The 57,671-nt window shown below is 46.6% G+C and carries 52 protein-coding genes, 1 tRNA gene, 1 other RNA gene and 1 riboswitch (1 of these 55 running past the window's edge); of the genes, 5 read left to right on the forward strand and 49 right to left on the reverse strand.

Annotation, left to right across the window (positions count from 1 at the left end):
• Positions 1–89 precede the first annotated feature (89 nt).
• On the reverse strand, positions 90–845 hold the full coding sequence (locus ACFQZT_RS20595) for a GTP pyrophosphokinase (RefSeq protein WP_379302794.1): 756 nt from the start codon (positions 843–845) through the stop codon (positions 90–92).
• 258 nt (positions 846–1,103) lie between these two features.
• On the opposite strand from ACFQZT_RS20595, the gene ACFQZT_RS20600 reads away from it, so the two are divergent.
• Entirely contained in the window at positions 1,104–1,916 is an 813-nt protein-coding gene (locus ACFQZT_RS20600) for a hypothetical protein (protein WP_379302728.1), read from the forward strand.
• Positions 1,917–1,927: 11 nt separating this feature from the next.
• Here ACFQZT_RS20600 and ACFQZT_RS20605 read toward each other — a convergent pair whose 3' ends face one another.
• From ACFQZT_RS20605 to gnd, 6 genes are all read right to left on the reverse strand, one after another.
• Complete coding sequence (locus ACFQZT_RS20605) at positions 1,928–2,260, reverse strand: hypothetical protein (protein WP_379302729.1); 333 nt, start codon at positions 2,258–2,260, stop codon at positions 1,928–1,930.
• Between the two features lie 108 nt (positions 2,261–2,368).
• A riboswitch (cyclic di-AMP (ydaO/yuaA leader) is annotated at positions 2,369–2,501 on the reverse strand.
• 46 nt (positions 2,502–2,547) lie between these two features.
• On the reverse strand, positions 2,548–3,153 hold the full coding sequence (locus ACFQZT_RS20610) for a DedA family protein (protein WP_379302730.1): 606 nt from the start codon (positions 3,151–3,153) through the stop codon (positions 2,548–2,550).
• A 184-nt stretch (positions 3,154–3,337) separates the two neighbouring features.
• Positions 3,338–4,885: a gluconokinase gene (gene gntK, locus ACFQZT_RS20615; protein ID WP_379302731.1), complete on the reverse strand. Its 1,548-nt coding sequence runs from the start codon at positions 4,883–4,885 to the stop codon at positions 3,338–3,340.
• A 42-nt stretch (positions 4,886–4,927) separates the two neighbouring features.
• Positions 4,928–6,289: a GntP family permease gene (locus ACFQZT_RS20620; RefSeq protein WP_379302732.1), complete on the reverse strand. Its 1,362-nt coding sequence runs from the start codon at positions 6,287–6,289 to the stop codon at positions 4,928–4,930.
• 151 nt (positions 6,290–6,440) lie between these two features.
• On the reverse strand, positions 6,441–7,112 hold the full coding sequence (locus ACFQZT_RS20625; protein WP_379302733.1) for a GntR family transcriptional regulator: 672 nt from the start codon (positions 7,110–7,112) through the stop codon (positions 6,441–6,443).
• 109 nt (positions 7,113–7,221) lie between these two features.
• Entirely contained in the window at positions 7,222–8,121 is a 900-nt protein-coding gene (gene gnd / locus ACFQZT_RS20630; RefSeq protein ID WP_379302734.1) for a phosphogluconate dehydrogenase (NAD(+)-dependent, decarboxylating), read from the reverse strand.
• Positions 8,122–8,543: 422 nt separating this feature from the next.
• Here gnd and ACFQZT_RS20635 point away from each other — a divergent pair, with 422 nt between their 5' ends.
• Together ACFQZT_RS20635 and ACFQZT_RS20640 are read left to right on the forward strand one after the other, a co-directional pair.
• Positions 8,544–9,029 carry an SRPBCC family protein gene (locus tag ACFQZT_RS20635; RefSeq protein ID WP_379302735.1) on the forward strand — a complete coding sequence of 162 codons (486 nt, stop codon included), beginning with the start codon at positions 8,544–8,546 and terminating at the stop codon, positions 9,027–9,029.
• 48 nt (positions 9,030–9,077) lie between these two features.
• A complete protein-coding gene (locus ACFQZT_RS20640) occupies positions 9,078–9,476 on the forward strand; it encodes a DoxX family protein (protein ID WP_379302736.1) in 399 nt (132 codons plus the stop codon).
• 637 nt (positions 9,477–10,113) lie between these two features.
• Here ACFQZT_RS20640 and ACFQZT_RS20645 read toward each other — a convergent pair.
• From ACFQZT_RS20645 to ACFQZT_RS20770, 26 genes are all read right to left on the reverse strand, one after another.
• Positions 10,114–10,836 (reverse strand): hypothetical protein, encoded by a 723-nt coding sequence (locus tag ACFQZT_RS20645; protein ID WP_379302737.1) that lies wholly within the window; start codon positions 10,834–10,836, stop codon positions 10,114–10,116.
• A gap of 201 nt (positions 10,837–11,037) precedes the next feature.
• Positions 11,038–11,511 (reverse strand): VanZ family protein, encoded by a 474-nt coding sequence (locus tag ACFQZT_RS20650; protein ID WP_379302738.1) that lies wholly within the window; start codon positions 11,509–11,511, stop codon positions 11,038–11,040.
• A gap of 460 nt (positions 11,512–11,971) precedes the next feature.
• Positions 11,972–13,552 carry a SagB family peptide dehydrogenase gene (locus tag ACFQZT_RS20655; protein WP_379302739.1) on the reverse strand — a complete coding sequence of 527 codons (1,581 nt, stop codon included), beginning with the start codon at positions 13,550–13,552 and terminating at the stop codon, positions 11,972–11,974.
• 71 nt (positions 13,553–13,623) lie between these two features.
• The gene (locus ACFQZT_RS20660) at positions 13,624–15,567 is read right to left on the reverse strand and encodes a TOMM precursor leader peptide-binding protein (RefSeq protein ID WP_379302740.1); all 1,944 of its coding nucleotides are present in this window, start codon (positions 15,565–15,567) and stop codon (positions 13,624–13,626) included.
• Positions 15,564–17,528 carry a putative thiazole-containing bacteriocin maturation protein gene (locus tag ACFQZT_RS20665; RefSeq protein ID WP_379302741.1) on the reverse strand — a complete coding sequence of 655 codons (1,965 nt, stop codon included), beginning with the start codon at positions 17,526–17,528 and terminating at the stop codon, positions 15,564–15,566. Before ACFQZT_RS20665 ends, ACFQZT_RS20660 begins: the two co-directional genes overlap by 4 nt.
• A 182-nt stretch (positions 17,529–17,710) precedes the next feature.
• The gene (locus ACFQZT_RS20670) at positions 17,711–17,980 is read right to left on the reverse strand and encodes a heterocycloanthracin/sonorensin family bacteriocin (RefSeq protein WP_379302742.1); all 270 of its coding nucleotides are present in this window, start codon (positions 17,978–17,980) and stop codon (positions 17,711–17,713) included.
• Positions 17,981–18,287: 307 nt separating this feature from the next.
• A complete protein-coding gene (locus ACFQZT_RS20675) occupies positions 18,288–19,487 on the reverse strand; it encodes a cytochrome P450 (RefSeq protein WP_379302743.1) in 1,200 nt (399 codons plus the stop codon).
• Positions 19,488–19,740: 253 nt separating this feature from the next.
• Positions 19,741–20,493: an amino acid ABC transporter ATP-binding protein gene (locus tag ACFQZT_RS20680; protein WP_379302744.1), complete on the reverse strand. Its 753-nt coding sequence runs from the start codon at positions 20,491–20,493 to the stop codon at positions 19,741–19,743.
• A 14-nt stretch (positions 20,494–20,507) separates the two neighbouring features.
• Positions 20,508–21,167 carry an amino acid ABC transporter permease gene (locus ACFQZT_RS20685; protein WP_379302745.1) on the reverse strand — a complete coding sequence of 220 codons (660 nt, stop codon included), beginning with the start codon at positions 21,165–21,167 and terminating at the stop codon, positions 20,508–20,510.
• A 76-nt stretch (positions 21,168–21,243) separates the two neighbouring features.
• Positions 21,244–22,023 (reverse strand): amino acid ABC transporter substrate-binding protein, encoded by a 780-nt coding sequence (locus tag ACFQZT_RS20690; RefSeq protein ID WP_379302746.1) that lies wholly within the window; start codon positions 22,021–22,023, stop codon positions 21,244–21,246.
• 376 nt (positions 22,024–22,399) lie between these two features.
• Positions 22,400–22,705: a retropepsin-like aspartic protease gene (locus tag ACFQZT_RS20695; protein WP_379302747.1), complete on the reverse strand. Its 306-nt coding sequence runs from the start codon at positions 22,703–22,705 to the stop codon at positions 22,400–22,402.
• 726 nt (positions 22,706–23,431) lie between these two features.
• Complete coding sequence (locus ACFQZT_RS20700; protein WP_379302748.1) at positions 23,432–24,118, reverse strand: hypothetical protein; 687 nt, start codon at positions 24,116–24,118, stop codon at positions 23,432–23,434.
• Positions 24,118–24,600 (reverse strand): TIR domain-containing protein, encoded by a 483-nt coding sequence (locus ACFQZT_RS20705; protein WP_379302749.1) that lies wholly within the window; start codon positions 24,598–24,600, stop codon positions 24,118–24,120. Before ACFQZT_RS20705 ends, ACFQZT_RS20700 begins: the two co-directional genes overlap by 1 nt.
• A 957-nt stretch (positions 24,601–25,557) precedes the next feature.
• The gene (locus ACFQZT_RS20710; RefSeq protein WP_379302795.1) at positions 25,558–27,123 is read right to left on the reverse strand and encodes a TIR domain-containing protein; all 1,566 of its coding nucleotides are present in this window, start codon (positions 27,121–27,123) and stop codon (positions 25,558–25,560) included.
• A gap of 382 nt (positions 27,124–27,505) precedes the next feature.
• Positions 27,506–27,868: a transfer-messenger RNA gene (gene ssrA, locus ACFQZT_RS20715) on the reverse strand.
• Between the two features lie 177 nt (positions 27,869–28,045).
• A complete protein-coding gene (gene smpB / locus ACFQZT_RS20720; protein WP_379302750.1) occupies positions 28,046–28,528 on the reverse strand; it encodes an SsrA-binding protein SmpB in 483 nt (160 codons plus the stop codon).
• 89 nt (positions 28,529–28,617) lie between these two features.
• Positions 28,618–31,407, reverse strand: a complete 2,790-nt coding sequence (gene rnr, locus ACFQZT_RS20725) for a ribonuclease R (RefSeq protein WP_379302751.1) — start codon at positions 31,405–31,407, stop codon at positions 28,618–28,620.
• Between the two features lie 30 nt (positions 31,408–31,437).
• Complete coding sequence (locus ACFQZT_RS20730; protein ID WP_379302752.1) at positions 31,438–32,250, reverse strand: alpha/beta hydrolase; 813 nt, start codon at positions 32,248–32,250, stop codon at positions 31,438–31,440.
• Between the two features lie 80 nt (positions 32,251–32,330).
• A complete protein-coding gene (gene secG / locus ACFQZT_RS20735) occupies positions 32,331–32,567 on the reverse strand; it encodes a preprotein translocase subunit SecG (protein WP_379302753.1) in 237 nt (78 codons plus the stop codon).
• A 96-nt stretch (positions 32,568–32,663) separates the two neighbouring features.
• Positions 32,664–33,380, reverse strand: coding sequence for a M50 family metallopeptidase (locus tag ACFQZT_RS20740; protein WP_379302754.1), 717 nt, complete (start codon positions 33,378–33,380; stop codon positions 32,664–32,666).
• Positions 33,381–33,430: 50 nt separating this feature from the next.
• Positions 33,431–34,723, reverse strand: a complete 1,293-nt coding sequence (gene eno / locus ACFQZT_RS20745) for a phosphopyruvate hydratase (protein ID WP_379302755.1) — start codon at positions 34,721–34,723, stop codon at positions 33,431–33,433.
• Between the two features lie 45 nt (positions 34,724–34,768).
• A complete protein-coding gene (gene gpmI / locus ACFQZT_RS20750) occupies positions 34,769–36,307 on the reverse strand; it encodes a 2,3-bisphosphoglycerate-independent phosphoglycerate mutase (RefSeq protein WP_379302756.1) in 1,539 nt (512 codons plus the stop codon).
• A 1-nt stretch (position 36,308) separates the two neighbouring features.
• The gene (gene tpiA, locus ACFQZT_RS20755; protein WP_379302757.1) at positions 36,309–37,064 is read right to left on the reverse strand and encodes a triose-phosphate isomerase; all 756 of its coding nucleotides are present in this window, start codon (positions 37,062–37,064) and stop codon (positions 36,309–36,311) included.
• Between the two features lie 24 nt (positions 37,065–37,088).
• Positions 37,089–38,270, reverse strand: a complete 1,182-nt coding sequence (locus ACFQZT_RS20760) for a phosphoglycerate kinase (RefSeq protein WP_379302758.1) — start codon at positions 38,268–38,270, stop codon at positions 37,089–37,091.
• Between the two features lie 102 nt (positions 38,271–38,372).
• On the reverse strand, positions 38,373–39,377 hold the full coding sequence (gap, locus tag ACFQZT_RS20765) for a type I glyceraldehyde-3-phosphate dehydrogenase (RefSeq protein WP_379302759.1): 1,005 nt from the start codon (positions 39,375–39,377) through the stop codon (positions 38,373–38,375).
• Between the two features lie 74 nt (positions 39,378–39,451).
• Positions 39,452–40,480, reverse strand: coding sequence for a sugar-binding transcriptional regulator (locus tag ACFQZT_RS20770; RefSeq protein ID WP_379302760.1), 1,029 nt, complete (start codon positions 40,478–40,480; stop codon positions 39,452–39,454).
• 236 nt (positions 40,481–40,716) lie between these two features.
• On the opposite strand from ACFQZT_RS20770, the gene ACFQZT_RS20775 reads away from it, so the two are divergent.
• Both ACFQZT_RS20775 and clpP read left to right on the forward strand, forming a co-directional pair.
• Positions 40,717–40,788, forward strand: a tRNA-Arg gene (locus ACFQZT_RS20775).
• A gap of 159 nt (positions 40,789–40,947) precedes the next feature.
• Entirely contained in the window at positions 40,948–41,529 is a 582-nt protein-coding gene (gene clpP / locus ACFQZT_RS20780) for an ATP-dependent Clp endopeptidase proteolytic subunit ClpP (protein ID WP_379302761.1), read from the forward strand.
• Positions 41,530–41,600: 71 nt separating this feature from the next.
• Here the strand turns inward: clpP and ACFQZT_RS20785 are convergent, their stop codons facing one another.
• The 16 genes from ACFQZT_RS20785 to hisJ all read right to left on the reverse strand — a co-directional run.
• Positions 41,601–43,364 carry a copper amine oxidase N-terminal domain-containing protein gene (locus ACFQZT_RS20785; protein ID WP_379302762.1) on the reverse strand — a complete coding sequence of 588 codons (1,764 nt, stop codon included), beginning with the start codon at positions 43,362–43,364 and terminating at the stop codon, positions 41,601–41,603.
• A gap of 110 nt (positions 43,365–43,474) precedes the next feature.
• A complete protein-coding gene (locus tag ACFQZT_RS20790) occupies positions 43,475–43,624 on the reverse strand; it encodes a hypothetical protein (protein ID WP_379302763.1) in 150 nt (49 codons plus the stop codon).
• A 14-nt stretch (positions 43,625–43,638) separates the two neighbouring features.
• On the reverse strand, positions 43,639–44,361 hold the full coding sequence (locus ACFQZT_RS20795; protein ID WP_379302764.1) for an amino acid ABC transporter ATP-binding protein: 723 nt from the start codon (positions 44,359–44,361) through the stop codon (positions 43,639–43,641).
• Positions 44,358–45,014, reverse strand: a complete 657-nt coding sequence (locus ACFQZT_RS20800; protein ID WP_379302765.1) for an amino acid ABC transporter permease — start codon at positions 45,012–45,014, stop codon at positions 44,358–44,360. Before ACFQZT_RS20800 ends, ACFQZT_RS20795 begins: the two co-directional genes overlap by 4 nt.
• Before the next feature lie 83 nt (positions 45,015–45,097).
• Positions 45,098–45,904 carry a transporter substrate-binding domain-containing protein gene (locus ACFQZT_RS20805; RefSeq protein ID WP_379302766.1) on the reverse strand — a complete coding sequence of 269 codons (807 nt, stop codon included), beginning with the start codon at positions 45,902–45,904 and terminating at the stop codon, positions 45,098–45,100.
• 282 nt (positions 45,905–46,186) lie between these two features.
• Positions 46,187–47,086, reverse strand: coding sequence for a response regulator (locus ACFQZT_RS20810; RefSeq protein ID WP_379302767.1), 900 nt, complete (start codon positions 47,084–47,086; stop codon positions 46,187–46,189).
• A 3-nt stretch (positions 47,087–47,089) separates the two neighbouring features.
• Positions 47,090–48,373 (reverse strand): ATP-binding protein, encoded by a 1,284-nt coding sequence (locus tag ACFQZT_RS20815; RefSeq protein ID WP_379302768.1) that lies wholly within the window; start codon positions 48,371–48,373, stop codon positions 47,090–47,092.
• A 166-nt stretch (positions 48,374–48,539) separates the two neighbouring features.
• Complete coding sequence (locus tag ACFQZT_RS20820) at positions 48,540–48,809, reverse strand: HPr family phosphocarrier protein (RefSeq protein WP_028555561.1); 270 nt, start codon at positions 48,807–48,809, stop codon at positions 48,540–48,542.
• A 148-nt stretch (positions 48,810–48,957) separates the two neighbouring features.
• Positions 48,958–49,887, reverse strand: a complete 930-nt coding sequence (gene whiA / locus ACFQZT_RS20825; RefSeq protein ID WP_379302769.1) for a DNA-binding protein WhiA — start codon at positions 49,885–49,887, stop codon at positions 48,958–48,960.
• A 5-nt stretch (positions 49,888–49,892) separates the two neighbouring features.
• Positions 49,893–50,876, reverse strand: coding sequence for a gluconeogenesis factor YvcK family protein (locus ACFQZT_RS20830; RefSeq protein ID WP_379302770.1), 984 nt, complete (start codon positions 50,874–50,876; stop codon positions 49,893–49,895).
• A 31-nt stretch (positions 50,877–50,907) separates the two neighbouring features.
• Entirely contained in the window at positions 50,908–51,795 is an 888-nt protein-coding gene (gene rapZ, locus ACFQZT_RS20835) for an RNase adapter RapZ (RefSeq protein ID WP_379302771.1), read from the reverse strand.
• Positions 51,796–51,878: 83 nt separating this feature from the next.
• Complete coding sequence (locus tag ACFQZT_RS20840; protein ID WP_379302772.1) at positions 51,879–52,826, reverse strand: ROK family glucokinase; 948 nt, start codon at positions 52,824–52,826, stop codon at positions 51,879–51,881.
• A gap of 324 nt (positions 52,827–53,150) precedes the next feature.
• Positions 53,151–54,098: a thioredoxin-disulfide reductase gene (trxB, locus tag ACFQZT_RS20845; RefSeq protein ID WP_379302773.1), complete on the reverse strand. Its 948-nt coding sequence runs from the start codon at positions 54,096–54,098 to the stop codon at positions 53,151–53,153.
• A 139-nt stretch (positions 54,099–54,237) separates the two neighbouring features.
• On the reverse strand, positions 54,238–55,974 hold the full coding sequence (locus tag ACFQZT_RS20850; protein WP_379302774.1) for a tetratricopeptide repeat protein: 1,737 nt from the start codon (positions 55,972–55,974) through the stop codon (positions 54,238–54,240).
• A 283-nt stretch (positions 55,975–56,257) separates the two neighbouring features.
• A complete protein-coding gene (locus ACFQZT_RS20855) occupies positions 56,258–57,208 on the reverse strand; it encodes a ribose-phosphate diphosphokinase (protein ID WP_379302775.1) in 951 nt (316 codons plus the stop codon).
• A gap of 75 nt (positions 57,209–57,283) precedes the next feature.
• Positions 57,284–57,671, reverse strand: the 3' portion of a protein-coding gene (gene hisJ, locus ACFQZT_RS20860; RefSeq protein WP_379302776.1) for a histidinol-phosphatase HisJ. The gene runs 419 nt beyond the window's last position; the window shows 388 of its 807 coding nt (coding positions 420–807); its start codon lies beyond the right edge, outside the window; it ends in the stop codon at positions 57,284–57,286.

A 57,671-nucleotide genomic window follows, 5' to 3' on the forward strand; every position in this document is an offset into this window, starting at 1 on the left:
GTGAATGGATAAAGAATTGGAATGAAGAAAAGCCTGCTGAGGTTTCTCAACAGGCTGAAGAGAGTGCCATTACGGCACTCTCTTCCTTGTTATTGTTCTCGTGCACCATCTAATAGCCCCAGCAAAGCTTGTGGCAACGCAAATTGCTGGTTGTTAATAATAATTCGGTTCAACTTCTCCTCGTTGATCTCGGTTTGCTCTTCTTTGATGATTTCAATTTCTTTATGCAAGCGTTCCATTTGCTGATCCAGCGCAGAAGCGGCATATGCGGCTTGTTTTAACTCTTCGAGCAGCCGAGCCGGCACAGCCCGGTTATCTTCGGTGAATTTATAATAAATTTTATGTTCCAGGCTCGCCCAGAAATCCATAGCAATCGTCCGGATTTGAATTTCAATGCAAACACTTTCCCGTCGATCCGACATATGAACCGGCACTTCGATGATCAGATGGAGGCTCTGATAACCGTTCTGCTTGGGGTGCTTAATGTAATCTTTTTCCTCGATCACCTTTAAGTCACTTTGATTTTTGAGCATTTCACTTATTAAGTAAATGTCCGATATAAAAGAACAAGTAATGCGTAATCCCGCAATGTCTTTAATGTTGTCCCTGATACAGGGAAATGAAATATCGCAGCCTTTTCTAAAAAGTTTATTTACAATGCTTTCCGGCGACTTCAAGCGAGATTTTGTATGCTCAATCGGGTTATATTCATGCAGCATCTCGAATTCCTGGACTAAAATTTCAATTCTTGTTTCCATTTCATCCAGCGCGAATTTATACATCATCATAAAACGAGTGATATCGTTTTTAAACTGTTTTAACTGATTTATTGAAAGCTGGTTCATCATCATTTTGTTTCCTTCCCATAATTTATGGTTATTTTCCCATCTACCGCTAGTTTAAAGTACATTTGCCCCTAGCGCAAATTTCACGCTAACTCCGTTCTCTTGACACCCGCCGAGACCTATTGTATAGTTACACATATAAATTCATTTGGACGGCTTACGATGGAAGCACCCGTAAGAATAGGCTTATCGCCTTTCTTGCAGGTGCTTTTTTTGTCGTTAAATCCGCCACATTCTATCCGTTCAGGAGGAGGAATCATGATGAAAAGATTTATTAGTTTCGTAGTTTTACTTACCGCGCTTATGTCAGCCATTCCAGTCACAGTTGCGGCCGCTGCCTCACTTGAGATGACGCCAGCCCTTCAAGCATCGCTCGACAAAACGATTGCAAACACCAGTCAAGCGCAGGGAAGCAAAATTAAATCGCAAGTGAACGAATTCCTTACGCTGCAGAATCAGGATCAAGACTGGGAGGCTAAAATTAGCGCTCTACACAAAGAGAACGAGGAAAAAGAGGCCGCGCTCAATAAGCAAATCAAAGAAATCGATGCAGCCAAGCTGGACAAATTAGAAGCCGATACGATCCAAGCGCGAGAACGGTACAAACCGTTATTTTCTCGTTATACCGAATTAAATAAACAAATTGAGGCCACCAAATTGCTGAAAAACAAGGACCTCAGCAGCATCCTTCGTTTTCAGGCCAGCGCCATGAGAATTCCTGTGCAGTTAGCACGTTTGGACATCAAAGCAAAAGAAGATGCATTGCGGGATGCTAAGGACAAAGCGTCCAAATTAATGAAAAAAATCCGCGGCACCCTAGTGGACATCGATCCCATTAACGTACAAATTAAAGCCAAGAAAAGTGCTATTAAAGACATCGAATCCAGCCAAACTCCGCTATGGAGTTTATTTAAACAAGCAGTGAAGAAAGGAGATGCACCAGGTGTGCTGAGCTCACTCTCCCCCCTGATCTCCCTATCCCGCCAAATCGCCCCAGAGCGACAAAAGATCATTAAACTTGAGGGAAAAATCAGCGATATCCTTGCTATTGCCAAGGCGCAATTGCCATAAAGGCGTACACATCATTGGCTCAAGATTCCCTTCATCACTTCCCAAAGTACATCGCATAGATCATCGTCTTGATAACTTTGACCTGATAAAGAAATCTTCCATACATCGGAGTCAAACTGCATCTTAAACGATGCGTCACTGCCCGAAAGGTAATCGATCATCTGCCCGATGTTTAACAAAGGAAGTGATCTATGTTTCTCGACTCCGTTTAAGTAATAGATCATCTCTTCTTGATCAGCGAATAACATATATTCACCTTCTTGAGGCGTCCACTGACTCCGAAGACTCTCCTGCTGATCACTATCAAGCTGTTGCAAGTGTTCTGCCTTAAGACGTTGGTTCATGAGCTCCTCCTTTATGGTACGAAATGAATAACCAATATTTGGGTGGAGCCCTATGCAAAAAGGACCCGTAAACACGGGTCCGTGAATGCAAAAAAGCATAAAAAAGCAGACTGACCCATCCATTGCTGACGAGGTTAGCTGTCGGGCTCGGGAAAGATGGTTCCCTACATGAAACATGATTCGCCCCAAAAAAATGGTTCCCCCGCTTTCCGCCTTAACGGAAATTAAGCGTATTTTACTCATACTCAATCGCTCGGAATGCGTCAATTGCCGATACTTTCCTGCATCTAACCCGTGCTACCCTTGCGCCACTTCAATAGGAAGAATACAATTAGCACCACACACAGTCCAATAAGAACGTATTTCAATGATTGTTCCACTTGCATAAAAATTAACTGCCACTGTTCACCGAATATGTATCCGATACCGAAAAATACTATTACCCATAAGGCCGCGCCGATATAGGCATATAGCGCAAAGGTGCGGTATGGAACACGGATCATTCCAACAAAATAGCCGATAAATTGTCTGAGTCCGGGTATAAAATAACTCAACAGGAGCAGTCTATTTCCATATTTCTCGTAGTATTTCTTGGTTTTCTCTAAGTGTGCCGGTTTTAAAAACAACCATTTTCCATACCGCTCTATTAGCGGCATACCCAGCTTGCATCCGATCCAGTAAGTGATCGTCATCCCTAATACGGACCCAGCATAAGCCATCCCCATTGCCGGGATCCATTCGAGAACGCCTTTATAGGATAAATAACCCGAATAGGTCAGCGTCGTATTTCCCGGAGGTATGGGCAGCGCTATGGCATCCAAAGGCAGACCGATTAACAATACCAGGTACCCATATTGCGCAAACAATTGCTCGACGAAGTCCAGAACTTTCACCAGACACCCCCTCATTCATCCAAAAAGAAGAGAACCATACTGACTATTTTACATGTTTCAGGACCAACACGCACTGTCCGGAAGCTTAGCTTAAACCACGACCTGAGTCTAGTTAAGTTTCAAAAATTTCGAATGCCAAAAAGACACCCCCTCGGGTGCCTCTTTGTTTTAGGCATACTTGCACTTATTCTCTTACAAGTTTTTGCTGAAATTTCGCTATAGCTTCGTATTCCGCTTCGAGCTTGCGCGAAATTTGGATATAAATCGGCAACAGCTGGTGATAGATCTCTGCATGCTCTCTGATGGGTTGATGCTGATGTGTGGAACCGACCATATTCGCAACGATCTCCAGCGTATCTGCTTTTCCGATAGCATTTAATCCAAGGACGACAGCGCCCAGGCATGAGCTTTCAAAGCTTTCTGGAATAACGACTTCCTGATCGAAAATATCCGACATCATTTGACGCCATAAGGGCGCACGGGCAAATCCCCCCGTTGCGTGAATTTTCTTGGGCCGTCCGATGCTTTCCTCCATGGCTAACAATACCGTGTACAGGTTAAAAATGACCCCTTCCAGAACAGAGCGGATCATATGTTCCTTCCGGTGGTGCATATTCAAACCAAAGAATGACCCCCGGGCGTTCGAATTCCATAGCGGTGCCCGTTCGCCGGTTAAATAAGGGTGAAAAATTAATCCGTCAGAACCCGGACTCACCTTCTCAACGATTTGCATCAATAAATCATAGGGATCGATCCCCAATCGCTTGGCCGTCTCGACTTCCGACGCCGCGAATTCATCCCTCGCCCAGCGCAGCAGCATGCCGCCATTATTGACCGCTCCGCCGATCACCCAGTGCTTTTCCGTTAATGCGTAACAAAAAATTCTCCCTTTCGGATCGGTCACCGGTTTGTCCACAACGGTTCTTATCGCGCCGCTCGTCCCTATTGTCGCCGCGACTACGCCCGGTTCGATCGCGTTCACGCCAAGATTGGACAGAACGCCATCACTGGCTCCGACAATGAATGGAGTGGACGGATCAAATCCCATTTCTTCTGCGAAGACAGTATGCATCCCCTTCAATGCAAAAGTCGTAGGTACAAGCCTCGACAGTTGGTTTCTTGACACCCCGGCGATCTCGAGAGCCTCCTCGTCCCAATCCAGCTTTTCCAGATTCAACATGCCGGTCGCTGACGCAATGGAATGATCGATAACATACTCGCCAAATAGTTTGGCGAACACATATTCTTTGATCGAAATGAATTTGCTTGCCTTTTGAAATAAATACGCATTATCATGGCGGAGCCACATTAGTTTGGGCAGCGGAGACATGGGATGAATCGGCGTTCCTGTTCGCAAATAGATGTCATGCCCATTCATTTCACGTTTTAAACGTTCCGCCCAAGCTGCACTTCGGTTGTCCCCCCAAGTGATGCATCGCGTAAGCGGTTTGCCTTCGGCATCAACAACAATGACACTGTGCATAGCCGAACTGAATGAAACGAACAGGACTTGTTCAGGCCTAGCCCCGCTTTGAACCATAACCCGTTTTAGCGTATGAATAACTGCGCGAAAGATTTGGTCAGGGTCTTGCTCGGCCACCGACGAAGAAGGTGTAAATAAGGGGTATCCTTCGTCCGCCTTGGTCACAACCTTCCCGTTTTCTTCGAACATAACGGCTTTCGTGCTCGTTGTTCCAATATCAACACCAATCATATACATAGGTTGACTCACTGGTTGAACCTTCTTTCCTGGTGAATTGCCGAATGGCTCTCCTTAGACCACCGTGCTGAGGAGAAGAATGAAAATCAATCCCACAACCGATAGAATCGTTTCCATCATCGTCCATGATTTCAAGGTTTGCGGAACGGACATATTGAAGAATTCCTTCACCATCCAGAATCCCGCGTCATTCACATGAGACAGAACGAGCGAGCCCGCACCTGTGGCAAGGACAACAAGCTCGACGTTCGCATTGGGGTTTTGCCCGAGCACTGGAGCTATAATTCCCGCGGCCGTTGTCATGGCAACCGTTGCCGAGCCTGTAGCGACTCGAATTAACGCAGCTACGAACCAGGCAAAGAAAATGATATTAACATGAGCCTGAGTAGCAATCGCAGCAATCGCTCCGCCAACTCCGCTGTTAATCAAAACCTGTTTAAATGCTCCACCCGCCCCAATAATCAATATGATCGTAGCCGTTGGCGCTAAGCATTCACTTGCAAATCGTGAAACATCTTCTCTGGAAAACCCTCTCGCAAAGCCAAGAGAGAAGAAGGAGAAAACGACAGCAATTAAAAGCGCGATAATCTCATGCCCGATAAACTCGCAGAACACCGTGATGCTGCTGGTCGCTTTCGGATCGATAATATTGGCAATAGAGCCAATTAACATTAAAATGACAGGCAGCAAAATCGTAAACAACGTAATCCCGAATCCCGGAAGCTCGCGATTCTCCTTCGATGCGAACTGCTCGGCCAGCTTGGCCGGCGGCTCAACCAGAATTCGTTTACCGATAAATTTACCGAATAAAGGACCCGCTATAATCGCAGTCGGCAGTCCGATAATGATGGAATACAGGATGGTTTTGCCAAGATCCGCTTTATACGCGTCAATCGCAATCATAGGTGCCGGATGCGGAGGAACAAGTCCATGCACTGTTGACAGTCCTGCCAAAACAGGAATACCAATCTGTAATAACGACATCTTCGTTTTACGGGCTACGATAAACACAATCGGAATTAACAGGATGACACCGACCTCAAAAAATACGGGTATCCCTACAATGAAGCCAACGATCATCATGGCCCAATGAACCCGTTTCTCACCGAACTTATCGACCAACGTCGTCGCGATCCGTTCGGCTCCTCCGGATTCCGCCATCATTTTACCAAGCATCGTTCCAAGTCCGATGACGATTGCGATCGTTCCTAACGTACCGCCCAACCCGCCTGTCACCGCTTTAATGACGTCCCCAGGCTTCATGCCTGCAAGAAATCCTAACAGCAAGGAAGAAATCAGCAGCGTGACGAAGGGATTCCATTTAAATTTGGCAATAAGCACAACAAGAAAAACAATGGAAAGTAACGCCCATATAATTAATGTTACATTGTGACTGAAACCAAAGATCGTGCTCATGATGTGGCCTCCTGTTTTTATCCGGATCAATATTTCTTTCAACAGCATTCCCATTATAGAACGCTTTCAACAAATTAATTTTTACACATTGTATACTTGTCGACAATTTAATTCGCGCTTCTTCAAGCGCTTAGATACTTACGGCTCAAAACTAAGATATACTGCTATGAAGCGTTATATTGGAATCCGCGAAGTATTCTTGAACCACTTTTTGAATGACATTTACATCTTTGGACTCAAGCGCACTTACGATCATTCGATGCTTCTCAATGACTTTAAGCAGTTTGCCTTCACCTTCGGAAAAGATCTCATCCGTTGTAATTAACATCACGGTCAGCACGATATGACGAATGCTTTTCCATAAATGCAGAATTCTTGCATGCTTGGCTTCCACAATCATCGCTTCATGAAAACGAAAATCCAAATGCGAAAACTCTACGCAATCATTGTACTTAATAGCTAATTCCATTTTATCGATGAATTGCTTCAGATTAGCAAACAATGGCTCATGGTTACCACTGGCTAAACGTTGTTGGGCAAAGCTTTCGATCAAATACCGGACATCGTACAGCTCCTCAAGATCTTGAATGCTTAGCCCTAAAACAACAGCCCCCATCCGCTCCAATCGGATAAGCCCTTCGTTTGACAACGTTTTCAACGCTTCCCTAACCGGAGATCTGCTCGTACCAAAATCAGTGGCAACCCGATTCTCCGATATGATTTCACCTGGTTTGATCGTTCCGTTTATAATTTGCAGCCTTAATTCACAAGCAATAGACTCCCCTAGGGAAACTCCCTGCAGCCAAGCAGAAGGATAACGCATTTAGACTCAACTCTCCTATATAAATCATATTCGGATGATTAACATCGATAGATATTATCGATTTTAACACAAATTCGCCGAACGATTCTATGAGGAGAACAAGTTTTCGCTAATTATTACGGACAACGGCGTGACCGCCAAATTCATTGCGCAGAGCGGCAACAACCTTGCCATGGAATGTGTCCGTTTCAAGGGAGCGATATCTCATCAATAAAGACAAAGCAATAACCGGCGTGCTGGCTTCAAGATCCAGCGCTGTCTCGACCGTCCATTTTCCTTCTCCGGAGCTCTTCATGACGCCGCGGATGCCATCCAAATTAGGGTCTTTTGAAAAAGCATTCTCCGTAAGCTCCATCAACCAGCTTCGAATGACAGAACCGTTGGACCATACGCGGGCAACATCTTCATAGTTATATTCGAAATCACTTTTCGACAACAGTTCAAATCCTTCGGCAATGGACTGCATCATGCCATACTCAATGCCATTATGAATCATTTTCAGAAAATGGCCGCTGCCGTTCTTGCCGGCGTACAAATAACCTTTGTCCACTGCAATTCCTTGAAATATAGGCTCGATGAATGTAAAGGTTTCTTTATCCCCGCCAATCATAAAGCAGCCTCCATGTGCCGCGCCTTCCGTACCGCCCGAAGTGCCAACATCGAAAAACCGGATGCCATGTGCAATCAGCTTCTCCGCGCGAACAAGAGATTCTTTGTAGTGAGAGTTCCCACCGTCGATGACGATATCGCCTTGTTCCAGCAACGGGATGAGAGTCTCAATCACCTGATCCACAATCTTCCCGGCTGGAACCATAATCCATATAATCCGAGGAGACGGAAGTTTGGAAACTACTTCTTCTATTGATGCAGCAAATTCAGCGCCTTGCTCCGCCAATTTCTTACCGGGCTCAGGGTTCACATCCTGAACGACGACCTGATGCTGATGAAGAAGCAAGTTTTGCACAAGATTATAACCCATTTTGCCAAGACCTATCATGCCTAGCTTCATATTGTTCACCTCTATAAGTCTACAAGTATACTTGTGTACAAGTTGCTATTTCATATTACTGCTATCTATGGAATCTGTAAATATAAATTTGTAAGCGCCATGCAAAATTTAACAAGTTGACATAATCGAGTATATGAAAGACACCCTTCCGGTGTCTTTATATTTATATTTTATTTATTTGAGCATATTTATTCTCCACATAATTTTTAAACAATTTTCCGAGCAGGTCGTTCCATGATCTATACATGAGAATAGCAGAAGCATGGTTTATGATGGGAAAAATAAAAATAAATATTCCTTTACAGGAATATTCCTTATGTGGTATATTGAATTCAGAAAGGAGCTGGGTTATACAAAACTCCGATCTTCTCCGTTAACTTAACCCAGTCCAATGAACAAATACAATTGGGAGGAATGATAACATGAATGAAACTCAGGGAACGAACAACACCGTCACATCCGTAGCCGGTCAGGAACTTCGTATCACTCGGGTCTTTAATGCGCCGCGGGAGCTGGTTTTCAAGGCTTGGACAGATCCTGAACATTTGCCGAACTGGTGGGGACCCAAAGGCTTTACGAATACGGTTCAAGAAATCGATATTAGAACAGGCGGCGTATGGCGTTTCATTATGCACGGCCCCGATGGCGTCGATTATGATAATAAACTCTCCTACCTTGAGGTTTCGAGTCCTGAGCGACTCGTTTACTCCCATGGCGGGGGCGATGAGGATGATCAATTTCAAGTGACGGTCACCTTTGCCGAGCAAGCTAATACGACGACCGAGCTCACCATGACAATGCGCTTCAAATCCGCCGCTGAACTTGAGAAAGTGGTTAAGGAATACGGAGCCATCGAGGGCGCAAAATCGACACTTAATCGCCTTGAGGAACAACTGGCCACTATGTAAGAACTATAGCAAGTCAAAATTACACAATTTGAAGGGAGTAAATTATTTATGAAAAGAACGAAGATTTTGTACTGGATTTTTACAGCTCTGCTGGTAGTTTTAATGGGGTTTGGTTCGATTCCGGATATCCTCTATGCATCGGATGCTGTAACATTATTTAATCACTTGGGCTATCCCACCTACCTCCTCCCCTTTCTGGGCGTGGCCAAACTATTAGGTCTTGTCGCGATACTGATTCCCGGCTTTCCGAGAATTAAGGAATGGGCCTACGCCGGGCTTACATTTGACCTTGCGGGTGCGATGTATTCAAGTATTGCGGCGGGCGATCCTGCCAGCGGCTGGGTATTTTTCTTCATCGGCTTTGCTTTAATTGCCGGATCCTATGTATGCTACCATAGAAAACAAAAAGCGGCTTCATTAAGTCAGTCGGACCGATTAGCCGCATAACCCAACCCCCATATCCCTTTATAAAATTGCTTTTCTGGCTTCACAAAAGCACAGCCCCCTGTCACGATAGATGACAAGGGGCTGTGTTTTCTTCATTTGGACATCCAATTCAAAGGTGCTGCCGATCATTCTCCGGTAACCGGGTAGCCTCATAATTGTTCATCGTGTACTTGGAGGGGCTGAAGGAGAGATCGTTGAAGCCCACCGTCCATTTTTCGAGGCTTCAGAAAATGAGTGGAATAGTGCCGTTCAACTTGGGAGTCACCTGTTTTCGAGAAACGAAGTGGGCGTTTCCTTCCTTTTCCCCAGGACATATAGGCGGTATAGGATTCCTTAAGATCCAGCTCTCGTGCTGTTTTCCGGAAATCTTTCATGATGAAGCTGAATTGAGCCAAATTCCCATGAAGCACCCGCTCCAGGTAGGGAACCCTTCCGAGCCGCCATTCTTCTACAAGTTTTGGAGATATCTTCTCCATCTTCAAGAACAAATCCAACGGGCTCGCGTACCCTTTTTCCCAAATTAATTGATGCACCGTCCATATTCAGGATAACTTGTCCAGTAAGGAGATATCCAAGTAGGCATCTATAAGCTCGTCCATTAATTGCATTTCGATCGACCTCTTTCGGGTATTTGATCCTATTTTAGCAGAACATCTCTGGGATCAGCCAGTTCAATCGCTTTAGAGATATATCGCCGAAATATGTCCAAATCCCGATCGAGCAACTCCCGGATGATCGTGATCACATTCCAACCCTCATAGACCAGTTCACGCTCTTGCTTCTCATATTCCCGATATTCTGCGTAGCTGCATCGTTTCTCTACAATTTCATCTCCGACAAACTGGATAGCGATCTTCTTGGGGAATTGGGTCGGATAAAGATACAGACAATAACGTAACCGGGCTCCGCGCAAGGGATGCCCTATTTTCAGATCTTCGAAATCGTAGTTCACCATCGATCCCCAAAGCTCCTGAAGGAAAATGTAAACTTCCTCGCCGTATTTTACTTCCTCCTTGTTGGTAAGCTTTCTCTTTATCCAGCGGGTAACGTTCGGATGGACAAATCGCTCTTCACGTAGAGGACGTTCCACCTTAATTTCTTCTAAATGCCCGAATTCATATCGCAGTGCCTCTTTTCCGCAGTAAACCAACTGCCCCATCTGATCGAACACGATCGAATCCTTCGTCATGCAATTACGATAGTAAAAACGCTGATCTTCATTGCACAAGAACGTCATATAAGACATCATACTGCGGGCTTCTTCCGGATGCTCCCGTTCCAAATAAGCACTAAGCGGGGCAAAAGCACGGTTTAGCCATTTTTCCGTTACTCTCTTATGAAAATTCACTTTGGAAAACATGTTAACCTCACCTCTCTGTAGCCGACAAAAAAAAGCACGCATGCTCACAGAAGAAAAACTTCTGATAGCACGGTGCTTCCGTTTGTTCGGCAAATATCTTTACGTTAAGTGTATCACTTTACATCAAAATTGCCAAATTCGCAGCATAAGCCTGACACTCGATTAAAATTTTTAACCAGGAATCAGATGATGCACATCACTTTAGCTTTTGAAATGCTGCATGTTTTTGTCCGTGTAACGCTCGTTCCACATGGTTAGCATCTTACTCCGGACGAGCAAAGCGGTTTGAATGGCATAATGAGATAGAAAGATACCGGCTGAATCAATCGCCACATCGTAAAGTCTGCCATCACGATTAAAGTAAAGTTGGCAAATTTCAGTCAAAACAGCCAATAAAATTGCGATGAAAAGGGCCGGTTTTTGTTTGCGTATTAAATTGAACAGCAGGACATCCATCATCCCGAATCCAAGAAAATGACCGAATTTCACCATCACCCACTTGGGATGAATTTGGGTCAAATCCATCTTTAGCAATTCCGATAATTGGGGATGAAGATTAAAAGTAAACTCGATTGTATGATTGTAAAATAGAGCTTCGAGGTTCACGGTACATGTTAAGACGACCAGAACGAAGAACCATAAACAAACTAACAGAACCCGATACGGCATTCTCATACGACCAGGCTCTCCGTTATATTTTGGGAAAGTTCAGACCGTCGGCTTTGCCAAGCATCTACCAAATTATGTGCCCTTGGTGGATCGGCCTTTTCAAAACGGATTACTGGACAGTTGAATAAGCCCAAAATCTGGCGACCTCCAGGATGGGAAAGCATCGTACTCGATGCGGCATCGTAATGTTTATGATATAAGACAGCTCCAGCGGTCCAATCGCATGAGAAAGTTTTCATATTAACTCCCACCTATCCTTTTTGGATTAGCTTTACATCTTCGAGTATAGCCCCCGAACCTGAAACGCTTCTGAATATAAGCTGATCAGACTATAAAAAATCCCTGAAAGGATGCTGAAAGTCCGTTTCGCCATTTCATTGGAAAATGTGATCGGTGTATGCAAAAAGCACCCTCTCGGGTGCTTCCAACCTCAACTTGGAATTATCTAAGCGATTAAAGTGAGCATCTAGCCATGCAAACCTCCAACCAATCGGGGGCCATGACGATAAGGGCCAACCGGGATTTGAATCAGGCTGGTTATTCCTTGCGAAGTCATCTTGTAGATCTCATCGCACAATCTGGCATCAAATCCGAGGAGCGGATGCCCCCCTATCCCGATTGCGGATGCCGCCAATAGTAAACGCTGCACAAGCATCCCCGCTTCCATCTGTTGAATGCGGTATCCCCTATACCCCAGGGCTGTTGTGAGATGATTCTTGTCCCCTGCCACATGAAAGCATAGCGGAACTTGGGACAGATTCACGTTGTCGGAAGGCATGCCCTGCTGCAGCTTGAGCCGATGGTCTCCTTGACATACCCGCCGCAACGTATGAGCAGCACTATCATAATAGTAAGCGCCGTCCGGAATGCCTTCAACGTTATACAAACAGCCGTACAGTGAGACGCGAGAGACGGGGTTCTCATGGTCCCCATCCAAATCATTCCGGTACCTGAAGGAGGCCGTTGCCTCCTGCAGCAGCAAAGCCAACTGCTCTAGGCGTATCCTGCCCATAAGAAAATCACCGTCCGGCGAAAACCGCTTTCGGCTTATTGACGCCAGATCATACGACAACCGTTTCACTTGGGGTAAAGCCACTGCTTGATCCTCACTGTGTAAGATCTTCTCTACGCCAATTTGCCGTACCGGCCCAAGCGATTCCAATAGAGATGCTTCGTTCATCTTGATGAGTATCGGAAAATCCTTGACCTTCCGGGAACGGACGTAGTGATCATGCTGAACCGCTCTCAACTCCCGGCATAATTCGGTGGCGGAGCACGCCCGCTCTCCCTCATCCCTATCCGTAAACCATTGGACCATAGGCTCCACCGATAGCGGAATCACCGCATACACACTTTCTTCTTGTTCCGATATCCCGAGGAGACCATTCACGGCCCGATCAAGGAACTGGAAATACACGCCCGACGAGAAGCCGAAACGTTTCGCCACTTCCAAAAGCTGCCCGATTAACGCCCCCGCATCCAGACCTTGCAGTCGGCAGGAAAAGTTATTGTATTTAAAAAAGTTTTTCCAAAACAGGGTCGATACAAAAACCGTACCAAAGCAAGCCGAAACGTCACAGTGATCACCAAGAGCCCGAGCTAAATAGGCATCGAAGTTGCCTTCGCGCAGCAGCACCAAACGGTGGTGCGCCACATCATAATGATATACCCCCTCGGGCAAATCCTCTAATTTCAGATACACGTAAATTTCATTTGGATATAACGCTCCCCCGGAGGGAGCAAACCGCCGGTACAATTGCAGCAGGCCCATATTTTGTATCATGGAATTTGAGGCAGGGACGGACTGGGAAAGTTGAGTGAGCCCGAATATGTACCAGAGAAAATGCCCTATATTACGAAGGTCAGGCAACGCCCGCGCTTCACCGCCATCAAGCGTCAGCGGTACTTCCGGCGATAATGGAACCACAGGCAACCCGCGGTAAAGCTTATACGCAAGCGGTCCATCTTCCCAATCCACCACCGCGTCCGGCGGCTTGGTCTTGTCAATGTCATAATGCAGATTGTGCAGAAATGCCTCCAGATTCATACTTTTCCCTCCTGATATGAACGAGGGTGTGAACCACTCCACGCTTCAATTTGGGATATCATAGTGATAACCTATGGGAACGGATGCGGGTATGGATTGAGATCTTCTAGCGTCAACGGCTGCTTCGCATACCCGAGTTCCACCGGTATCCTCAAAACCCGCTCGAGCCCTGTCACACGGGTAAAGTGATGTCCGAATGTCATCGGCAGCATCCCTGGTATCAGCACTTTCACGCAATGCAATCCATTTCGAATGATTTCCGGCGCTGACAGATCCACCACGATCACATCGAGATTCAATCGGCGGAACGCCTGGAGAACGTCTTTCAGATCGTCCGTTAAATCAACATGCCTCGCCTCCCGCTTGAATTCCTCTTCAAACGATCGCATCGGGCGATTTTCGTCCAGCAGAAATTGCAGACGTTCCTGCGCTTGCGGCAAAGCGTACAGCAGTGAATGATCCTCCATCTGATGCACCAGGGAGGAATCATGAAACATCCGAACATACGCCTCCCGGTTCTCTTCAAATTTTTTATCAAGATTCAGGACCATGCCGGCCAACTCGTGAACCGCGCCTTTCATCGCCCGTACCGGATCAGGGTGGGCACCGGCCGCACAGATAAGATTCACTCCTGTTTGTTTCCTGTTTTTCGCTATCCCCCAAACGCTTGGAATCCCGTGCTCCATCGTCGAATTGTAGAAGTACACATCGAACCCCGCCACAGCTCGCAAACGTTCGATCATCAGCTGCAATTCCCGGTCGTTAGCGGAATAAGGGTCAAGACGCGGGAGAGGCAGCTGCGCATACCAAGTCATCAGAAACGAGTCTCGCTCCACAACTTCCAATATGCCGTAAAAAATAGCCTCCTCCAAGCTTCCTCCTAACGCGCACCCGTTGGAAGACTCGGATACGAAAGAATGCCCGCAGCCCATGCTGTAATAGGCGAGCTGCTCCGGAACCAGAATCGGACGCTCTTGCAAAAACGAATATCCCCAAACCCAATCGATGGGGCGGTCAGGATCGAACGCCGTGAATGGAAACCCCGGCTGAGCATACTGCTCCTTCGCGTGTACCCCTAGATTGACTGGGTCGAGCGCTTGATCTTCCAGGTTGCGGAAGCTGCCATGGACTACCGTCCGTTTGCCACGAGGCGCCAGACCGCAGTACCGCTCCAATCCTTCCAAAATGGCGGTCAACTCGCTCGCCGCATAGGAATGAGTCCTACCTGCCGTTCCTACGTCCTCAGCGATCAACGGCAGATTCACACTCACATCGGCAAATGGCGACGCAAGGTCAACCATTTTTCCATTCAAAAAGCCGGTCCGGTAATCCAGATAGTCTTTGGTCAGAACTTTCTTCAAATCATCCATCGGGCGGGAGCGGTAGCTGTCCAAGCTGATCTTTGGACTTGGCTGCAGCGAAATGCGGGCTGCTGCCGATGAATCGTCAGGCAATCGATTGCAAACCGGACAAAGCGGGTCAGGGAGAAAGAAGTGAAGTGTGCTTTCCAGTGTTTTCAGGTTGATCACAGACACTTTCTCTGCCAATTGAACCGGTATGCCTTGCAACATCTTCCTTGCCTCCGCCACCAGCAGATGAGCTGCTTGCAAAAGTCCCGTTCGCGAAGCCCACGCATCTCGCGCTATTCCCCCGTGCGCAGATAGCCTTTGCTGCAGCGCCCGCATCTCCCTGCGGTCACGTCCCGCCATGAGGCTCCGAATGTCCGCACACTGGGAACACCCTTGTGAACCCGGGCGAACCAGAGGCCCGATCACGGCTTCGCCAAATGAAACAAAGCCGCGCAACCAAGGGATGCCGGCTGGCTGCAGCAGCTCTTCCGCCTTTTGATGAACGTAAGGATGCCAAGCATCGTGCAGCACTAGAGCCAAATCCACTGCTTCCGGTACTCCTGCCTCGAAATCGTTCTGACGAACGACCTCGAAGTGGGTTGACAGTTCTTCGTACACATAGTCCGCCAACACCCCATCTCCCACAATCATAACGATGGCGCTCACCGGGATCCCTCCTCTCGCAGCAACACGCCAAACACTCCTGCCATTTCTTCTTTCAAAAATGGTTCTACGGCCAGATCGAAGACCAAGAGCCGCTTTTGGTTCTGTTCCAAGACCTGCAAGGCGGATTGCAGAACCTCCGATTTTACCGTCGTTTCACAGGATGGGATCTCAAGACTTAGCGGCAGCTGTTCTGCCAGACGCACGGACGATACCTCCAAATCTTGCGATGATGGGCGGCTATCCGATTGGTTTTGTGCCTCCAACAGAGCATGTTGCAAAGCATCCCGCAACGCAAGCGTTACATTCAAGCCTACACCGCCATACCAGCGATCACTCGTACCGACCCACATCACTGGGAAACCTGACACGGTCTCTCCCAAGCCAATCATCGGCGCTCCCTTCATCGTCGTCAAAGCCTGCAAATAAAACTGGCAATGTTTATCTTCTATCGCAGACAATTGTACTCGAAAGACAGAAGGTAACTGATACGTCAGTTGCTTGCCCAACATCTCGGCCAAACACCTTTGCAACCCTCGTCCAATGCCTTCTGCAACCGTTTCTCCCGCTCCAACGCCGATAAATTCCTGCGGTTCGATCCTGCTGCCCTCATCTCCCTGATAGGAGGAAAGCGTTGCAGCGAGCTGGCCTGCCATTCGCGACACATACGCTTCAATTCCGGCTAGCCCCCCTTCCCGCCGTGCACCTTCATGCGTCAGATCGGTACAAATAATATCCGACAACAGCCTGGCCGGCCCTTCCGATAGCGGATCGATTGGCTGAACGCGACACTGAGAGAGCGGCAACTGCTTTAAGTCACCCTCCTCCCAAATATGAAATATTCCTGATTCCGCCGATGTCAACCGGCCGAAGAAAGGAAGCAAACCGCTCTCACTTTTGCTTGATCTACGCTCGAGCTGCAGTTCGAAATCGTGCATCCATTCAACTGCGGTACGTCCGTTCACAAGCGGATGGGGCATGAAAGAATGCCATCTTCCTTCCAGAGTCTCCAGATTAAGCAGGAAGAATCGATTACTTTGTTCCGAATCATTCACGCCTGTAATCTTTTTTAGTAATTCAAACACGATCACATTCGCTAATAGTGCTCCCGCTGTGGAAGAAAAGGTGTGCAGCTGCGGGTCTTTACAAATTGCGGATTCGTGTATGCTGCGCCACGCTGACTCCCAGCAGCTCTCAGAGTCCGGATGCACAAGAGGGCCCGCCATACCCGCCTGCTGCAGACAAACAGCGGGAAGAAACACCTTCTTCTCCTCCCTGCACACTGCATGAAGAACCCGCAGTTCCTCGATATCACCCTCCCGCGACACAAACAAAATCGAATCAAACGGCCTCACAGCCTCCCGCCAACTATGAACCCCCTCCTTCTGCAGCGTAACCTCTTCTATGGCTACCTCAGGGTCCGTTTTACGTGCATGTGCCGCCAGTTCTAGCATTCTTTGCCGATCAGTCGGCTCTGTACCTGAGACCAGCACATGTATCTTGGGCAATCCGGATTCAAGCAGCGCGGAAATGACCGAGATCAAAAATGGACCAGAGCCGACCGCCAATATTTTGGACTGACGATAGGTTTGAAACCGGTACGCACCCGATTCACTGAAATGGTCCAAAAATTCAATTTGAGAAGCATACTTTTGGAGAACTTCTGCAGACAATTGATGTGGATTGTCTTGACTTACATCCCGAACAAATCCATTACGATATAACATTTCTGTAATTCCAAATACTTGGTTCCGGTATTGGTCCGGCAACCCGTCTGTCAAATCCTCCAAACTATGCTCCCCGTTGAATATCGGTATCAATTTTTCAATCCACTGATCGATCCATTCGCCTTCCATACGGAACGAACTTACATTGTTTCGAAAATATACACTACCGTTTGGATCAGGGAGAAAAAACGTATCTCTTTTCATCTTCGGTCGCATCGAAGGGTTCAAATTTGCCATTCTATTCCTCCTCCGTAAAGCTGTTCTCAATCTGCACCGACTCTTCACAAGTAATCTTATGTACAGCTAATTGTCCCTCATGTCTTATTCTTTAAGGGAAGCGTATACTTTAAAATAGACATGGGAAAAACCCCTCGGTTTGCTGGGAGGGGCTTTCCACTATCGTCGAGAACAATTCAACATCAACGGTGGCAGTTATGGCAGTTATGACAGTTTTGGCATCGGTGACAATTAGAGCAATTGAAGCAATTGGAACAGTTAAAGCAATTGGTGCAGGTAAAACAATTGGTACAGTTAAAACAATTAGTACAGTTAAAGCAATTGGTACAGTTAAAGCAAAAGAAGACGCATAATCGAGCATCTTGCTGGCTTTGTGCGTTCCAAGGTGTTACCTCGCTCGCCGTGAACTCAGAAACATTCAACTTCTGTAAATCATTTTTGAAATCATTCATTGTTAAAACCTCCGTTTAATAAATAGTTGTGCCGGAAGCGTACTCTGGCACTTCTTCCCCTGTGAGATCCGGCAATTATTCGATTGCTCCCATGACAACATATGAACTCAGTTCCGCTCTTGTTACTGATTAAAATGCCTATATTTTATTGCTCTTCCTAACTCAACTTTAGGAAACGCATTTTCAGACGACCACCATGGTTTCGCATTACCCTGAATTGCAAAAAGGAGCCCAGCCAAGTTCAATTGGCTAAGCTCCTTAATTAAGCACATATGTTGACTGCCGCAGCGACAACCTGAAATATTCTTTACACTCTCAGCCTCCGATTGAATGAAATAGGATAATTCTTTACACCGAAAACGAAAGAACTCGGAATCGGAATTAATGGTCTTTCCTCAACCAGACTGATTTCTTCGTAACTATTGAGCAGTATTTGTAAAGCGATTTTACATTCAAGCCGTGCAAGTGGCGCCCCTAGGCAGAAATGAATTCCGAAACCAAATGACATATGAGGGTTCGGTTTGCGATAAAGATTAAACTCATCGGGCTCTGGAAACTTGGACGCATCTCGGTTTGCCGCGCCTACCCAGGAAACGACCTGGTCGCCTGCCTGAACAGTTTGATGGCCAATCTCAACATCCCGAGCAGCTATACGGCCAATGGCCACAATCGGCGGGTAATATCGCAGCACTTCTTCAATGAAACTTGGAATTACGTCCGGATTCCGGTAAAGTTCGGTCTGCACTGACGGCTGTTCCGTCAGGATTCGTACCGCGTTGGTAATGAGATTTGTAGTCGTTTCGTTTCCTGCAGCTAAGAGAAGGATGCAAAAACCGACGAGTTCCTTCTCCGTAATTTTTTCCCCATCGATTTCGGCGGCCAATAATGCTGAGATCAGGTCTTCCTGCGGGTGTTTGGTACGGATTTCGAGAATGCCTTTAAAATACAGAGTGAGTTCCTCTATAGCTCGCATTCTTTTTTGAATAATCTTTTGAAAGGCCTCCTCTGTAAAATCTTCAGCACTTTCAACGAGGACATCGGACCATCTCTTAAAATGAGCACGGTCTTCCGCCGGAACGCCAAGCAATTCTGCAATAATGATGACAGGTAGAGGAGTAGCAAAGTGACTTACCAACTCCATCTCATCTCCGGTTGCCTGCTCCAGTAATTCCTCAGCAATCGTTTGAATACGAGGGATAAGCTCTTGAATCGCTCTTGGAGTAAATGCTTTATTCACCAAATCGCGCATCTGGGTATGCTTAGGAGGATCCATAAAAAGAAGATTTTGTCCGGAATTCATGCCCCGGGCAGAAGAAAATAGATTTGGATCTTTCAGTACACGGTGTACATCTTCGTAAGTAAATAGATCCCAACAACTCCTAGTTTGATCGTACCTAATCGGAGTTTCCTTTCTCAGTTTCGAAAATATTTCAAAAGGGAACAAGCGTTTTGCGGCGGAATCTAGTTCGGACATACTTAGCATATTCGCATATTTGGCGTTCTTCATTCGGTTTCTTTTCCTCCTTATAACAGATAAGAGGTAATTTCTGTTATTTAAAGGCGAATTATTCATAAAGAACAAGAAAGGTAGAGTTGCTCACGTTTTAAGAGAAATGCTGCTGAAGTCCTTCTCCCAACTTCCATAACATACAAAAGACACCCTCTCGGGGTGTCCTTTGTTTTGCATGGAGGTAAGCCATGGCGTGGCATATCCACAATTCGCCGCTATATCAGGCTAAGATCGTTAGATCTTACCCCTATCACTGCTGTGCCAAACCAACATTCAAGAAAGCTTTCGTCCGGTCGAACTTCGGATTTGTAAAAAGCTGCTGCGGATGGCCGGACTCGACGATTTCTCCTTTATCGATAAACATGACCCGATTCGCAACTTCTCTGGCGAAACCCATTTCATGAGTCACGACGATCATCGTCATGTGTTCCTCTGCGAGGTTCTTCATCACCTGCATCACCTCTCCCGTCAACTCAGGGTCGAGGGCGGAGGTAGGTTCATCGAATAACAGGATTTCGGGGTTCATCATTAAGGCTCGGGCAATTGCAACCCTCTGCTTCTGGCCCCCTGAAAGCTTAGCCGGATAATCCGATGCCCGCGCGGAGAGTCCGACCTTTTCCAATAATTCCAAGCTTCGGTTCCGAAATCCCGCCATCGGCTCACCTTTAACAATTCGCGGAGCGAGCTCCAAATTTTCCCTCACAGTAAGATGAGGAAACAAATTAAAATGTTGGAACACCATCCCCATCTTGGAGGTGATCCGTTTGATTTCAGAGGGCTTGGCGTAGATTCCATCTTTGACCAAAACCTCATCTGCTACGTGAATCGTGCCGCCATTAATCTGCTCAAGATGAATCAGACTTCGGAGCATCGTACTTTTGCCGGAACCCGAAGGACCAATGACTGCAACAACATCTTTCTTTTCCACTTGAAACGTCATTTGCTTCAGCACGTTCAACTCGCCATAGGACTTACTGAGATTAGCTACTTCAATGATTGCCACACGCGCCATCCCTTTTATTCAAATTTAAATCTTCGCTCCAACCATTTAAAAAACACAGTTAGCAGAAGAGTCATGACCAAATAAATAATGCCCGCAATAAAGAAAGGCATAATGGTGAAGTCACGATTGACCGCCGTCTGGGCAAAATGCAGCAATTCCGGAACTGCAACAGCATAAAGCAGCGCGGTATCTTTAATTAGCGTAATCGACTCATTGGATACCGCAGGCAAAACGACTCGAAACATTTGAGGCAGGATGATTCGTGTCATGGTCTGCCACTTACTAAAACCTAGCACCTGCGAAGCCTCATATTGGCCTTTATCAATCGCAAGCAAACCGCCTCTAAAAATTTCTGCAAAATAAGCCGCATAGTTCAGAATAAAACCTAAACAGGCAGCGGTAAATCGGTCCAGCACCAAATATTGTCCGATCCCCGGCAGCATGGGAAGTCCGAAGCAAATGACGAGCAATTGCAGCAAAAGCGGCGTTCCGCGCATGATATAAATATACGTATGAGCGAGCCACGCAATCGGCCGGTTACTACTTTTCACCGCCAATGTAAGGACAAAACCCAACGGGATGGACACCACAATGGCAATTAAAAACAAAAGGACCGTCATTTTGGCCCCTTCCAGCATAGGGATGACCATCGAAGTGAAATAATCAGCAGACATCTAAAAATACCTCCAAAAACAAAAACGGGATTTCCCAGAAAGAAACCCGATTTTGCCCTATCTTCTTCGATTACGTTTACTTCAAAACTTTATCTTCACCAAACCACTTTTGCGAAATTTTAGCAGCGGTGCCGTCTTGGTTCATCTCGTCAAGCGCTTTTTGCAGCTTTTGAAGCAGCGCCTCGTTGCCTTTCTTCACGCCAATCCCGTATTCTTCAGGAGCAAGCGATTCATCAAGCAGCCTAAAAGTCCCCTTTTCTTTGGACATATAGTACTTAATGACAACTTCATCGATGATCACCGCGTCAATGCGGCCAATCTTCAAATCGTTTAGCGCAAGAACATTATCCGCATACTCCGTAACGTTCTTGACTTTGGATTTCAACGGACTCTCGTTCAATGCGTCTGCCGCCGAAGAGAGGGATTGAAGCCCTACAACTTTACCAGTCAGATCATCCAGCTTGGCGAAATTGGATTTAGCCAGCGTGACAGCCACCTGCGCATTTTTCAAATAAGGTTTAGTAAAAAGAACTTTACCTTTACGCTCGTCCGTAATCGTATATCCGTTCCAAATGAGATCAATCCTGCCGCTGTTCAGCTCGGATTCCTTAGTTGTCCAGTCAATCGGTTGAAAAACTGCCGTTGTACCCATTTTTTCAGCAGCTGCTCGCGCATAATCAATATCAAAACCTACGATCTCATTCTTATCATCGCGGAATCCCATCGGTGCAAATTTATCATCAATGCCGATCACTAGCTTTTTCGCGTCACCTGCATTACCTTTTGAACTCGAACATCCTGTAATTAGAGCAATTGCCGCCGTGATCACTAATGCCATCGTTGCCAATCGTTTCATAAATTCCAACTCCACCTTTATCTTTTGTAGCAATGACTTTATCGCGTTACCACTTTATCAAGAACTACATGATATCATATTTTCCGAGAAAATGTCGATAGAGTTATTGGTAAATGTTCAGTACCTCTATGATACTAGTTCCTTTGCTTCTTTTGAAAAAACCAAGAAGAAGAGTTAACAAACTATACAGAGCATCAGTTCCAAGGGTCCAATAAAAGAAAAGAAACTTCACCACTACTACTGTGGCAAAGCTCCTTTTCATTTTTATCGATTTTTCGTATGTAGGTGTGAGTGGAGTATTGAAATGTCCATCTAACATGCTCCGAAATTAACTCACCGATGACAACCCAAGCTGGATATTTCAATCCCGTGCTCCCTACTTACCAGTTATTATCGGTTCTTTGGAATCAATCACCGAACCAGCAGACTGAATAAAATCAAATCCAAGTGTACCATCGATTAGCATATCATAGTCCATCTCACCAATTTCTACCTCAAACATCCATGAGAATTCTCCCACTCTCACAAAATCAAACCAATTCAAATAAACGATCTCTACGCCGCCTACTCCTCTGATTTTGTTCAAAATGTCACCTGGTTCTACTCTAACTCCTATCTCACCTACAATGTCAGCGCTAAAAATAGTTCCTGCCGAGCCTGTGTCAAGCAGTATATTCTTCAATCGAAACTCCTTTTCCCGGTAACAAATCGTTACTTCAACAAAGGGCAAACCATACCTTATATCTAGGTCCCCGAACCCCTGCCCATTTCTCTCGGAGTTTCAGCGTTTCTCGGGATGTGTGAAAGAAGCCGTACTCTCTGTAAGGCTGCTCTCGATGCAATTCGTAATAGCGTTTCATTGCAACAGCGGAATCATCATATCGATCAATTATAACTACCTCTTCAATAAACCAATAACCATCTTCCGAATGAGACCGTAAAGCTTCACAGACCACCCACTCGTCAGGAAACTGTTCCCGAACTTCTTCCCACCGCATCTAACCACCTCCGAAAAATATATTATAATATAACACATAAAAAGTCTGACAAAGGGAACGCTTCCTGCTAGGCTTAAAACCATACTGTACCTCATATGTAGATTTACATATGGAGGTGAGGGGAGTATTGAAATGTCGATTAGAACTTGCTGACGAAGCTTTCTCACAGGTGACAACCCTAGCGGTACATTTCAATCCCGTACTCCCTCCGCTCACGCTACAGTCCACGCGGACTGAACCCCCCGGGGTTCTTCCCCCGTACCTCCCAGTACAAAACAAAAGACACCCTCTCGGGTGTCCTTTGTTTTGTATGGAGGTGAGCCGTGGCTTTGCAAATCCACAATTCGCCGACGACCGATGCTCAGGTTTTATGGCGAGGCGGCTTAGTACGTCAGAAATCTAAGTTACAACTATTTCATCTTGTCCCAAAGGTCTTTAAACCAACTAACTGTTCTTGTTGAAAAACTTGGGGACTTTTCGTGTGAAAATCTTTTGAGTTCCTGTGAATAATTGTAGAGCTCTTTGTTTACTAATTTCATATCTTTGACTATCTCATCGTAATGACTATACTTCTTTTGAATTTCCTGCGGTGACAGTTCTTTATTTTCTGGTTCTTTCAGGGCATCATCATACCACTTTCTAAATTTCCCTTGCCATTTAGTTAAGTGAGGTCTTAAACCCTCGTTTAGCACATCTGTTGAGAACTTTACTATCTCCTGAGCATTTTCATTATCTTCTAAATCATGTGCTGGCAATTCAATCAAGTAGTCTCTGGTCGAGGTAAACAATTGATACCAGGAATCGTAAACCTCAGTAATAATGTCATCGTCTTCATCAATTGGTATTGCAGCTTTTCGAGTTGTCAACTGAACATACAATTTCCATGCAATATCCTGTTCTTTTCCAGATAAAGAAGCTCTGTTAAATTCATAAGTACCTAAATTAAAAGGTCCATTAATCACGAGCTTTCCTGGGTTATATGACGTAAACCAATGTGTAATAACTAAAATTATACCCAATACAATAAGACTAAGCCCAAACCCAAGAAACAATTTTCGCTTCCGCCTCCTTTTAACTCCCCTCCTTAGCCCTGCCATTAACTATTTCTTTTTCTCCTAGGACGCGAATTGCGTACAAGGCTATCCTTTGTTCGATTGTTAAAAGCTTGTTCTATTTTTGATTCTAGTTGAGTAGAGAGATTTTTCCAATCCATTGTCACGGCATATCCACTATCAATATTATCCTGCAGGCGGGCAGGAGTATCCCCAGCAGTCGGAAGATAAATGCCTAATAAACCATTTCGCGAGCGGCTTCCATACGGCCTTAAAGAGGCATATATTTCCCAATCGACCCACTTGCGTCCTGAAGTTTCATTTCCAATTAAAACGATTGTAACTGTAGATTCTTTTAAATGCTTCGTTCGGATTTGCTCTAAGATGTAATCATCATCGTCACTATCTATCTCCTCATCCAAAGAACGATCGATAATAGTATTATTTGCTCCATACGCCGTTTTTAGATAATCTGCTTTTGCCTGATCGTTTGCATGATGATAGCTTACAAAGACTTTGTGTGCCACAGTTAACCCCTCCAAGAATTGATTAAAGTATAATGGACCCAATTCAGCACTTAGAAAAGCCGAGTACTTCTAGCATTATATACCTATAACCATTTTCTGTAAATGAAATCCGGGGATCATACGTTCGAATTCAGTTTTTCACACTCACAGAGTAAAGAGACTGTGACAAGGTGACATCGATGACTGGATTTGACACGCGGGGACTATTGCTAAATCTCCAGATATTAAACCCCTGTCCGAAGATAACGCCACATAGGCTTCTAAGGGTGTAGTAACAGCTTTGAGATCACCCTAGTGCCCCATTCTGAAAAGGCATCTTCTACATTAAAGGATTCTTGTTAAAATAGCCCCAACATTTACATTCAGGGAAAGATATTGACTATCCTGCCTCTACACCAAAACTGCGCAATCGCGAGTAAATTTCCTCGCCAACTTCTTGTAACATTGTATTATTTGCAAAGTGACTTAACCCGTTATCAACTATCTGTAACGCATTCTTTAAGTGCTGATTTGCAAGAGATGAATATCCGATAGAACGTTGTTTCTCACTTTTCTTTATTTCAATTCTTGCTCTAATACTAAAGCTATGAGGTTCTCTTTTATATTTAATATTTATATCAACTAAACGTGGAAAAAACCTTCTTAGTTATCTTATAAAACTTTATTTCAGCGTTCACTACAAGCTCGTATTAGTCACGCACTCAACCAACTATGAACAGTGCCAGAAGAAATTGGAACGAAACTAAAGTCGGGAAACGCTCTACAGCATGAATTTATAAACGTGAGTTTTGATTTTAAGCTCCTGTTTGTTTAAGAAATCTGATTAAGATTGCCGTGTAACGCAAAAAGGAGCTTACCACTTTTGTGGCAAAGCTCCTTTTCGTTTTTGTGGATTTACCATATGGAGGTGAGCCGTGGCTTGGCAAATCCATAATTCGCCTGCTTATATTTGCATGGTTAGAAAAACGATAACTGAACTCCCTGATCATCTTCTTCCCGTTTATCTTTTATCTTATTTTTGCTTCCTGTATTTTCTGCACTTGTAGCAATCCTAAGTTCAGATAATTTTTTCATGAGGATTTCTGATATATATTTTATCTGCGTTTCAAAATTACTATTTCTATCAAAATCTATACCACCAATTTTTGACGTTTCATCAAACAATCCAACAGGAGCATCATTAAACCAGATTGGAATTACACTACCTTCACCAAATCGATCTTTAAATTGTTGTGATTCAAATTGAGTCCAGATTCTTTTTGGATAATTCGGCCCTAATAGTACAATTACATACTGAGCTTCACTTCTATATATAGGCCCAAGATATTCTTCAACATTTTCAGCTAATATCCTATGTTGTTCATTCTTGTCGTAAAAAACAGATACTTCTTCTTCACGTAAACATGTAAAGAGAGCTTCCGCTACATCCCTATCACTACCAGCAAATGAAAGTGCAAAATCATATATTGACTTAAAGTTAATCGTTTTATAACCGATCTCTAATACAAACTTTTTCCATTGGATATTTCTTATATAATATACAAATTTCGGGTCTTCAACACTTATTACATTTGTATTTGCTTCGAAATGAATACAATCAGCGAATAATTCTGATTTATCACCTTTTAGAAAACTTTCTAGGTATCCTTGTTCCATTACAGTATTGACGCTGCTTCTGTGCTCAGGATATTTTCTTATAGATTGATTGAGGTCGAGAGCCCATTCATTACTAATAGCGAGCCAGAATAAAATATGTAAATAAGGAGCCCTGCCATCTTTTCTTAATTTTGGACCTGTAGCAAAAGCTCTAGCTGTTTCATAAAATACCCTGCTTAAATCTTCAAAAACCTTTTGCTTAATTACTTCTAAACTCGTAGTAATAGCAAAAATATTTTCCTTAGCCTCAAGTACATCTCCATGAATACAAATTTCCTTACATAGCATTTGTGCAATATGGAAACTACCTTGTGCTTCTCTGACAATATCACCTTTAGTATTAATTGTAATGTTTAAAGCTTTTTCTCCGCTTTCGATCAGTTCAATAATTTTTTCTACAGGGTTTGACTCAAATCTTATTGTGTCTATTCTATTATTAAGATCCCTTGCAAACTTGACCAGTGAATCTCCAGCTTTGTTGATGCCGACAATAACTAGTTTAGTTAATGATGATTCCTCATCTGCCAATGTCTTCATATAATCTGCAATTGAATTTTTAGTCTCAGGATCTAACCTATGGAAATCATCGATTATTATTATTCCCTCAGGCTCGGTATGTGGTATTTCTTTAATAATGGCTAATTCTTTAGCTTTTCTAGCAGTTAGTTTTGTAACTTTGGTTTCAATTCCTAGTTCTTCTAAACCCTTAGAAATACTTGATGTCTTCCCAATACCAGATGGCCCCTCTACAACAAGACCCTTACCTTGAGTTCTTAGAGATACAAGTAACTTTCTATATTCCATTGGCTTTACAAATGTATATGTTGGTACACCGGAATCTTTAAATACTTCATGTAGGTACGGCATAGACACAAATATTCACCCTCAGTTCAACGTTGAATTACAAAACCTATACATGTAATCATAAATTAAAATATCATTAATGACAATAAATGAGAATTTCAGGCTCACATGATCATTTTTATTAAATGTTAAAAGAAGCTCTAGCCAATATGCGGCTGAGCTCCTTTTAACATTGTGGATTTACCATATGGAGCGAGGGGAGTATCGAAATGTTCATCCAACTTGCTATCGAAGCCAACTCAACGATGACAACCTTAGCGGTACATTTCAATCCCGTGCTCCCTTCACTTAAGCTCCGGTCCGCGCGGACGAACCCTCAGGGGTTCTTCCCCTGTATCTCCAAATTAAAATACAAAAGACACCATCTCGGGTGTCCTTTGTATTTTAATGGAGGTGAGGGGAGTCGAACCCCTGTCCGAAAATATCGCCACACAGGCATCTACGGGTGTAGTCACAGTTTTGATGTCACCCGAGCAGCGCGCCGTAACCCGCTCTGCGTTGGGTCAGCCTGATTGTCTTCCTACGTTCGACCCCAGGCGGAGACCAAACGTCGTATCCCACTAAGGTTGGGCCCCTATCCCGGCACATGGGCGATGCAGGGTAGAAGCTTAACAGTCAGGTTATTAAGCTGCTGCTAAAGTTGTACGTTGGTTGCCATTTAATAGGCTTTAGCGTTGATAAAGCGGACGCGTCCCCACTACCCGCAACCCATGCTCAAACTATCCCCGTCGAATCCAAGAACACCCCCGAATTGTCTTCAACTTCGCCGTCAAACGAAGGAAGATAAAAGGCATTGCTTTGATCAACTCATTGAGCAATTTTGTTGCTGTTTCCTTACTGCTTACTTAGTATAACACATGTGGCCGTAAATTGAACCGCTAGGTTCATGGAAGCTAAGGTGCCGCTTGCCAATATACCCACTAGCTTATCTAGCAACCTTTTGCTTCTCGCGTAATGCACGCTGAATATCACGTTGAGCGTCTTTCTTCGCTGCGCTTTCACGCTTGTCGTACTGCTTTTTCCCTTTGCCAAGTCCCAGCAGCAGCTTGGCGTAGCCGTTGCGGATGTAGATTTTCAAAGGAACGAGCGTATAGCCTTCTTGCTTGGACTGTCCTAGCAATTTAGCGATCTCTACCTTTTTCATGAGCAGTTTCCGCGCCCTTGTCGGGTCGGTCGGATTGCTGCGGTTGCCTTGCTCGAACGGGCTGATGTGCATGTTGTGCACGAAAGCTTCGCCGTTGCGAATCGTTGAAAAGCTATCGCCCAAGTTCGCTTTGCCTGCCCGTAAGGATTTGATCTCCGTGCCGGTCAGGACAATGCCACACTCGTACGTATCTTCAATAAAGTAATCGTGCGACGCCTTCTTGTTCTGGGCGAGCACTTTGCCGTCGGCCTTTTTCGTTGCCACGTGAGATCCTCCTCCCGCGCGTGTAAAATCAAGCTACAATTGTGCAACTTATTGTAGCAATTCCGTGGCGGAAAAGCAAGAAGCGGCGATTATCTCCGCCGCTTCTTGCTGCCGCCACCGCCGCCGTCCGTTCCGCGGCGGCGACCGCCTTTGGCGAGCGCGTTCACGCCGCTCGCCCAATCGCTTCCGCCCGCGCTGCCCGCAGCGGGCGCTCCACTGCCGGCGCCGCGACTCTCGCGGCCGGCGCCAACACCCGCTAGGGCTTCGCCCCCTAGCGCAATGCCCCCGCGGCCGCGCTTGCCACGGCCGCCACGCTCCGCGCCAGCTCCGGCAAAGCCGCTGTCGCTCGCTCTCCCGCCATCGCCGCGTCCGCCTCGCGCGCCTTCGCCCTGTCCACGGCCGCCTCTGCCGCCGTAGCCGCCAGCGCCTCTGGCACCTTCATTCCTGCCCGCTCCATCTGCGTTCCCGCCTCTGCCGCTCTCACTTCGCCCGGCGCCGACCGCCTGCAGTCTCTCCGTGAGACTGCCTCCACCCTTGGCTGCGCTTTTGCCTTTGCCACCTTTCCCCTTCGAGGCAGCAGATCCACCTTTACCTCCGGCTTTGCCACCGCCGACAAATCCGCCCGCTTTTCCGCGACCTCCGCCGCCGTTGCGGCCGCGATCACGATCTCCGCCACCTCCGCGGCCTTTAAATCCGGGCTTATCGCCGCCACGCAGAAAGCCCGGTTTCCCGTTGGTACGCGGCTTCATATCCACCATCTCAAAATCAACTGTGCGCTCATCCATATTTACGCGCGCCACACGAACCTTGGCCCCATCGCCAATACGGTAGATACGGGACGTACGCTCACCAATCAGCGCATGCTGCATCTCGTGATAATGGTAATAATCATCCGTCAGATCGCTCAAACGGATCAGTCCCTCGACGGTATTATCCAGTTCTACGAAAATACCAAAGTTCGTAACGCTCGAAATAATCCCTTCGAATTCTTCGCCAACTTTGTCCAGCATGAATTCGGCTTTTTTCAGCGCCTCCGTTTCGCGCTCAGCTTCAACGGCAACACGCTCGCGTTCCGAGGACTGCCGAGCAATGTCATCCATCCGCGACCCCAAATACTCATGACGCTTATCCGACAAAGCCCCGCTCGTCAGCACCTCGCGGATCACACGGTGAATAATCAAATCCGGATAACGACGGATCGGCGATGTGAAATGCGAGTAAAATTCAGCCGCCAAACCAAAATGGCCTAAACTTTGTGAATCGTACCGCGCCTGCTTCATCGAACGAAGCATGACCTTACTAATAACCGTCTCTTCAGGCGTATCTTTAATTTCTTCCAGCAAAGATTGAAGCGCGCGAGGATGCACGGTATTTCCTTTACCCCGAACGACATAACCGAAATTCGTAATAAACTCCATGAAATGCATCAATTTTTCAGCATCAGGATCCTCGTGAATCCGATATAGGAAAGGAACCTTTAACCAATGAAAATGCTCTGCAACGGTTTCATTCGCCGCTAGCATGAACTCTTCGATCATCATCTCGGCGATTGAACGTTCTCTTTTCACAATATCCGTTGGCTTGCCTTCGGTATCGACGAGGATTTTAGACTCCTCAAAATCAAAATCAATCGCCCCGCGCTTCATCCGTCTGCCGCGCAGCTTCATCGCCAGCTCTTCCATCAGCTTGAAGTCATCCATCAGATACTCGTAGCGCTCCACAATCTCAGGCTCAGCTTCGCCTGTCAGCAGTTTGCGCACATTCGTGTAGGTCATTCGTTCACTGGTTTTAATTACACTTGTAAAAATATCATGCCGAACAACGTTCAACTGCTCGTCAAACTCCATCTCGCAGGACATCGTCAACCGATCCACACGTGGATTAAGCGAACAAATTCCGTTAGACAACCGATGCGGCAGCATAGGAATTACACGATCCGTCAAATAAACCGAGCACCCTCGGTTATACGCTTCTTGATCTAAAGCAGAACCTTCGCGTACGTAGTAGCTAACGTCAGCAATATGAACGCCCAGCAAGTAATTTCCGTTCTCTAGCCGCTCTACATTGACAGCATCATCCAGATCCTTGGCATCTTCGCCGTCAATTGTAACAATTCTTTTATTCCGCAGATCCCGACGTCCCTGATCGACAATCTCTTCCTCAGTGATAGAATCCGGAGCCGCGTCAGCCTCCAAGATCACTTCCTCATGAAATGCCTCTGGCAGCTGGAATTTACGAACAATCGCCAAAATATCGACACCCGGGTCGTCTTTATGCCCCAGAATTTCAATGACTTCACCTTCCGCAGCAGCGCGCCCTTCCGGGTAACTAACGAGCTTGACCACAACCTTTTGGCCCGTAACCGCCCCCATAAAAGCATGCTGAGGGATGAAAATATCCCGCGAAACCCGCTTATCATCCGGAATGACAAATGCATAGGTTTCCTGGCTCTGAAAAGTTCCCACAATCTGCGTGTTTGCGCGGCTGATGACGCGGACAACTTCGCCTTCCATCCGGCCTCCGGCCTGGCTTTTAGACGTAATCCGCACAAAAATCATATCGCCGTTCATCGCCGTGTTCATATCGTTCGCATGAATATACACGTCCGGGTGCTCCCGATCGTCGGGGATGAGGAAACCGAATCCTTTGGCATGCGCCTGGAGCTTGCCTCTAATTAAATTCATCCGTTCCGGTACGCCATACCGGTCATTGCGAGTGCGCAGAATGAGTCCGTCCTGTTCCAGCTGATTCAAAATTTTCAAAAATTCCTTAAAATCATTCGCGTTTCCAATGCCAAAATGCTTTTCAAGCTCTTGATACGTCATCGGCTTATAAGCCGTTTCTTGCATAAAACTTAATATCTCTTTATCTGTAATCATAATCTCTTCACCTTCTCGTTGTTGTTGAGCCTAGCTATATTCCGCCGCTGCACCAGGTTCCCTTACTTCACAGTATGCCATCTGAAGGGATTGGATAAACGAAGAAATATCTGCATAGATTTGCTCTCGCTCTTGATCCAGCAGCATACCGTGCGATGACTGCGGGTAGTAATGAATTTCTTTAACTCTGGATCGAGTCTGTTGATGTAAGTATTCGGCACTTTCGTGCAGCACAACAGCATCTCTCGTTCCTTGGCCGATCCATATCGGGGCATCTACTTGGGGCAGCAGGCCCTTCACCTGTTTTAATAGTTTACGCAAACTAACGACGCAACGAATCGGCGTTTTGGTATACGCACATGACTCATCTAACAAAGTGGGGTTGTTTTTGGGTTTCTTTTCCATATAATCAATGAAATGTTGAAGTAGTGCCGCGAGCACGATCTTCCTAGTCGCCAGAAAAATTGGTGTTGCCAGCGATACTATACCTGCTGTCTGACGTTCTACAGCCAGTTTCAACGCCAGCAGGCCTCCCATCGAATGTCCCATCACGACTACGCTCTTGCAAATGGCTGCAAGCGAGTCAAAACTCTCCAGCACATGCCCATACCAATCCGTCCATCCGGTACGCATCATTTCCTCGGGTGTTGTCCCATGTCCCGGTAACCTTACCGCGTTGACGGTGTATCCCTGATCCTGCATCAAATAACCGATTCGCCTGAATTCCGAAGGCGATCCTGTGAATCCATGCACCATCAAAATGCCCATATCCCGATTCGTTCCACTGCCTAGCCAAAAGAAAGGGTCGGTTGATTTGTAAATTCGCTCTTCGATGTCGTCCAACTCCTAACATGGGTGAATGGCTGTGTAAAAAGAAAAAACAGCAGGAGTAGAGTTCCCCTGCTGTTATCGTTTTATGTGTGTTAGCCTTTCACTACGTATGCTACGACAATCGAGAGAATGAAAAATGCAGCGGCAAGCCCCATCGTAAAACGGGACAAAAATAATTCCAAACCGCGCGCCTTTTGCTTACCGAACAGGTGCTCAGCACCGCCGGAGATGGCACCGGACAAGCCTGCACTTTTACCTTTTTGCAGTAGTACAACGCAAATTAATCCGATCGAAGCTATGATCAACAAAACCTTCATAAAGATTACCATGTTAGCACCCCAATTGCCTGTTCTTTGCTTATACAACTAGCACTAAGTATTTTAGCACAGTTTGTCCTAGATTACAAGAAAAGGGGGAATCCCCCATTAATCCCGAAAGGTTGGAACCGATGTTTGCGTTCTTGGCGCTCTAGATCCTTTTTTACGCCCAAGAAATGCCTGCACGGCTTGCTTCGCGCACCATAACGCGAAAAGTGTGAAGATGACCGCCCATACAACGGCTGGAACGCCCGTTTGCAGCGCCAGATTTGTCGCATCGCCGGCCCTGCGTGCATTTTGCACTGCATAGACGATTAAGGAGAACGGACCGAAAACCGATTCCTCCAAGCAAATAAAAGCGACCAGTAAGTAATAAAAATCACGAAGCCATTTTGGCGTCAAGGCCAACACGAGTATGGTCAGCACGATAAAGCCGATCAACCAGGTTACGCCGAACATGTTCCGGACGAAGAGCACCAACGAAAGGACTGCGAGCACCGTCATGATCTGCAGGCCAAGCCTTTGTTTCCCTCTCGAATAAGCCGAAAACAAAAACCATGCAAACAGGGAAGCCGTGAAGTACCCGGCTAATGAAACAGGGAGCACTGCCCACGATTTCGTGATCGACGAGTACGTCACTCCGCTATGGTCGGCGTACAATTCAATGTACATAACCTTGCCGGATAGTGCCAGCGTCACAACAGCATGACCAAACTCATGCACCATCGTATCGAGATTGCGGAAAAAAGAAGAGGGGATCAGCGGCAAGTGTGTTAGCAGCGCTGAACCTATTATAAATAAAATAGTCTTCAACCAGTTGCTCATTGCCGTGATCCCCTCTCGGTTGTGTATTTAGTTATATACTACGTTTATTCTTACTTGAAGTTTCTCAAGTTGTAAAATGCTTTTTTGCCTGCATATTGAGCTACGGAGTGCAGCTCGTCTTCGATGCGAAGCAATTGGTTGTACTTCGCTACGCGGTCCGTACGGGATGGAGCACCAGTTTTGATTTGGCCTGCGTTCGTAGCAACTGCGATGTCAGCGATTGTGCTGTCTTCGCTCTCACCGGAACGGTGGGAGATAACCGCTGTGTAACCAGCGCGTTTCGCCATTTCAATCGCATCGAAAGTCTCAGTAAGCGTTCCGATTTGGTTAACTTTAACCAGAATGGAGTTACCGATACCTTGCTCGATACCTGTGGACAGACGGGATGTGTTTGTAACGAACAGGTCGTCACCAACGAGTTGAACTTTTTTGCCCAGTTTCTCAGTGAGCAATTTCCAACCTTCCCAATCGTCTTCGGAGCAGCCGTCTTCGATGGTAATGATTGGGTATTTGTCAACCCACGCGGACAGGAATTCTACAAACTCAGCAGGTGTGTAGGATTTGCCTTCGCCTTCAAGGTGGTATTTACCATCTTTGAAGAACTCTGTGGAAGCAACGTCCATACCCAGGAATACATCTTCGCCTGGTTTGTAGCCTGCTTTTTCAATCGCTGTGATGATTGTAGTAAGAGCTTCTTCGTTGGATGTGAAGTTAGGTGCGAAACCGCCTTCGTCACCAACTGCTGTGTTCAGGCCTTTTTCTTTCAGAACGGATTTCAAGCTATGGAAAATCTCTGCGCCAACGCGAAGAGCTTCTTTGAATGTAGGTGCGCCAACCGGCAGAACCATGAACTCTTGCACGTCTACGTTGTTATCCGCATGCGCGCCGCCGTTGATGATGTTCATCATTGGAACCGGCAATGTTTTCGCGTTGAATCCGCCAAGGTATACGTACAAAGGCACGTCCAAAGCGTCAGCAGCTGCGCGAGCCACTGCCATGGAAACCGCAAGAATTGCATTAGCGCCTAATTTGGCTTTGTTAGGAGTTCCGTCAAGCTCGATCATTTTGTTGTCGATGCCGACTTGATCAAGAGCGTCCAGACCGATAATTTCTGGAGCGATGATTTCGTTAACGTTGTCAACGGCTTTCAGAACGCCTTTACCGAGGTAACGGCCTTTGTCACCGTCACGAAGCTCAACAGCTTCGTATGCGCCTGTGGAAGCGCCTGAAGGAACGATTGCACGGCCGAAAGCGCCGGATTCGAGGTACACTTCTACCTCAACAGTTGGGTTACCGCGGGAGTCCAGGACTTCGCGTGCATAAACATCGGAAATAATTGTCATCGTTTGCTACACTCCTTTTAAAATATGGTGATTCTTATTAAAACATTACCGTTTAATAATTGTGGAACCCGTCATTTGCTCCGGTTGCTTCACTTGCAGGAAGTCGAGCATCGTAGGAGCAATATCTGCCAAAATTCCGCCATCTCTTAGTGTAACAGATTTGTCCGTCACAATGAAAGGCACGGGATTTGTCGTATGGGCGGTGTTACGAGTGCCGTCCGGATTCGTAACTACATCAGCGTTACCATGATCGGCTGTGATGCAGACCACGCCGCCTTTGGCCAGAACAGCTTCTACAACCCTGCCTAAGCACTCGTCGGTAGCTTCGATCGCTTTCACTGTCGGCTCCAGAAGCCCGGAGTGTCCGACCATGTCCGGATTCGCAAAGTTTAAGATGATGACGTCTTGGCGCTCCGCTTCAATCTCTTTCACGGCAGCGTCCGCTACTTCGTAAGCACTCATCTCAGGCTGCAGGTCATACGTCGCCACTTTCGGTGATGGGATGAGAATCCGAGTTTCACCGGGAAGCTCAACATCACGACCACCGCTAAAAAAGAAGGTTACGTGCGGATATTTTTCCGTCTCGGCAATGCGCAGCTGTTTCAAGTTGTTCTGAGCCAGTACCTCGCCGAGCGTGTTGTCCAAATCTTTCGGTTTATACGCGACAAAGCCGTCTACAGATTCACTGAACAGTGTCAGACATACGTAGTATAAGCCTTTAGGCGCTTTGTCTCCGCGATCAAAACCACGGAAATCTTCATTCGTAAATACTTGCGAAAGCTGGATCGCACGGTCAGGACGGAAGTTGAAGAACACCACAGCGTCTCCGGACTCCACAAGTCCTACCGGCTTGCCGTCTTCGCTAGTGATAACCGTCGGCATCACGAATTCGTCGAATACGGATTTTTCATAAGATTCGATAATCGCTTGCATCGGATCGGTGTATGCCGGGCCTTCGCCATAAACCATGGCGCGGTAGGATTTCTCCGTACGCTCCCAGCGTTTGTCGCGGTCCATTGCATAATAGCGGCCTTGAACTGTAGCGATTTTACCTACGCCGACTTCGGCGATTTTGTTCAGCAAGCTCTCCATGTACTTCTTCGCGGAATCCGGTGCTACATCGCGACCGTCCAGAAAAGCGTGGATATATACTTCGTCGAACTGCTCTTTCTTGGCCAAGTCAAGCAAAGCGAACAAATGTTGGATGTGGCTATGTACGCCGCCATCGGAAAGCAATCCGTAAAGGTGAAGCTTTTTGCCGTTCGTTTTCGCATGACGCACAGCGCCTAGCAGCGTTTCATTGTCGTAGAATTCGCCATCACGAATCGATTTGGAAATACGGGTCAGGTCCTGATATACGGTGCGGCCTGCACCGATGTTCAAGTGTCCTACTTCAGAATTCCCCATCTGGCCTTCCGGCAAACCTACAGCTTCACCGCTTGCAATTAAGGTTGTATGTGGATAAGTCGACCAGTAACGGTCGTAATTTGGCTTTTTCGCATGAGCAACGGCGTTGCCCTGCTCTTCCGAGCGAAGCCCGAAGCCGTCCAGAATGATCAGCGCTACCGGTTTCGGTCTGGACATCTTACTTCGCCCCCTCGACGAGTTGGATGTAGGAAGCAGACTCCAGGCTTGCTCCGCCTACAAGCGCACCGTCAATGTCTGGTTGAGTCATGTACTCAGCAATGTTGTTCGGCTTCACGCTGCCGCCGTATTGGATGCGAACCGCATCAGCGACGGACGCGCCGTACAAGCCGCTCACGAGCTGACGGATGTAACCGATAACGTCTTGCGCATCCGCTGCCGTGGAGGACTTGCCGGTGCCAATCGCCCAGATTGGCTCATAAGCGATAACGACTTGCGCCGCTTGCTCTGCGCTAAGGCCTTGGAAAGCCGCTTCCGTTTGCACTTTGCAAACGTCTTTGGTTTGACCCGCTTCGCGCTCTTCGAGCTTTTCGCCTACGCAGACGATCGGGGTTAAGCCGTGTTTGAACGCCGCTACGACTTTTTTATTTACGATCTCATCGGTTTCAGCGAAGTAAGCTCTGCGCTCGGAATGTCCGATAATTACATACTCGACGCCAAGCTCTTTCAGCATTACGCCGCTGATTTCGCCCGTGTAAGCGCCATTGTCTTCAAAGTGAAGATTCTGTGCGCCAACGTGCAGGGTCGTGCCTTTAACAGCTTCAACAAGAGCTGGAAGGTTCGTGTATGGAGCGCAGATTACGCTCTCCACGCCGTCTACTTCTGCTTTACCTTTTACTTCGTTCACGAAGCTCACCGCTTCGGAAACGGTTTTGAACATTTTCCAGTTACCCGCGATAATAGGTTTTCTACTCATTTGTACGCCTCCTTAGCTTAAAAATTATTTGTCGTTCAGGGCCACAACGCCCGGCAATGCTTTGCCTTCCATGAATTCAAGGGAAGCGCCGCCGCCTGTGGAGATGTGATCCATTTTATCAGCCAAATGGAATTTCTCAGCTGCCGCTGCGGAGTCTCCGCCGCCAATTACCGTATAACCGGATGCCGTAGCGCAAGCTTCTGCTACAGCGCGAGTTCCGTGGGAGAATGGCTCGATTTCGAATACGCCCATAGGTCCGTTCCAAACAACAAGCTTCGATTTAGCGATCGCGTCTGCATAAATCTCACGCGTTTTAGGTCCGATGTCGATACCTTCCCACTCAGCAGGAATGCCGTCAACGCCGACGATTTGTGTATTCGCGTCTGCACCGAATTTGTCAGCAACTACGATATCCACTGGAAGCAGGAAATTCACGCCTTTTTCTTTCGCTTTCGCGATGAAGCTCAGCGCCAAATCCAATTTCTCGTTATCTACCAGGGATTTACCGATCTCGTAGCCTTGTGCTTTGAGGAACGTATAGGACAGGCCGCCACCAATGATGATGTTGTCTGCGATGTTCAAGAGGTTGTTAATGACGTCGATTTTGTCTTTTACTTTCGCGCCGCCGACGATAGCCGTGAAAGGACGCTCCGGATTGTTCAGCGCTTTGCCGAGCACGTCCAGCTCTTTCTCCATCAGTAAGCCTGATACAGCTGGAAGGTGATGCGCGATGCCTTCTGTGGAAGCGTGGGCACGGTGAGCCGCACCAAATGCATCGTTCACATACAGGTCAGCCAATTCAGCAAAAGCTTGCGCCAAAGCGGGATCGTTCTTCTCTTCGCCTTCGTAAAAACGAACGTTTTCGAGCAGCAAAACTTCGCCGTTTTGCAGCGCAGCTACTTGAGCTTTCACCGTTTCGCCGATGGCTTCATCAGCTTTCACAACAGGCTTGCCAAGCAGCTCCGATAGTCTTACAGCAACTGGAGTCAAGCGAAGCTCTTCTACAGCTTGACCTTTTGGACGGCCAAGGTGACTCGCCAGGATCACTTTCGCACCTTTTTCAATCAAAAATTTGATTGTAGGCAGCGTCTCTCTAATACGCGTATCGTCTGTGATTTTACCATTTTCCAAAGGTACGTTGAAATCAACGCGAACAAACACTCTTTTCCCTGCCACTTCAACATCGCGAACACTTTTCTTATTCATGCAACAGACCCTCCCGAGGCGATTTTAAACAACTTCATTATACGTGAAATCGAACATAAAGAGGAGAATCGCTTCTCCTCTTTATGGGTGTTTGTTTATGAATTACAGGCCTTTGCTTGCGATGAAAGCTGCAAGGTCAACAACGCGGTTGGAGTAGCCCCACTCGTTATCGTACCAGGAAACCACTTTCAGCATGTTGTCGCCAACTACCATTGTGGACAGAGCATCGATTGTGGAGGAAGCTGGGTCGCCGTTGAAGTCGCTTGATACAAGCGGAGCATCCGTGTAGTTCAAGATGCCTTTCAAAGAACCGTTAGCTGCTTTTTGCAATGCTGCGTTTACTTCATCAACAGTTACGTTAACTTTAGTCTCTACAACCAGGTCAGTTACGGAAACGTTAGGTGTAGGTACGCGCATTGACATACCGTTCAGTTTGCCTTTCAACTCAGGCAGAACCAGACCGATTGCTTTTGCTGCGCCCGTGCTGGAAGGAATGATGTTCTCAGCTGCTGCGCGAGCACGACGAAGGTCTTTGTGCGGCAGGTCAAGAACGGACTGGTCATTCGTGTAGGAGTGAACAGTTGTCATCATACCTTTTACGATACCGAAGCTATCGTTGATTACTTTTGCGAATGGAGCCAAGCAGTTAGTCGTACAAGAAGCATTGGAGATTACTGTATGAGCTGCCGGATCGTATTTATCTTCGTTAACGCCAAGGACGATCGTGATATCTTCGTCAGTTGCCGGAGCGGAGATAATAACTTTCTTAGCGCCGCCTTTCAAGTGAAGGGAAGCTTTTTCTTTCGCTGTGAAAATACCAGTAGATTCTACAACGATTTCTGCGCCAACAGATGCCCAAGGAAGGTTTCCAGGGTCGCGCTCAGCGAATACTTTGATGGAACGACCGTTAACGATCAGTTCGCCTTCGCCAGCTTCAACTGTAGCGTCAAGTTTACCGTGAGTTGAGTCGTATTTCAGCAAGTGAGCCAAAGTTTTTACATCTGTCAAATCGTTGACTGCAACGATTTGCACTTCAGAGCTGTTCAAAGCTGCACGAAACACGTTACGTCCGATACGTCCGAAACCGTTAATACCTACTTTTACCATAGCGAATTCCTCCTAATAGTTAAAAAATATTATATATTTCAAGACGATGTCTACAGGAGACACACGTCATGATGTCAAAGCTCTACATGCTTCATAATTTCGTGCGCCGCTGCCTCGTCTGTCACCAGCACATCTTCCTGCCCGTGACGAAGTACGGAAGCGATCGCCTCTCCTTTGCTCTTGCCGCCGGCCACGCCGATAACGACCTCGATGCGTTGAAGGTCTTCCAACCTGAGTCCAACGGTCGGCATTTTGTGAACGACATTCCCTTGCCGGTCAAAATAATACCCGAACGCCTCAGCCAAAGCGCCATCCTCTTGTAATCTCCGCGTTGTTTCAGCGTCGACTTTGCGCCTGCGTGCCATGACCATAGCATCTCCGATTCCGTGTACAACGATGCGACAACTGCGCACGGCATCGACAACTTCCTGAATTTGAGGATCTTGAATCAGCGATTGGTACGCTTCTTCTCCAAGGTGGTCCGGTACATGCAGCAGCCGGTATTTGCCGCCTGTCTTCTTGGCCATAATGGAAGCAATCGTGTTCGCCTGCATATCCACGCTTTCCCCAAGCCCGCCTCGCGCCGGAACGAACCAACTTCCTTTCATCTTCGATGAAATGGCCAGGTTGTTCGCAATCTGTGCCATGGTCGAACCGCCCGTTACTGCGATAATATCGTCCTTGGCTACATATCTGCGCAATGCTGCCGCGCCCGCTCGCCCGAGCTCAATCTTGGCAAAGGTTGAAGTGTCGGAGTCTCCCGGGACTACGATGACTTGAGAGATCCCGAACGCTTTGCGGATGCTTTCCTCCAAGTCGCTCAAGCCAAAAGCCATTTTAATAATGGGCTCCATCGCTTCAAGCAGCCTGCGGCCGGATTCACTGATCTTCATACCTGTTGCATCGGTTTCGAGCAATCCTTGCTCCTTGAGGAAATCCACTTCGCCGCGTAGCACACGTTCCGTCATGTCCAGCGAAGAAGCTAATGTTCTTCTTCCGACTACACCGGAAACGAGAATATGCTGCAGGATCGAATAGCGCTTCTTCATGATGTCCATTAAATCCGGCAAGAGCTGTTTTTGAATGTCAAGAATTTCTCTCATAATGACGGTAACAACGCTCCTGCTCCAATTGATGGACGTTTTATGTCCCGGGTATACATTTTGCGTCCCACCCGGGCGAAAAAAAATTGCCTTACAAGCACATTATAACCAATAACTCACCGAGATTCAACATTTGTTCAAACTTTTTCGGCAAATTGGACTGTAAGGGTTTGCAGTCTTGCTTTTTTCGTGCAGCTGTCATATAATAACCCTTGCTTCACTTAAAAATTTACTTTGCGCCCGTGGTCCAATGGATATGACGTAGGCCTCCGGAGCCTGAGATAGGGGTTCGATTCCCTTCGGGCGCGTTCTTACAGAACGAAATCAGTTGCGAAACTGATTTTTTTTATTGCAAGTTTGACCTTTCTTGACCTTTCGATGTTTTTTCGTTATCATACTTGTAGATACTGTTAAAAGTATATAGATCCACCATTTGAACCATTTACCCATTGAAGGAGGTAATTCTCATGAGTTTTATCCCTATGGTCGTAGAACAGGACGCGCGCGGTGAAAGAGGGTACGACATTTACTCCCGTCTGCTGAAGGACCGCATCATCTTCCTCGGTACAGGCGTTAACGATGTTGTAGCCAATTCAATCATTGCCCAGCTGCTTTTCCTGGCCGCACAAGATCCTGATAAAGATATCAGCCTCTACATCAACAGCCCGGGCGGCTCGATCACAGCCGGCATGGCGATCTTCGACACCATGCAGTTTATTAAACCGGACGTGTCCACAATCTGCGTCGGTATGGCCGCTTCCATGGGCGCTTTCCTGCTGACTGCAGGCGCCAAAGGCAAACGCTTTGCGCTGCCTAACAGCGAAGTCATGATTCACCAGCCGCTCGGCGGCGCGGAAGGTCAGGCTTCCGACATCGAGATTCGCGCGAAGCGCATCTTGAAAATGAGAGACAACCTGAATAAGATCCTTGCTGAGCGGACAGGTCAAACATTCGAACGCATCGAGAAAGATACCGACCGCGACAACTTCATGAGCGCTCATGAAGCGGTAGAATACGGACTCATCGACAAAGTCATCGAGCGCGTATAAACGACAAAAACACTGACATTCTGCAGCTCGCAGAGGTCAGTGTTTTTTTATTTGACGGTGATGTCTATTACCTATTTCTTCTCATCCAACGGGTAGAAAATCAGATCAATCGGGAATGCCGAGCCCGCCGGCGGCGTAAACTCGATATCTAGCGCATCCTCTGTTCCCGTCGTCCGCGCCAACACTTCCATTCCATCGAAAGCGGTAATGACGCCGGAGGCCGGAACCGGTATGATCTCCCCGTTAATTTTGAACGGCCCTTTGAAGACGCCGCCCTTCGCCATGATCATTAAAGCCATTTTGCGCGGCTTATTGGCGTGAATTTTGTAGACGACACCGTAGTTACCGCTGTCCTCCACGTTTTGCTTGCGCATAACGTCATAACCTTTGACGAACGGATCCGATTTATTATCGCCAATGGTCAATACGGATGTCTTGGTGAATGACGATGCATCAATGTCCCATTTAAGCTCAGATACCGGGAAGGATCCCCGTACATGGCCAGTAAAAGCTAGCAAAGGCAGCTCCTGCGCTGTCGTAGGCGTCAGTCTCTGATCCGTTACTCCGAACGACATTTGCAGCTCGCCATCCGTTTCCACATCATAGAACAGATTAACGCCCTGGCCCGGATAGAAGTCAGGCAGCTTCGCATACACATAAGTTTGATGTGGAGGCACAGTCAACTTTTGATCGTAAACATTGTTCAATAAGAAATCTACCGAAGCTTCGCTGCCGATCAAGTTGGCATACACGGAAGGATAGACCTCGCCTTTGTTCGTCGTTTGGATCGTCACCGGCTTATCGCTGTTATTCGTAGCGAAAATCGCCATCGTCATTTTTTGCTTCGTACCATTAACATGATCGGCATATAATCTGGCTTTACCGTTGATTGTATCCTGGTACAAAATGCCTTTTTCCGTAAATTCCTCCGGACTATCGCTCACCAGCAGCTTACGATCGTTAACTTCGGTTACTTTCTTAGGTATCGCAGGCATTTGATTAAAATGAGACCAAATCGTTCCCCAATCGGACTTAATAAATCCGCCCACAGGCTTCATATAAATCGGGTATTCCACCTCGCTCAAATACGGCTCATCCGTAACCGTCACAAAGCTTTGGAACAATTGACTCACATGTCCATGACGATCGGATACCTTGAGCGATACCGGATATTTGCCTGGCTTGAAAAACGCTTCTTTATTCCCAACCCACTCGTAAGAAGCAATGCCTTCCGCATCGGGATCGTAACTCAGATCAATGTACTTCACAGGCTCCCCAAGCCGGTATGTCGGCTTCGCCGTCGTAAATTTGGCAACAGGTCTGGAGTTGCTGTCCTGGTCGATATAGATGCCTTCCGGTGTAGGGAGACTCACAATTTCCACACGGCGCAGTTCTTCGTTGTATGTATATTTAGCGCCCATATAGTCGGCAAGCCAAGTCAGCTTCACGAGTAATTTACCGTTCACAATCGCGGCAACCGTATCGAAAGGAGTGTCCACGCCATTCGTAGTTACCGTCTTATGATCAACGTCCAGAACGATATTATAACCTGGAGGCGCCATCTGGATCGTGCGCGTCGCGTCGTTCCACTCCACCTTGAATTTCATCGTATCTCCGAGAAATTTGGCCGGAACGAAGGTGCTGCCATTAATAATGGTAGCCGGAGAATCCAATTGAATTTGATCCTGGTTCACGAAAGCATCCGACTTATCAATATAAAGTAAAATTAAGGACGAACTTGCCGATACCGCGTGTGCGGCTGGTGCTGCTAAAGTGCTGGCTAGAAAGACGAGAAACGCTAGCAGCACGGAGAACTCTTTTCTTTGCGTTTTCATGCTCTGACTCCTTCAAGGTTTGTTTAGGGTAAAGCTGCGGGCCGCGGGCGCTCAACAACAAGCAGCTGGAGGAACGGCAAATAACCCTTCCCTTCATTGGCCACGTTCAATTAGACGTAGTTACCGAGAAAAGGTTGCTTTTTTTCACCAATCGTTAACAATTTTGCCATAAATTCAGATCCATACAACATGTAAAAAGAAAGGGCTATAATGAATAGACCTGCCTGCTGTCCATCCATCACAACCCATTTGTTCATCATTATCTTCATCCCAATTATAAGATCTTACTAAGGAAAGATTGTGTGCGTTCATGTTTGGGTGAATCAAAAATTTCGGCTGGAGTTCCTTCTTCAACAATGTATCCGCCATCCATGAAAATAACACGGTCCGCCACTTCTCGTGCGAAACCCATCTCATGAGTGACGACGATCATCGTGATGCCTTCATGGGCTAAACTCTTCATAACCGCCAGCACTTCACCCACCATTTCGGGATCCAGTGCGGAAGTCGGCTCATCAAATAGCATGACACGCGGATTCATGGCCAATGCCCGGGCAATCGCAACGCGCTGCTGTTGGCCGCCCGATAAACGCTCGGGATACTCATCCCTTTTTGCCGCCAAACCTACTTTTTTCAGCAGTTCCATCGCTTTTTCTTCATTTTGCTGCTTGTTCAACTTCTTAATATGTTTTGGCGCTAGCATTATATTTTCTAAAACGGTTAAATGGGGAAATAAATTAAAGAGCTGAAATACCATCCCTACATTTTCACGTAATTTGTCGATATTCGTTTCGGATGAAGTGACTTCCACATCGCCGATCATCACTTTCCCGCTTGTTACTTCTTCAAGAAGATTCAGACACCGAAGAAATGTGCTTTTACCTGAACCTGACGGCCCAATCACGCAAACGACTTCTTTCTCTTGAATCGTTGTAGAGATATCTTTCAAAACTTCGTTCGAACCAAATTTCTTCTTCAGGTTTTCTACAACGATCATTTTAAAGCGTACCTCCTTTCAAGCATGCGAGACAACCGGGATAAAGCATAAATAATAATGAAGTAGAAGATCCCTACGACACCCCAGATCTCGAAGGCGCGGAAGTTGGATGAAATAATAATTTCACCGCTCTGCGTCAATTCCTTAATCCCAATGACGGAAAGCAAGGAAGTATCTTTAATGCTTACAATAAATTGATTGACAAAAGCCGGCAACATACGGCGAATAGCTTGCGGCAACACAACTAATCTCATCGTTTGAAATCTATTTAAACCCAAAGATCGCGACGCTTCCGTCTGCCCTTTGCTAATGGACAAAATACCTGCACGGAAAATCTCTGCAATATAGGCCCCCGCATTTAAACTGATGGCCAGAATACCTGCGGTCTCAGCCGAAATTCGAATATCCAAAAATACCGGAAGTCCGAAATAGATGAAAAAGACTTGCACCAGAAGAGGTGTCCCCCGAATGAGATCCACATAAGCCGTTGCAATTCCCCGAACAATTTTATTCAAGGATGTGCTCATTAAGCCCGCGATTAAACCTATGATAAATGCAATAATTAAAGAAATTACAACGATCTTCAAAGTTATTAAAGAGCCCTGAGCCAGCGTCGGTATCGCATCCAAAATAACTTGCAATGAGGAAGTCACGAGATCCCCATCCCCCTTTTTTTAACTTTCCGCATGATGCTGCCCTCACCAGGAAAAAGCAACATCATGCGGCCACATCCACTTTATTTTGCAGGTGCTGTCATATAGCTATTGACGATTTGGTCTAATTTTCCGTTATCTTTCAACTTCTTAAGCCCGCTATTGATTTTGTTCAAAAGCTCCGCATTTTCTTTGCTCACCGCGATACCGTACAAATCACCATTCAGGCGGCTTCCTACAATTTTCAGTTTCGAGTTAGGATCAATGGCAATCTTGTAGGAAATTACCGGGAAGTCCTCAATCGTTACATCTGCATTCTTATTGGCAACTTCTTGGTACATCGAAGGGCTATCGTCAAAATATTTAACTTCCGCGCCATATCTTTTGCCCAGTTCATCAGCAAGCTTAGCGCCTGACGTTCCTTTTTTAATCGCAATTACTTTACCCTTCAAATCTTCTGGACCTTTAATTGTTGTGTTGTCTTCCCGAACTACCAGCGAAAGACCCGCTAAGTAATACGAATCCGATAGATTAACAACTTGCTTACGCTCATCTGTAATACTAATGCCCGCAATCGCACCGTCCAATTGTTTGGCTGTAATCGCCGGGATAATCCCTTTAAAATTCATCGGTTTCAACTCAACTTCAAAACCTTCTTCTTTGCCGATCGCATTAATCAAATCAATATCAATTCCCACGTATTTTCCGTCTTTTTCAAATTCAAAAGGAGGATAAGTCGCGTCAGTCCCGATTGTGTATTTTTTAACTGAACCTGCTTTAGTCGGTTGAGCCGTATCTGCAGCCTTGCTTGAACTCGATGCGCCATTACCGCAAGCGCTAAGCGAGAATGCCAATACTGTTGCAAATAAAACTGTACTAATTTTTTTCATTCGAACTACCCCTTTTCCTTTTTAAACTATCATTTGCTACGTTTTTATAGTAACCCACACCCTTCGCAACCCTACATGATCCTACAAAAAAATGTCCCGCATAATGATAATTAATTTTACATATAATCAGTACATTTTAATTGAAACCGACTTCATGAAGTTCCCCAGAAAGATGTATCCGTTTGCATAAAATGGGAAGCGCATTCAACGTGTAATGTTACATCACACATAAAAAAGAACCCATACGCTTATATTCATCCTAAGCAAGGGTTCAGTAATTGATTAACGTTTCATTTTCTCCAACAACTCCAAATAAAACACATGCAAAAACTTTTTAATATTCACCTTTCCTTTATCGGATTGAATATCTTCGTCCATTTCTCTCATTTTCAGACGGACATCTTGGAAGTCAAAATAAAGCGGGGAATAGTATTCAAATTTGGGGTTACTATAGTCGGTCAAACCAATGGAAGCCAGATGTGTTAACGCGGCTATAACGGTACGTCGAATCCGTTGCTCAATCGTCTTACACTCTTTCTCAATATCAATCTGATTATGCTTATACGTTCGAGCTACTGATTCGTACAGCTCCTTGAGTGGCGGGAAGTCATGCTCCGATTTCCGGTGCTCGATTAAATGTTCCATGATGGAAATGATGTCCTTGCTACCGCTTTCACCGATAATACCCAAATCCATGAGGATAAGTTTCACATTGTCACGGACGCTCATCCGCTCTTTCCCAGCTGACGGTAAGTCGATGCCCTCCATCTTCGCCAGCGATTGCTTGATCTCAACAATATAGCGCTCGTATTTCCACCGTTCACTTACTTTATATAATACGGATTCTACTTCCACCCGGTTAATCGGCTTATGAATAAAGAATTCGATCCCGTTTTGATAGGCCAGTCCCACCATTTCTTTATTTTCCACTTGAGAGATCATGATAAACTTCCCGTTAAAGCCCTGATTCTTCAATTGCGATATCGTCTCAATACCGTCCTGATCCGGCATCAGCAAATCAATCAATACGATATCCGGCTGCGCCTCAAGGATCATTCGAGTCCCCTCCACGCCCCCTCCCGCCGTGTCTATGACATCGCCTAGTCCGCACTCCTCAATAATATGCTGCAGCATCCGTCTGCTGACGGCATCGTCATCAACAATAATAAAAGTAAACGACATCGACTACCCCTCCTTCTTTAATTTGGCTGTCGGAAGAACGACGGTAACTTGGGCGCCGCACCCTCTTCCTTGTGACTCCATGCTGATGTTACCGCCAAGTGAATGTACAATATCCCGAACATGAGACAGGCCGATTCCCGTTGCCGCTATCCCCACTTCGCTAAACTTGGTCGTAAAGCCCGGCTCAAAAACAAGATCCTTATCTTCTTCGAGTATCCCTTTTCCATCATCCGTAATGATAAAGAATACATCTTTTTCTTGTACAAAGGTCTTCAAGCTTATGTTTCCGTGCGACCCTATAGCTTCTACGGCATTCGCCACCAAATTATTAAGAAGGGTTAGTATCGGAATATAGTTCTTAATACTGTAATCTTCCCCCATTTCTTTTTCTATCCTAATGGTCTTCTTCAGCATTTCGCCATACTCCTCATTTCCTTTGATGACAAAGTGGAGAATTTCCGAAAGCTGCATGTCCACCATAACCTTACTTTCCGTCAATTTTAATAACCCAGCCAAAATACGTTGGGAATCCTTTTTCACTTCGTGGATTTGTTGGGCAACACCCAATGCCTGTTGACTGTTAAGGATCAAATTTTGCTCTTTTAACTTGCGATAAAGATCAAAGCTGTTCGCCGTAATATTTTCAATCGTATCCATCGACTTTTTCAAGTAAAAAGCTTCTCCGTAAAGCCCGGCGCCGATATTTAGCATTTGTTCCATCCGTTTCTCCCGCTCGGCATGAAGAATACGCATCTGGTTAATCACAATACTGCTAAACAGTCCAATCACAAAATAACTACGGACAACCGCAGTCACGATTAAAACAATCCAGACTTCATATTGGACATTGCCAGCGCCAAGCAGCACCACACGCATGAGGAGTTCTGTTCCATTAGCCGCGAAATCAATGACCGAAACGATCCCGCCCAGAAGAAGGGGCTGAAGTTCATTAATTTCCTTGCGAATCCAGCTCATACCCAAGGCAAAAACAACATAATAGAATCCTGCTGCAAGATTATTTTGCAAGCTCGCCATGACGGAAATTGAATGCGTGTGAATCATCCACTCTCCACCTTGAAAAATTACATTCATGATGCCTGTAAGAATCCCGACCTTGATATAGGAGAGATGGCGCATGAATAGCAAAAAAAATAAAAAGGTGCTCACACCTAGTCCGATACGAAAAAAATCACCGCTAAAAGGATTAATCTTGAGTCCTTCTGCAATAGCCGTTGCAAATGCAATCACGATGATTTGCAATCTTTCATTTTTAAAAAACCTCGGCATCCTGGTTCCGCTCCTAATGGAGAATCATATTAAGATTTACTGCGTTGAAGAAGTAAGAGCCCTGCGTGTAAATGATACGCAGAGCCCCTTTGCTGGGTCGAACCTCTTCTTTTATTCTCCACTTGGAGCTTCAAAAAAACTTCCTCGAAAGGAAGCTTCTGATGAATTATTGGTTCTCCAATTCTTCCTTGCTAACCAATGTGACTAAAGCGTTTACAGCCTGCTCGGCGTCCGATCCTTCTGCGCTTATGAAGACTTCGGTCCCTGTACTGATCGCAAGGCTCATAATTCCCATGATGCTTTTCGCATTCACTTTCTTTTCATCTTTTTCAACGAAGATTTCAGATGAAAACTTATTTGCCTCTTGAACAAACAATGCCGCAGGTCTGGCATGAAGTCCTGTTCTCAACTTCACAACGACTGGCCGTCTGGACATGGAACTAATTCCCCCTACTCAAGCTTATATGAACTACTACTGATAACAGTGCAAATACCTTATGTTTTAACATTATAGCATTTTTCCCGCAAGTACACTAGAAAAAATGAGAAAAACTTGAGGAAGTGCTGTGCTGGGTCTTCAAGACTCAAGAATTTCGCAATTTTTCGGCTAATTCATCAATTTTTCGAAGACGATGATTAACGCCGGATTTACTCACGTTGCCTTTAAGCATATCCCCAACTTCCTTGAGGTTCATGTCCGGATGCTGAAGCCTGATCTCAGCAACTTCTCTCAGCTTGTCCGGCAAGCTCTCAAGACCCACCTCACGCTGCAAAAGCCGGATATTGTCGATCTGCCTAACGGCAGCACCGATCGTTTTGTTTAGATTCGCAGTTTCACAATTCACAATTCGGTTAACCGAATTGCGCATGTCCTTCATAATGCGAACATCCTCAAAACGCAGCAGTGCCTGATGAGCGCCAATAATGCTCAGGAACTCGATAATCTTCTCGCCTTCCTTGATGTAAAGCACGAAGCCCTTCTTGCGCTCGATGAAGCGAGCGTTCAAGTCGAACTTATTCGCAAGCTGCGTTAAAGCCCGGCAGTGCTCCTCATAGATGGAGGCGATCTCCAGATGGTAAGATGACCCTTCCGGGTTGTTTACCGAGCCTCCGGCCATGAATGCGCCGCGCAAGTAAGCGCGCTTGCAGCAGTTGCCGCGAACAATCTCCTTTTCAATCCCTGGGGTAAAGATAAAACCCTCGGAAACGATTTTCAGATCGCTAAGCAGCTCTTGCACTTGTCCCGGAACTCGAACAATGTACACATTGTTTTTCTTGAGTCGCATTTTCTTACGCACAAGCAGCTCGGTATGCAATTTATACGTCTTCTTGATAAGTGTATAGATTCTCCTTGCAATCGCGGCATTCTCGGTCGATATATCGAGAATGACGCGCCCGCTCGACAGCGAGACGGAACCATTCATCCGGATTAGCGCAGATAGCTCCGCTTTCTCGCAACACGCTTCCGTTTCAACAAGGGTTAATTCTTTTTTGGTTTGTGCCGCGAAGGACAAAGGTCTCACCTCTTCCTTAACATCCAGCTTTCAACGAGCTGATAAATATGGTCACTTAGCTTCTCAGCATCGTGGCGCAGATAGGTTCGGAACAACACGAGCCGGTCTGCAATGACCCGGTACCCCCTCTTTGTCACTTCATCTAAATCCAGATGAACTGCTTTCGAGCCCTTCTCTGCGTATTTCGCTTGGACTTGGGGAGGAATTTCACCGTTGTTCACAATGACATAATCGAATAAATGATGCCCTAAGTGGTCGTGGATCGCTGCTAAGTGATCACTAACGGTATAGTCATCGGTTTCTCCGGGTTGTGTCATCACGTTACAAATGAACATCTTCACAGCGTCCGATTTCATAATCTCTTGCGCAACTTGGGGAACGAGCAGATTCGGCAGCAAGCTGGTGTACAAACTGCCAGGACCGCATAAGATGGCGTCCGCTTCCTGTATAGCCTGAATGGCTTCCGGCAGCGGCATGACGTCCGTGGGCTCAATAGATACGCGTTGGATGCGTCCCTCTGCCTTAGGAATTTGCGATTCACCTGTAATCAGGGCACCGTTCTCCATAATCGCTTTAAGCACAATCGCTTGACTCGATGCCGGCAGCACCCTGCCTTTGACAGCGAATACACGATTCATTTCTTGAACGGCAGTTACGAAATCGCCGGTGATATCGGTTAGCGCTGCCAAAATTAGATTTCCCAGACTGTGCCCGGCTAATCCGGTGCCCGACTGAAATCGATATTGGAGCATCAGCGACAGGAGAGGCTCCACATCTGCTAGTGCAGTCAGTACGTTGCGAATGTCTCCGGGCGGAGGCATCTGCATTTCATTACGGAGTATGCCGGAGCTTCCTCCATCATCTGCAACCGTAACGATTGCTGTGATGTCCACCGGTTTTTCCTTCAAGCCTCTAAGCATGACGGAGAGACCCGTACCGCCACCGATCACGACAATTTTGGGCGTGCGCTGTAAGTTATCACGTTTCATTATTCTTTCACCCTCTTTATCGTGAGACTGGCTATACGCGATCCCGCTCCGCATCTCGATGGCTTACTCGCACGGCCTCAGTCTCACTGTTGCCGAGCACCTTGCCAAGGTATTCGGTAATGGCAACGGATCTATGCTTGCCTCCCGTGCACCCGATGCCGACGACGACCTGGCTCTTGCCTTCCTTCTTATACTGCGGCATAAGGAAGTTGAGCATATCGAGCAATTTCGTGAGAAATTCTTGCGTCTCCGTCCATTTCATCACATAGTCGTACACATCTGGGTCTTGGCCGGTCTGTGGGCGAAGTTGGTCCACGTAATGCGGATTCGGTAAAAAACGTACATCAAAGATCAAATCGGCATCGATGGGGATCCCATATTTAAATCCGAAAGAGATTACATTTATAGATATGCGATTTGATTCCAAATTGGTAAACCTGGATATAATTCTTTCTTTCAGTTGCGCCGGCTTCAGTGTGCTGGTATCAATCACTTGAGTAGCCAGACCTTTGAGCTCTTCGAGCAGCTTGCGCTCCAGGCCGATCCCTTCAAGCGGGACCCCATTCGGAGCCAACGGGTGGCGGCGCCGGCTTTCCTTGTATCGCTGAACGAGTGCTGCGTCTGTCGCATCCAAAAACAGAATTTCATAGGTCAACGTGAAATTTTCTTGGATAAGCCGTAGCGACTCTTGAAGCGCCGTAAAAAACTCACGCCCGCGCAAGTCAATCACCAAGGCCACTTTGCCGATTTTACCCATCGATTGCTCGATTAATTCTGCAAATTTGGGGATGAGCACCGGCGGCAAGTTATCGACGCAGAAAAAACCGAGATCTTCAAGACTTTGCACGGCAATCGTCTTCCCGGCACCCGACATTCCTGTAATGATGACAAGCTTCGCTAAAGGGTGAATTTCTTCCATCGATTTGCACCTTCCTTTGGCGTGCGTTTCACGGGCAAAGACGGATTAGTCCCGCTTCCGCACAAACTTCAAATTGTGGGCGTCTATCGCAAATTCAAGCCTGCTGCGCCAACGACGCCTGCATCGTTACCTAGTGTTGCTGCGACAATTTCAACGCCTTCAGCAGCCGCTTCCGGTGTGTATTTCTTGAAGGTTTCACGAATCGGATTGAACAGGATCTCGCCCGCTTTGGACACGCCACCACCGATAATGAAACGCTTTGGATTCATAATAACAGCCATAGCAGCCATCGAACGACCGAGATAGTAAGCAGCACGGTTCACAATGCGCAGCGCTACTTCATCTCCGGACTTGGCTGCGTCGAATACATGCTTCGCTTCGATCTTCTCATGCAAGGCAAGCGATGTGTGTTCACCGCGTTCTACCGCATCATTAGCCATACGAACGATACCCGTCGCAGAAGAAACGGTTTCAAGACAACCCACTTGACCGCATCCGCAATTAATCGCTTCGATATCCGGCACAATCGACATATGTCCAAGCTCGCCAGCCATACCGGCAGAGCCTTGATAAATTTTACCGTTGATAATAATCCCGCCGCCTACGCCTGTTCCCAGCGTATAGCAGACGACATTCGGAATACCCGCTCCGGCACCCGCCCACGCTTCGCCTAATGCGGCCACGTTGGCATCGTTATCGATTTTCACCGTTTTGCCGAGCAAGGTTTCAAGTGTTTTCTTCGCAGGGACATTGCGCCATTGCAAGTTAGGAGAGAATTTAACGAAGCCTTCGGGAATATCCATGAATCCCGCAAGCCCTGCACCAATACCAGCCACTTGCTCCCATTCAAAAGGAGAATCCTCGACAATTTGTCGCACATACTGAGCAATGCGCTCCAGCACGGCGTCAGAGCCCTGATCCGCACCTGTAGGTCCTTCATACGTGTGCAGCAGCTTACCCTGCTCGTCACAGATACCGACTTTAATATTGGTACCGCCTAAATCTACACCGATATAAATCTGATTTGACATTGCAAGGTCACCTCTACGAATAATCTTATAATTTTCGGATATTTTCCGGGGTCCCCGCAAAGTAATGTCCAAACTCTCATCGAAGCAATTCCAGAGAAGCGTGACCGCTTTAAGCGGTGAGTTTTGAAGCCAATCGAGCTAAAGCTCGATGTGGACGGAATATGCTTCGAAGGCTATGCGTCACTTTGTGGGGGTTATAATTGCTCCTGTTCCAACTATAAGTCAAGGTTGTATACAGGTCAAGATTGAACTAAGCCTTAGCAGAAAGAGAAAACGTGGAAAGCATAGCCCTCCACGTTCACTGTTACAACGGCTCCCGACGATTTACAGCGTCTGGCTCCAATCGTGTACGATATGTCCCTCTAGGAACTTCTCACATTCCAGGGCAGCCGCGCATCCGCTTCCTGCTGCTGTGATCGCTTGACGATACTTCGTATCCTGTACGTCTCCGCAAGCGAAAACCCCAGGGATGTTCGTTTCTGTCGTGCCTGGTTTCACGATAATGTAACCATGCTCGTCAGTTTCGATTTGGCCGCCCAGGAATTTCGTATTCGGCGTGTGGCCGATCGCTACGAAAATACCGTCGGTTTCAATGATCTCTTCTTCACCGGTCACGTTGTTTTTCACCTTCAGGCCGGTTACACCTTTATCGCCGGCAACAACTTCAAGTGGCGTATTGTTAAGCGCCCATTTCACTTTCTCGTTGCCACGGGCGCGATCCTGCATGATTTTGGAAGCGCGCAGTTCATCTCGACGATGAACCAGACGAACTTCAGATGCAAAGCGAGTCAAGAAGTTCGCTTCTTCCATCGCGGAGTCCCCGCCGCCCACGACGATAATCTTTTTGCCGCGGAAAAAGAAGCCGTCGCACGTAGCGCAAGTGCTTACGCCGCGACCGATGTTTTCACGCTCATTCGTAATGCCAAGCAGCTTCGCTGATGCTCCGGTGGAGATGATCAAAGTTTCAGTTTCGATCTCGCCAAGACCTTCGACTTGAAGCTTGAACGGACGGTTGGTAAGCTCTACTGAGTTGACCCAGCCGGTTTTGAATTCAGCGCCGAAGCGTTCTGCTTGCTTGCGCATATTTTCCATCAGTTCAGGTCCCATAATTCCTTCGGGGAACCCTGGAAAATTCTCAACTTCAGTAGTCGTGGTCAACTGACCGCCTGGCTCCGGACCTTCAATTACGAGCGGACTCAAATTAGCGCGAGCCAGATAAATGGCAGCTGTCAGACCGGATGGCCCTGTTCCTACAACGACGGATTTGTACATATGGTTTCCCTCCTAAGTGTTTTCTGTATAATAACCTTCTTCGCAAGCAGAAGCTTACGATACGTTTTCTTTGGTGTTAGTCTGGCTGTCGGTTAATTTATATATGAAAGCAGGCGTTCTTCACAGAAGCGCCCAGCCATCAAATGCTTGTGAATTTCGGAAAGATGGCCTCCATTTTCTCACGCAGACCGCAAGTATCATCGATGAGCTTTACGTTGCGGCTAATCGTAGATACGGTGACTCCATAACGATTGGACACTTCCTGATAGGAAATGGCTCGACGATGCATTTTGGCAATTAAATATTCCAGTGCTGCTGCCCAGCCTTCCGACTTCTGAATCTTAGGCACGCCAGGATATATCTTGGTCAAAAACTCGACCCAAAGAATTTCCAAGTCGTACTGCTGAATCATATCGTAACGCTTGTGCATATGAGAAAGCGCCGTTTCCATCACACCTTGCCATTTGGCATCCCAAACAGGCAATTGAGGAGAATATGGCGATGCTTCCACCATGATTTCCCGGTTTTCCAGAAATGCAGGCAACGGATCGCGGATTCCCATGCTGCGAAGCACGAATATCGCGACTTTTTTCAAATAATCGTCTTCTTCACGTTCTAGAATAAAGTCTTGCAAAGCATCTCTAACTTCATTGTCTGCAATCAATCCGAAAGCCTGAATAACCTGCAGCTTGGTGTCCATATCCCCATGCCGCAGCGCCCAGAAGAAAGAAGAACGCACAAGCGGATCTTTCTTCAATTGTTCCGGAATACCCTGCGTGGATTTCTCCAGAACACGGAATTGCTCCTCAAAAGGCAAATGGTAATGATAGCTCCATGTGGGCGTAGCTTGGCTCGTCTCGCGGGTTTGCAACTGCTCCAGATAAAACTTGGAGATTTCCGTACCGGGATCAAGTTTCTCTACTTGCTTCCACTGACGGTACGCCTCAGCGAATCGGCCAATATGGCAAGCTGCAACAGCTGTGTAATGAAACAGACATGGATCTGCAGAACCTTCTCCTGCTTTGAGCAGACGTTTAAATAAGTGATACGCCTTTTCGTGCTCGCCTAGGATACCCATCGTCGTCGCCAGTTTGAACACATGGTCATGCTGATACGGAAACGTCTTGCGCAGCAAGTCGACCAGTTCCGCCAGTTCTTGCTTATTGCCGAAATGCTGGTGAAATATCGCCAAATTACAAAGTGCGTGCAGATTACCGGCGTCAATCTCAAGAACCCCGTGAATCGTCTCCATTGCTTTCTCGAACTGGCCCATGTAGTAATAGGCTAACGCGAGATTGTTGCGAGCCGCCGTGAAATCCGGATGCTTCTTCGCAATCTTCTCCAGCTGTCTGACCGCCTCGGCGAACTTGCCTTCTTCCAGCAACGCACGGGCTTTATCATGCTCGAAGAGCCCTTCTCGACTCTTAATGCTAGTGAGAGGGGCAGGACGTTCGAGCTCGTAACTGAGCATTTCCATCATTTCTTCCGATTCGTCCATAAACTGTCCGGTCGGATCGTTTTCCAGATAGCGAACTAACGCTTGTTCCGCCAGTTCGTAGCTTTCCATGTTGGCGTAATTATTAGCCATATAAAAATAACATTCCGTCATCGTAGGATCGATGACATCAAGGATATGCTGCAAGATTTGGTTCGACTCTTCATAATTGCCCATCTCGGAGAGAACCCCCGCGAGATTGCAGTGATTCACAGGATTATCCTGCTCATATTCTGCGGCTCGCCGGAAATATTTCAATGCCTTATCATAGTGAAACCGATCCAAAGATTGAACCGCTCTCTCGAAAAAGAAGGCGGCATCCATGTTAATCGAGATGACTTTAGGCTTGGGTGTATCGGACACGCGCTTAATCTTTTCCATAGCAAGACACCTCCGGCTTAATTGTTACGATCAAATTATACCATAGATCGCCCGGAAGCCAAAAACTTTCATCGGATGCGGTGTTGAACTCGGTTTGTAAAGTAAATAAAGGTTTTAAAAGTCGGCTTTCAAAACCGAGAAGGTTGGACGAAATCCGAGGAACGAGGAACGGAGCGTAGGTGAGCCTACGAGAGTACCGCAGTTCCCGGATTTCGTTCAAGATTCGATGCCGAATTACTTCCTGAATCACTTCGTTATCAAAGCTGTTTTTTAAAACTTCCTCTTACACGCCGCCGTATTTGAAGAGGGAGGATAGGGACCCACCATCGTTAATAATGCGGATTGCATCGGACAATAACGGCGCTACGGAGAGCACACGGAATTTATCGGAGTGGTCATCCGGAATCGCGATGGAGTCCGTGATGATGACTTCCTTAATGTTCGGGTGATCCAGACGCTGCAGGGCTGGGCCGGAGAATACAGGATGCGTCGCACAAATGTAAACGTCATGCGCGCCTCTTTCTTTGAGACCCTCTACAACGTTCACGATCGTTGTCCCGGTATCGATTAAGTCTTCGATGATAATCGGCGTACGGCCAGCAACGTCTCCGATTACGTGCGTAATAACGGATTCATTGTGAGCGGGACGCTTTTTAATCATCATAGCGAAAGGCGCATCGAGAATGTTTGCCATTTTCTCAGCTGTCGTTGCACGACCTGCATCCGGAGATACGATAATCGGATCGGGCAGGTTTTTCTTTTTGATGCAGTCACTGATGACGTCAAGCGCCGTCAGATGATCCACAGGGATATTGAAGAAGCCTTGAATCGCAGGAGCATGCAGGTCGATCGTAACAACGCGATTCGCGCCTGCAGCGCTGAACAAGTCGGCTACTAATTTAGCAGAAATTGGCTCACGCGGAGCAGCTTTACGTTCTTGACGGGAGTAACCATAGTAAGGGATGACAAGGTTGACCGTTCTTGCGGATGCTCTTTTCGCCGCATCCATCATAACCAGAAGCTCCATCATGTGCTCATTGATCGGATGGGAGAACGTTTGTACTAGAAATACGTCGCAGTTACGAATCGTTTCTTCGTAGAGACAGTAGATTTCTCCGCTTTTGAAACGGGATAATTTGATTTGTCCAAGTGGCTGGCCGAGTTCTTTACAAATACGTTCCGCAAGCTTCGGATTCGAAGATCCGGAAAAAATTTTAACATTGTCGCTATACATGGTTAACGGTTACCTCCGAAGATTCATTAAATAGATTATTCCTGACTTCCTCATTATACATGAAAGGTGTCGAATTTAAAAAGTAACAAGATGTCGTTTTCTTGCAGAAAATGTGGCTATTTCGTTAAATCCGATCATTTTCAAGAGGTTCCGGGCCTGGTCCAAATATTGGAACAACCGTTCTGGCTGGTGTGCATCCGATCCAATTGTCAAGGGGATTCCCACCTTATGGCAATACTCCAGCATGCGGCGGCTTGGAAACATTTCTTCACACGGCATGCGAAGACCGGAAGCATTAAGTTCAATGGCGAGACCATGCTCTTTCACGGTATCTAACGCAGCCTTTTCCAGCTCCCACGGGTCGCGGTCCGGCTTGTAGCCAAAGCGTTTGATCACATCGATATGCCCGATATAGTCATAAAATCCAGTACGAACAGCTTTTTTCACTGCATCGTAGTATTGC

Source organism: Paenibacillus sp. GCM10027628 (genome assembly GCF_042676385.1).
Lineage (GTDB): Bacteria > Bacillota > Bacilli > Paenibacillales > NBRC-103111 > Paenibacillus_E.

Coding starts and splice junctions, on each gene's coding strand:
- ACFQZT_RS20790 (WP_379302763.1), bottom strand. CDS start 43,624: ATGATGAACAAATGGGTTGTGATGGATGGACAGCAGGCAGGTCTATTC.
- ACFQZT_RS20595 (WP_379302794.1), bottom strand. CDS start 845: ATGAACCAGCTTTCAATAAATCAGTTAAAACAGTTTAAAAACGATATC.
- ACFQZT_RS20640 (WP_379302736.1), top strand. CDS start 9,078: ATGAAAAGAACGAAGATTTTGTACTGGATTTTTACAGCTCTGCTGGTA.
- ACFQZT_RS20625 (WP_379302733.1), bottom strand. CDS start 7,112: ATGCGTTATCCTTCTGCTTGGCTGCAGGGAGTTTCCCTAGGGGAGTCT.
- ACFQZT_RS20635 (WP_379302735.1), top strand. CDS start 8,544: ATGAATGAAACTCAGGGAACGAACAACACCGTCACATCCGTAGCCGGT.
- ACFQZT_RS20665 (WP_379302741.1), bottom strand. CDS start 17,528: ATGGCAAATTTGAACCCTTCGATGCGACCGAAGATGAAAAGAGATACG.
- ACFQZT_RS20830 (WP_379302770.1), bottom strand. CDS start 50,876: ATGAAACGTGATAACTTACAGCGCACGCCCAAAATTGTCGTGATCGGT.
- ACFQZT_RS20760 (WP_379302758.1), bottom strand. CDS start 38,270: ATGAATAAGAAAAGTGTTCGCGATGTTGAAGTGGCAGGGAAAAGAGTG.
- ACFQZT_RS20850 (WP_379302774.1), bottom strand. CDS start 55,974: ATGGAAAAGATTAAGCGCGTGTCCGATACACCCAAGCCTAAAGTCATC.
- gnd (WP_379302734.1), bottom strand. CDS start 8,121: ATGAAGCTAGGCATGATAGGTCTTGGCAAAATGGGTTATAATCTTGTG.
- tpiA (WP_379302757.1), bottom strand. CDS start 37,064: ATGAGTAGAAAACCTATTATCGCGGGTAACTGGAAAATGTTCAAAACC.
- ACFQZT_RS20770 (WP_379302760.1), bottom strand. CDS start 40,480: ATGAGAGAAATTCTTGACATTCAAAAACAGCTCTTGCCGGATTTAATG.
- ACFQZT_RS20675 (WP_379302743.1), bottom strand. CDS start 19,487: ATGAAGAACGCCAAATATGCGAATATGCTAAGTATGTCCGAACTAGAT.
- ACFQZT_RS20605 (WP_379302729.1), bottom strand. CDS start 2,260: ATGAACCAACGTCTTAAGGCAGAACACTTGCAACAGCTTGATAGTGAT.
- gap (WP_379302759.1), bottom strand. CDS start 39,377: ATGGTAAAAGTAGGTATTAACGGTTTCGGACGTATCGGACGTAACGTG.
- ACFQZT_RS20690 (WP_379302746.1), bottom strand. CDS start 22,023: ATGAAACGATTGGCAACGATGGCATTAGTGATCACGGCGGCAATTGCT.
- ACFQZT_RS20650 (WP_379302738.1), bottom strand. CDS start 11,511: ATGAGAATGCCGTATCGGGTTCTGTTAGTTTGTTTATGGTTCTTCGTT.
- ACFQZT_RS20700 (WP_379302748.1), bottom strand. CDS start 24,118: ATGGCAGGGCTAAGGAGGGGAGTTAAAAGGAGGCGGAAGCGAAAATTG.
- ACFQZT_RS20805 (WP_379302766.1), bottom strand. CDS start 45,904: ATGAAAAAAATTAGTACAGTTTTATTTGCAACAGTATTGGCATTCTCG.
- ACFQZT_RS20600 (WP_379302728.1), top strand. CDS start 1,104: ATGATGAAAAGATTTATTAGTTTCGTAGTTTTACTTACCGCGCTTATG.
- ACFQZT_RS20740 (WP_379302754.1), bottom strand. CDS start 33,380: ATGAGCAACTGGTTGAAGACTATTTTATTTATAATAGGTTCAGCGCTG.
- trxB (WP_379302773.1), bottom strand. CDS start 54,098: ATGTACAAATCCGTCGTTGTAGGAACAGGGCCATCCGGTCTGACAGCT.
- rnr (WP_379302751.1), bottom strand. CDS start 31,407: ATGATTACAGATAAAGAGATATTAAGTTTTATGCAAGAAACGGCTTAT.
- ACFQZT_RS20785 (WP_379302762.1), bottom strand. CDS start 43,364: ATGAAAACGCAAAGAAAAGAGTTCTCCGTGCTGCTAGCGTTTCTCGTC.
- ACFQZT_RS20620 (WP_379302732.1), bottom strand. CDS start 6,289: ATGAGCACGATCTTTGGTTTCAGTCACAATGTAACATTAATTATATGG.
- ACFQZT_RS20820 (WP_028555561.1), bottom strand. CDS start 48,809: ATGTCCAGACGGCCAGTCGTTGTGAAGTTGAGAACAGGACTTCATGCC.
- secG (WP_379302753.1), bottom strand. CDS start 32,567: ATGGTAATCTTTATGAAGGTTTTGTTGATCATAGCTTCGATCGGATTA.
- ACFQZT_RS20855 (WP_379302775.1), bottom strand. CDS start 57,208: ATGTATAGCGACAATGTTAAAATTTTTTCCGGATCTTCGAATCCGAAG.
- ACFQZT_RS20670 (WP_379302742.1), bottom strand. CDS start 17,980: ATGAATGATTTCAAAAATGATTTACAGAAGTTGAATGTTTCTGAGTTC.
- ACFQZT_RS20655 (WP_379302739.1), bottom strand. CDS start 13,552: ATGAATCTGGAGGCATTTCTGCACAATCTGCATTATGACATTGACAAG.
- rapZ (WP_379302771.1), bottom strand. CDS start 51,795: ATGGAAGAAATTCACCCTTTAGCGAAGCTTGTCATCATTACAGGAATG.
- ACFQZT_RS20840 (WP_379302772.1), bottom strand. CDS start 52,826: ATGTCAAATCAGATTTATATCGGTGTAGATTTAGGCGGTACCAATATT.
- clpP (WP_379302761.1), top strand. CDS start 40,948: ATGAGTTTTATCCCTATGGTCGTAGAACAGGACGCGCGCGGTGAAAGA.
- gpmI (WP_379302756.1), bottom strand. CDS start 36,307: ATGTCCAGACCGAAACCGGTAGCGCTGATCATTCTGGACGGCTTCGGG.
- ACFQZT_RS20810 (WP_379302767.1), bottom strand. CDS start 47,086: ATGTCGTTTACTTTTATTATTGTTGATGACGATGCCGTCAGCAGACGG.
- eno (WP_379302755.1), bottom strand. CDS start 34,723: ATGACAATTATTTCCGATGTTTATGCACGCGAAGTCCTGGACTCCCGC.
- ACFQZT_RS20710 (WP_379302795.1), bottom strand. CDS start 27,123: ATGCCGTACCTACATGAAGTATTTAAAGATTCCGGTGTACCAACATAT.
- ACFQZT_RS20795 (WP_379302764.1), bottom strand. CDS start 44,361: ATGATCGTTGTAGAAAACCTGAAGAAGAAATTTGGTTCGAACGAAGTT.
- ACFQZT_RS20645 (WP_379302737.1), bottom strand. CDS start 10,836: ATGTTTTCCAAAGTGAATTTTCATAAGAGAGTAACGGAAAAATGGCTA.
- ACFQZT_RS20815 (WP_379302768.1), bottom strand. CDS start 48,373: ATGCCGAGGTTTTTTAAAAATGAAAGATTGCAAATCATCGTGATTGCA.
- ACFQZT_RS20685 (WP_379302745.1), bottom strand. CDS start 21,167: ATGTCTGCTGATTATTTCACTTCGATGGTCATCCCTATGCTGGAAGGG.